Origin of the sequence: Nocardioides speluncae (genome assembly GCF_003121585.1) — a bacterium.
GTDB lineage: Bacteria > Actinomycetota > Actinomycetes > Propionibacteriales > Nocardioidaceae > Nocardioides > Nocardioides speluncae.
In genome coordinates, this window is sequence record NZ_QEOO01000016.1 from 112,754 (window position 1) to 170,424 (window position 57,671).

Consider the following 57,671-nt stretch of genomic DNA (forward strand, 5'->3'; position numbering starts at 1 on the left):
GCGCAGCAGGAGACTCACGCGGGCAAGAGTAGAACCGGCCCGGTAGGGACCGTCACGAGAGCCGGCGACGGGCGAGGTTCTCCTGGGCCATCCGGCGCAGCGCGACCATCACCGGCTCGGTCAGCAGGGTGCCGATCACCGCGAAGGCGGCGGCGCCGTCACGGGTCCGGTCGCCCATGCTGTCGAGGTCGGCCTTCGCGATCGCGGCGGTGGCGTCGACGTACGTGGCGAGCGTCTTGTCGGAGATGGGCTGACCGGCCGCGTCCATCGCATCGAGCGCCGACGCGAGCGCCTCCCCGTGCCGGCCATCCGGGTCCACCCGCCAGCGTGCGCCCGTCACCAGCCGGGCGACCCGGGTCCGGGACACCTCGCTCGGCGGGCTCGCCGGCTCCGGCGACAGCTCGGTGTGCGCCATGCCGATGGCGGCATCGAGAGTCGGCTCCTCGTCCATCGCGGCGAGCACCTGCCGCACCCGCTCCAGGCTCATCCCCGCGATGTGGACCAGTGCCCGGATCAGCCGCAGCCGGCGCACGTGCTCCTCGCCGTACCGCGCCCGGGTGGCGCCCGTCGCCTCGCCGGGCGGGAGCAGGCCCTCGCGCAGATAGAACTTGATCGTGGGTACGGCGACCCCACTGCGCTCGGAGAGCTCGGACATCCACATGGGAATCATGTTGACATTGGATACTGTTCTATCCAACAGTTTGGATAGTCAGATATCTAAAAGTGTTGGAGGGGCGAGCTCATGTCGGATGAGTCACGGATCCTGGCCGGGATCCTGTTGTTGTCACTGGTGACGGTGGAGACCGGCGGGCTCTACCTGCTGAAGGTCGTGCGCGGCAAGGCGGAGGTGACGCCGTTCCAGGAGAAGTTCGCTCGGGCCGGCCACGCGCACGCCGCCGTCCTGCTGCTCCTAGCGCTGATCTGCCAGGTGTACGCCGACGCGACGTCGCAAACCGGCGTACTCGACTGGCTGTCGCGGTCGGGGGTCGCGGTGGCGGCACTGCTGATGCCGGGCGGCTTCTTCTTCTCCTCGATGGGCGCCGGCCGCACCCAGCCGAACAAGCTGATCTGGATGGTCTTCGCCGGCGCCGTGCTGCTCGCGGTCGGCCTGACCAGCCTCGGCATCGGCCTGCTGGTCGCCTGAGGGGCGGCGGCGTCGGTCGCGGGTAACGGTCCGCAAATGTTGCTTCCCACCCCGTGGAAGGGGTGGGAAGCAACATGAGGCAACCGTTACCCGACGCGACCCGGCCGATCAGCTCAGGCGAGCGAGAGGTCCTTCTCGCCGGTCGGGTCGACGTCGCCGTCGCCGTCCGCAGGGCCACCGTGGGCGTCCATGCCCGGCATCGGCTGTGGCCGGAGCAGCGCGCCGCCAATGATCGCCGCGGCTGCCGCGACCACCGCACCGGCGGCGAAGGCGATCTGGAAGCCGCCGTTGATGGCCTCGATCTGCGCGGTGCCGTCGGCGATCAGCGAGTCGGTGCGCCAGGTCGACAGGCTCACGAAGACGGCCAGGCCGAGCGCGCCGCCCATCATGAACGAGGTGTTCACGACGCCGGAGGCGAGGCCGGACTCGTGCGGCTCGACGTCGCCCATCGCGGCCAGCAGCACCGGGTTGAAGGCGATGCCGGCGCCGATGCCGAGCAGGATCATCGAGGGCAGCACGTCGATCCAGTAGTTGCCGTTGACAGGTGCCCGGGCGAACAGCGCCAGGCTGGCCGCCGCGAGCATCAGGCCAGTCGCGAGCGGGGCCCGGATGCCGAACTTCATGACCAGCTTGTCGGACAGCCGCAGCGAGCAGTAAGCCATCACGAGGCTGGTCGGCAGGAACGCCAGCCCGATCTGCAGGGCGTCGTACCGCAGCACCTGCTCGAGGTAGAGCGCCGACAGGAAGAACCAGGCGAACATCGCGCCGGCCCACAGCACGCCCACGACCTGCGACACCGACACGTTGCGGAGCTTGAACAGCCGCAGTGGCATCAGCGGGTCCTTAGCGGTGGCCTCGCGAGCGATGAACGCGGCGAAGAGAACGGCGGCACCGGCCAGCGGGCCGAGGGTGCGGAAGGAGCTCCAGCCGGCCTCGTTGCCGCCGACCACGGCGTACACCGCGATCATCAGGGCGCTGGTCACCAGGATCGCGCCGGGCACGTCGAGGCGCTGACCGGCAGCGGCCTCGCCGTCGGCGGGCAGGATCCGGCGGGCCAGGACCCACACGCCGATCCCGATCGGGACGTTGACCAAGAAGATCCAGTTCCAGGTGAACAGGCCGGTCAGCACGCCGCCGAGCAGTACGCCGACCGCGCCGCCACCGGACATCACGAAGCCGAACACGCCCATCGCCTTGGCCCGCTCACCCGGCTCTTCGAAGAGCCCGATGATCAGGGACAGCGCGACCGCACTCACTGCGGCGCCACCGAGGCCCTGGATCGCGCGGCCGATCACTAGCCACTCAGCGGACGGCGCCAGCCCGCACGCGACACTCGCGACGGTGAAGGAGACCACGCCCCAGAGGAAAACCCGCTTGTTGCCGAGCAGGTCACCGAGCCGGCCCGACAGCAACAGGAAGCCGCCGAAGGTCAGCAGGTACGCGTTCACCACCCAGGCCAGCGCGGACGGCGAGAACCCGAGGTCCTCCTTGATGCTGGGCAGCGCAACGTTGACGATGCTTGAGTCCAGCACGATCATCAGGTCACCGAGGCACAGCACGTACAGCGCCAGCCAGCGGTTCTTGAGGTCAGCCACGGGTCTTCTCCTGGTCGGTCGTCGGGGTGGTCTCTCACCCAGGCGACGAACGGGTGATGCCGAATACGACAGTTCCAGCAGAAGAAACTCATCGGCCCGACCGATCGTGCTGGATGAGCGGCACCATGGCCACCGGTTTTTGACCGTGGCGAGCCCGAGTCGAGTGCCGGGGCGCCGCTGGCGACCCGACGCCCCCGGCACTCGACTGAGATGACTAGCGGGTGAAGCGGAGCGTGACCCACTGGCCGTTGGCGGCGACGTTCATCGAGTCGGTACGCGACTCGAAGCGGAGCCGGAAACGAACGCCGGGCTGGGGGGTGATCTTCAGCCGCCACGCAGCCTGCGAGTGGCTGGTGAGCCTGACGCAGGTCGAGGTTCGGAACGGCTTCCAGATGCCGTCAACGATCGTCTCAACCCGGGCGTAGACGCAGCGGCCTGCCCGGTTGGGGCCGACCGTCGCGCGCAGGACCGGGTCGGTGGTGGTCCGGACCAGGCTGAGCGAGCCCTCCGTGCCGTAGGCACCGGCCAGCGTCGTGGTGAGCTTCGGCTTGACGAGAATCTGCCTGGTGCTCGAGCCGGGACGCCAGTACGCCGTCTCCGACGTGCTCGCGGTGATCGTCGCGTTGCGGACGGCCTTGCGGGTGAAGGTGAACGTCTTGCTGGACGGGTTCGCACCGGCGGTGGAGACCTTCTGAGGCGACGATCCGGCCGCGGTCCACAGCACCCGGAACGAGGCGGCGCTGATGCGCTCCGAGGCCGTCACGGTGACTGCCGAGAGATCGCCGTAGGTGTAGATGCGCTTGTCGGTCGTGATCGGCAGCGGCGGAGTGCCCTTCCAGAGCCGCTCGACCGAGCCGCCGTTGTGCGTGGCGGTGCCGACGTAGGTCAACTGGTAACGGACCGGCCAGCGGCGGCTCTCCGAGTGCTTGAAGGTGTAGCGGCCGGCAGCGTCGGTCGTGGCGCCGGTGAGTCGTTGGACCGCGCCGCCCTGTCCTTGCTGCCGCGAAATCTGGATCTTCGCGCCCGCGACCGGCGCGCCGGCGGCGGTCTTGAGCGTGCCTGTGAACGTGGTCGGTGCCGCGGATGCCGGCAGCCGGTCGGGGCCGGTGAAGGTCAGGTCGACGTCGTACTTGGCCACCTGCACGCGCTGAGTGCCGGAAGCCGGCTTGGTGTCGGCTGCCGTGTACGACACCCGGATGTCGTGCCATCCCGGCGCCGCGTTCGGTACGGCGACAGAGAAGAAGCCGTTGGCGTCGGTGGTGACCTTTCCGAGCGACACGAATACCGGCGCGCGCTCACTACGGTGCTGAGCCGCAAGGTCGGCGTTCGCCAGCGGCGATCCCGAACGCTTCAGGACGCCGGTCACCAACACCGTCCCGCCCGCGGGAACGCCGGCTGCCGGGTCGAACGTCAACGTGCTGTCATACTGGTGCGCTTGAACCCGCTGGGTGGCGCTCACGGGGTCATGGTTGGCGTCGCCGGAGTAGGACACCTTGATGTCGTGCCAGCCGGCGACCGAGTTCGGTGCCGTCACTGAGAAGCGGCCCTCCGAGTCGGTCACCACCTTGCCGATGGCGACGAAGGAGGGGCTGCTCTCACTGCGGTGCTCTGCGGCCAGCTCGGTGCCGGCGAGCGGCGCGCCGTTGCGGGTCAGCAGGCCCGAGACCACGATCGGCTGGCCCGCGACCACGTCGGCCGCCGCGCTCAGCGTCAGCGCGACGACCGCCTTGGTCGACTGGACCCGCTGGGTGCCGGTGAGCGGCCGGTGGCGGTCGTCGCCGGCGTAAGCGAACTGGACGTCGTGCCAGCCGGCGCTCGAGTCGGACACGGTGAGGGTGAAGCGGCCCGCGGCATCGGTCGTCACGTCGCCGAGCGAGACGAAGTCAGGCTTGCTCTCGCTGCGGTGCTGGGCGGCGAGCTTGGCGCCGGAGACCGGTGAGCCGGAGGCGGTGAGGACACCGGAGACAACGATCGGGTCGCCTGCGACTACATCGCCGACCGGGTCGAAGGTCAGCGCCACGGCGTGCTTGGCGCGGCCCCGCAGGGTCGCGCTGCCGGGCTCGGTGACGCGGTCACCGGCGAAGGCCACGCGAACGTCGTGCCAGCCGGCGGTCGCGGCGGGAACGGTGACCTTGAAGGCTCCGCTCGCGTCGGTCGTGACCTCACCGAGGCTGGCATAGTCGGGGTCTGCCTCGCTGCTGTGCGCAGCAGTGAGCTTCGCCCCACCGAGCGGCGCGCCGCCACTCCTTGCCACACCGGACACGACCAGCGGCTCCCCCGCGATCACCTCAGGCGCGGTGTCGAAGGTGACCGCAAAGGCGTTGCCCGTGACGTAGGTGGTCGCGCTGCCCTCGGCCGCGCCGATCTGGTTGTCGCCTGGGTACCTGACGACGTACACGTGGTTGCCCCGCGCGGCGGCGAGGTCGGAGAACGTGAACGTTCCGTCCTGGCCCGTGGTGAGCGAAGCAAGCTCGACCTTGCCGTCCGGGCCGGTCCGGCTGACGTCGAGCTTCTTGCGGGCGAATGGCTGGCCACCGAGGGTGGCCGTGCCGCTGATGGCGGCCGCGGACGAGAGCGTCGGCTGGTTCCCGATCTCGACGGTGATGACCGGCGCCTCGAGCGCAGCCGCCTCCCTTGGATCCGGAGCGGCCATGACCTGGCTTGGTGGGAACAGTGCCGCGAGGACGGCGGCAACGAGTAGGGCACAGGCGCGTTTCAACGAAACCCCCGTTAGTTGTGGTGGACAAGCGATGCACAACCTCTATCAGCCCCCACGGACAGTTCACCGGTCTAGACCGGTGCATGTTCGCCGGGCCGTCCCGATCTGGGGTCGGTGATCTGGGGTCCGCCGCCACCCGGGCAACCACGTTCACGGTCCGGCTGCCCCGCACCTGAATCTCGGCGTACTGTTTCGCCAACAAAATTCAGGGGGTGGTCATGTCGACCGAAGTAGATCGCCATCAGCGGGTTGACGATGCTCGGTCGGCCAGGCGTACACAGCTCGGCATACGACACCGCATCTAGGTGGGCCGCCGCCTCTGGCGAACAAGCAGGGATGCTGAACGCTCCCAGGTAGTGGCCGTCCCGATCGAGCGCCGCGAGATTCTCGAGGACGTCGACATGGCTGACGCCGTGGTACGCGTCGATACCGAAGCCAAGGGCGACAACCAGCCGCTCGGGGACCTCGACGCCCAAAACGGCGCTCAGGCTGCTCATGTCTTCCTCCGGCGTGCCCAGCCCCGCGTCGGCGCGCGCATGAAGATGTCGGTGCCGCCGTCCGCCAGCACGATCGCATCGATGTCCAGCGCAGCGACGAGAGCGGCGTACGCCGCACGCAGCGGCCGCGGACCAACGCGCGCGAGCGCGTAGACCGTCGGGACCAGGTCCCGCGACGTTAGCCAACGGGCGAGGGTCCGCTCGGGAAGTAGGCCGCGGGTCCGGCGGTATCCGGACCGACCACGGCGACATCAGGAGCCAGCCACTCCTCGCAATCGCTCAAGTCGGCGAACGAGAGGTTCGCCAGGTGAACCTCCTTGCCCTCGCTCGCGAGCGCGAAGGCCAGCGGCAGCCCGGCGTACACGTCGGCAGACTAGCCCTGCGGACCGTGCAGGCGTTCGTGTACGGCCCACCACCCGAACCGGCCTAACGACCACGACACGCCGGGTTTGCCGGCGTGTCGTGGTCGTGGTGCCGGTCGGGCGGCACCAACTGTCAGATGTGGCGGCGGGACTGGACGAAGCGGAAGCGGGAGGCGACGTAGGCGCCGTCTGTGTACGACGCGGTGGCGGCGGGGTTGGCGCCGGTGCCGTGGAAGTCGGAGTACGCCGCGGACTGGTTGACGAAGACGCCGCCGAGCAGGTTCTCCGACAGCGCCACGCCGGCGTCGAGCGCGGCGTCCCGCATCTGGTCGATGACCTCCGGCAAGGTGGAGTAGACGGCGGCGGTCATCGCGCCGTGGGCCTGGACCGTCTCCCGGAAGCGGGCGATGGACTCGTCGGTGCCGCCGGTCGAGATCAGGTAGGCGACCGGGCCGAAGCACTCGGCCTCGTAGACCTCGGCGTCGGCCACGCCGAGCCCGATGATCGTGGGCGTGCGGACCGTGGCGTCGGCGTACGCCGGGTGGGTGACGTCGCGGGAGGCCACCAGCACCTCGCCCGAGGACGGCGCCGCCGCGAGCCGCTCGGTCACGCCGGCGTTGACGACCGCGCCGAGAAGCTCGACCGCACGAGCGTCGTCGCCCAGCAACTTCTCGAGCACCGCGCCGATCCCGGCGGCCACCTCGGCCGGCGTCTTGACGCCGTCGTCGGTCTGGATGCCGGCGGCGGGGACGAAGACGTTCTGTGGGGCGGTGCACATCTGGCCGGTGTACAGCGAGAACGAGAAGGCCAGGTTCTGGCAGAGCGCCCGGAAGTTGTCGGTCGAGTCGAGGACGACGGTGTTGACGCCGGCCTTCTCGGTGAACACCACGGCCTGCCGCGCGTTCTCCTCCAGCCAGTCGCCGAACGCGTTGCCGCCGGTGAAGTCGATCAGCTTCACCTCCGGCCGGACCGCGAGCGTCGCCGCGAGCTTGTCGGCCGGGTCCTCGGCAGCGAGTGTGACGAGGTCAGCGGAGAAGCCGGCCTCGGCCAGGACCTCCTGCGCGACCTGGACGGTGATCGCGAGCGGGAGCACGGCGCCCGGGTGCGGCTTGACGACCACGGCGTTGCCGGTGACCAGCGAGGCGAACAGGCCGGGCCAGGAGTTCCAGGTCGGGAACGTGTTGCAGCCGACCACCAGGGCGACACCACGCGGCACGGCCGTGAACGTCTTCTCCATCCGCAGCGGCTCGCCCTTGGCGGGCTTCTCCCAGACCGCCGTCCGCGGCACCCGCGACATCTCGACGTGGGCGTAGGCGATCGCCTCCAGCGCCCGGTCCAGCGCGTGCGCCCCGCCGGCCTGGAAGGCCATCACGAAGGCCTGGCCGCTGGTGTGCTGGACCGCGTTGGCGAGCTCGAAGACCCGCTGGTGCAGCCGCTCCAGGATCTCGATGCAGACCCCGACCCGGGCCTGCGGACCGGCGTCGCGCCAGGCCTTCATGCCGGACCGCGCGGCGGTCAGCAGCGCGTCGACATCGGTGACGCGCGGGTACCTGATACCCAGGTCGAAGCCGAACGGCGACCGCTCGGTCGCGACGGTGCCGTCGGCGCCGGGCGTGGTCAGCGGGAAGTCCTTGCCCTGCCAGGCATCGAAGGCGGCCTTGCCCTCGGCGGCGGCGGACTCGCCGTACACCCGGGGCGAGGGGGACTCGTTGTACGCCGAGTAGAACTCGCGGCTCGCTGCGGCCGCGACCGCGGCCTCCAGGCGTTCGCGGTGCTTGTCGAACAGAACCTCGCCGGCCTCGGTCATCGCAGTCGTCTCCCAATAGGTCAGTGCAGTGTTGTGACAGTGTGCAGCCACTCTTGCACCAGACCTGTCACAAGCCAAACGCCGAATGGGCACCCTTTTGGGAAAGGTGCCCATTCGACGCCGGTACGGCGCAGCGAGGCGCCGACTCGAACTACTTGTTCGGGATGTGGAAGACCTGGCCGGGGAAGATCAGGTCCGGGTTCTCGACGTGGTTGGCGCGCGCGATCTCCATGTAGGGCACGCCGAACTTGGCACCGATTTCGCTGAGGGTGTCGCCGGACTTCACCGTGTAGGTCCGGTGGCCGTCGCCCTTCTTGCGGCCGTTCGCCTTCTTGACCGCGTTGGCCGCGCGCTGCTGGGCCTTCTTGCGAGCCTCGGCCTTCTTCGCCTGCGCCGCCTTGGCCCGGGCCCGAGCCTTCTCCTTGGCGGCCTCGTCAGCGGCCTCTTCCTCTTCCTTGGCAGCGGCCTTCTCCTCGGCGTCCGCCTCGGCCTCTTCGCGCTCGGCCTCGGCCTCGGCGGCCTCGGTCTCCTTCTTGGCCGCCTCTGCTGCCTCTTCGTCGTCGGTGCTGACCTGGTCCTTCAGGTCGTCCCAGAAGCCCATCTTCGATCCTCTCGTCAACAGGGGCGACTCCAACGGGCCCGATGCCACGCCGTACAGCCGCCGAGATCGTAACGAGACAGGCACTGCAAAGGAACGCGCGCCACCCCAGTCCAGGACAGTGGTCCACGGCATCGGCCCGGGCCAGACCTCGAGCGAGCAGGTCGCCGTTACCGTCGAGTAGCCAAGCAGGCGACAACTACGGAGGAACTTGTGTCACGAAGAAGCATGTCCATCGCGGCGGCGCTGATCGCGGCGCTCCTGGCCGCGACGGCGCTGGCCGCGCCCAGCGGCACGGCCGCGGCCGCCGCGCCACCAACCTGCGACCTCACGAGTCCAGCACCTAGCTCGACTGTCAGCGGCATGATCGATCTCGACGCGCTGTTCACCTACGGCGACGACAGCGTCAAGGGGGCGGAGTTCTTCGTCGACGGCAAGTCCGTCGGCTTCGGATTCCTTGCCGGCTGGGCCTGGAAGTACACGCGGCCTGGCACCAAGCCGGTCATCCAGAACCCGCAGCCACCGTTCGGCACGGGGACCAATCTGAACGGCTTCACGTCGCACCACCTGTCCAACGCCAGCCACACCTTCTCCTGCCGCTACTTCGGTCCCAGCGGCGTCGGCGCGATGTCACCGACACGCACGCTGACCGTCAGCAATCCACGCCGCTCCGGCTGGGTCTCGCCGGCCGACGGGACAGTCCTCAACGCCACCGCGTCCGCACCCAGGGTCACGCTGCAGGCGTCGTACAGCGGCTTCGGCACCGCGCGACCGACGGCGACCTTCTACGTCGAGGGCCAGGCGGTCTCGGCAGCGACGACGTGTCAGACGGCGACACGCTGCACGTTCGCCTGGGACCCGCGCGCCTCACAGGCGGAGTATGGCGACGACAAGGCGCAGAGCGGCCTGCGCGTGGTCCGGGCGAAGGTCGTGAACAGCTCCGGCCAGACCACCTGGACCCAGCCGGTCAAGCTCTTCCTCAACCAGTCCGACACCGGCTCCACGCTGCTGCTCAGCAAGCATGAGGCAGCCGGCCTCGGCCGGGTCGTCCGCGACGGCGGCTGGAGCCGGCAGATCCCCGGGACCACACAGTCGTTCTTCATCTTCGGCGACACCGCCGGCGTCGTCACCACCGGCGCTCCGGACGACGACGCCTGGCGACCGCACCTGGGCGACCCGATCACGCGGTTCCACAGCACCTTCGGAACGACGCCAGTCCGCACCGGTGCGCCGGGCCCGATCGAGGAGCTCCCGAACCCCGATGGGCATCCCGCCGCCATGCCAGGGTTCACCGAGATCAAGGTGCCGCAGAGCATGCTGAGCAATCCTGACGGCACCGCGTGCGAGCACCCGGACGGGTCGCCGGCCGGGCTCACCTGGGCGACCGGGGTCATCGGGCATCCGCAACAGTCCGGCACGCTCCTGGTTAGCTACAACGCCCTCTGTCTGGGAGACCCGAACAACTGGCAGCGGCAGGTCGAGGGCATAGCCGAGCTCGATCCCTCGACCGGCGCGGTCCTGGCGATGCACAACCTCTGGACCGCGGCAGCGGGCGCCGAACTTGCCCCCGGGACGAGCCTGTCGTCGCCGGTGGTCAAGGACGGAACGATCTACTTCTACCGGACCGACACCAGCGGGACCTTCGAGGCACACGTGGCCACCGACAGCTGGGCCAACCCGGGCGCCTACGAGTTCAACCCGGTGCCAATCGCCGCGGGGTCATCGGGCCCGCACATCAGTGTCGACCGGTACACCAAGATGCCCGGCTCGCCGTACCTCAAGGTGACCGCTCCGACCTGGAACACACTCACTATCGAGCACTCGTCGACGCCCACAGGTCCGTGGCGTCCGACGAACGTAACCGACCTCAGGATCTGCTCGCACTGCGACAACGGCCTCTTCTACGCGGCCTACGGGCACCCTGAGTTCTCGTCATCGAGTTCCATGCTGCTCACCTACGTCGACTCGTTCGTGGCGACCGGTAGGTATCGCATCCTGTCGAAGATGATGTCGGTCGGCCTTCTGTAGCGAGGCCCCATGGGTGCTCCTTGGCCGACGAAGGGCCCGGCCAGGGAGCACCCGCACCTCGCCTCGCCGCACGCGAGTTCGGGCGTGTGACAGGGTGACGTCATGTCAGCAACACTGCGTCCGATCCGGCCCGCGGACCATCCGTTCGTGCTCGATCTCAACGCCCGCAACGTGGACCTGCTCTCCCCGCTCGACGACGCGAGGCTGACCGCGCTGATCGACTGGGCCGACCGCGCCGACCTGGTCCTCGACGATGGCGAGCCCGCCGGCTTCGTGGTGATGATGGCGCCGGGCACGACGTACGACTCGGTCTGCTACGGCTGGTGGTCGGACCGCTGCGGCGACCAGTTCTACTACCTCGACCGGGTGGTGCTCGACGACCGGTTCCGGCGGCGCGGCCTCGGCGGCTTCGTGTACGACGAGATGGAGCGGGCCGCGGCGCCGTACGGCCGGCTCGCCCTCGAGGTCAACTGCGAACCGCCCAACGAGGCGTCGCTGGCGTTCCACCGCCGCCGCGGCTTCGTCGAGGAGGCCGAGCTCGCGGTGGGCGACAAGAAGGTCGTGATGATGAGCCTGAAGGCCGGAGGCGCGGGCCGATGAAGCGGTGGCTGGCGATCGGTATCCCGGCGGTGCTCGTGATCGCGCTGGCGATCACGATCGCGGTGGTCGGGCTGCGCGGCGACGACGGCGGCGCGCTCGGCGACGCGGCCCGCGATGACGACGACAGTACGGCGAGCAGCGGCCCCGAGCCCACCGAAGACACCAAGGACCCCGACGACCCGGCGTACGACGTGGCGGAGAGCGAGCCGCGCGAGGACAGCCTGTACAGCGAGATGGGCGACCCGGGCGTCGACTCCCTGCACTACGACCTCGACCTGACCTGGGATCCCGAGGACAAGGTGCTCAACGGGATCGCGACGCTGACGTTCCGGGCGGCCGAGGACGCCGAGGAGGTCCAGCTCGACCTGGGTGAGCCGCTGGAGGTGGAGAAGGTCACCCTCGACGGCGAGGAGGTGGACCACGACCACTACGGCAAGGACCTGGTCGTCGACGCCGAGGTCGAGAAGGACGAGCGCTACCGGCTTGAGGTCACCTACTCCGGCACCCCCGAGTCCGTGGAGGCGCCGACCACCCGCGCGGACCTCGAGAACCTCGGCTGGACGATCACCGACGGTGGTGAGGTGTGGACGATGCAGGAGCCGTTCGGCGCGTTCACCTGGTACCCCGTCAACGACCAGCCCGCCGACAAGGCGCTCTACGAGTTCACGATCCGCGCGCCGGAGGGCTGGGTCGGCGTCGCCAACGGTGTCCTCGACTGGCGGCGCGACAACGACGGCCAGACCGTCACCCACTGGAGCCTCGCCGACCCGGCGGCGTCGTACCTCACCACGATCGCGATCGGCGACTTCGAGATGAGCGACAACCGCAGCGAGAGCGGCGTACCCATCTCGTACTGGGTGCCGTCGGACTTCCCCACCGCCGCCGAGAAGCTGTCGTACGCCGCCGAGGCGATGGGCTGGCTGGAGGAGAAGCTCGGGCCGTACCCGTTCGACTCGCTCGGCTTCGTGGTCGTCGACTCGCAGAGCGGCATGGAGACCCAGACCATGATCACGCTCGGCACCACCGACTACACGCTGTCAGAGGCGGTCGTGGTGCACGAGATCACCCATCACTGGTACGGCGACGTGGTGACGCCGACCGACTGGCGCGACATGTGGATGAACGAGGGCATGACGATGTACATCCAGGGCGTCTGGGAGGCCGAGGACACCGGCCGCTCGGTCGACGACGTGATGGACGAGTGGGCGCAGTCCGACCAGTCGATCCGCGACGAGGCCGGGCCGCCGGGCGCCTACGACGAGGACAGGTTCGGCGAGGGCAATGTCTACTACAGCCCGGCGCTGATGTGGCACGAGCTGCGCAAGAAGCTCGGTGACGACGCCTTCTGGGACATGGTCCGCACCTGGCCGACCGTGCACGCCAACGGCAACGCCACCCGCGAGGAGTACCTCGACTGGATCGAGAAGGAGACCGGCGAGGAGCTCACCGAGTTCTTCGACGACTGGCTGCTGGGCGAGAAGACCCCGGATCGCGAGTGACTACTTCGCTGTCAGCGGAACGCCTTGTCCGGGCGGCTCCCTGCCTGTGAGGTGGAGCCATGAAGCTCTTGGTACTCGGTGGCTCTGTCTTTCTCTCCCGCGCGGTGGCCGAGGAGGCGGTACGCCGCGGCCACGACGTCGTCTGCGCCTGCCGCGGCAGCTCCGGCAGCCTGCCGGACGGCACGCGGCACGTCGTACTGGACCGTGACGCCGACGATCCGGCCGCCGTCCTCGATGGTGACTTCGATGCGGTCGTGGACGTCGCCCGGCACCCGAGCCGGGTGCGCAGCGCGGTAGCCGCGCTGCCGGACGCGCACTGGATCTTCGTGTCGACGATCAACGTCTACCCCGACAACACCACTCCCGGTGGCCACCCGGGAAACCTCGCGCTGCTCGACCCGATCGAGACCGACGAGGACCCGGCCACCGGCCCCGACGTGTACGGCGCGATGAAGGTCGCCTGCGAGCAGATCGTGACCGACGGCGCCGCCACCTCGATGGTGATCCGGCCGGGCCTGATCGTCGGACCCGACGACCGCTCCGGCCGCTACACCTACTGGCCGGCCCGGCTCGCCGACAAGGCCGCCGGTCGTGAGGTGCTGGCTCCCGGTGCACCCGAGGACCCGGTACAGATCATCGACGTCCGCGACCTCGCCACCTGGATCGTCGACAGCGCCGAGCAGCGGCGTACCGGCATCTTCGACGGCGTCGGCCCAGCGACCACCCGCGGTGCGCTGCTGGCCGAGACCATCAAGGGACTCGAGGCCGACTTGGACCTCACCTGGGTCCCGCAGGAATTCCTGGTCGAGCAGAAGGTCGAGCCGTGGTCCGGCCCCCGCTCGGTGCCGCTCTGGCTGCCGCTACCGGAGTACGCCGGCATGCTCGCTCACGACGCCGACCTGCCCATCGCCGCCGGCCTCCGCAATCGATCCCTCGCCGAGACCGCCCGCGACACCCTCGCCTGGCTCCGCGCAAACCCGGACGCCGAGGTCACCGGCCTCACCCGTGACGAGGAGGCCGAACTCCTAGCGGCCTGGCGCGAGCGGACCTAGCACTGAGCGGGGGTGCGCGCTTGAGCGCTTCCCCAGATGCCATCGGACTTCAGATAGCGGACAACCCCTACCGCCGAGACACATGAACCTGGCGCTCGAATAGGAAAGGAGAAGAACTGCCGCCTCGGCCGCTTCCCCGTGCGCATCCCCTTCGTCGGTGGACCCGATGCATCCGGCGCGATGATGGCTGCCGTCACCCGGTAGTCCATGTTGGTGTCGACGAGTGACTTCCAGATGTACACGTAGGCCCACTTCTTCGTCGCGCCGTTGCACCGTCCGCGGTAGAGCTTCACGCTCGCGAGCGTCCAGCCGCTGTCCCGCACCTTGACTGTGGGGCCAACCTGGCGAGCATTGGTGCAGCCGGTCGGAACTCCGTCTGCCGCCTGCGCCGGACTGCTCAGCCCGGTTATCGACAGTGCTACCGCAACAAAGATGGCGAGAGCCAGTCGGAACCTCATCGTTGTGCCCCCCGTTTCGATCGCTTCCTTGAGACATGACGCAACCACGGGTGGAGAGCTGGCGCAAGGGACTGCCGGCCCGCCTGTGGATATCGCCAGGCAGGCGTGCCTACTGGGCGGTCGCGCAGGAAAGGAGCGCAGCGGCAAGCGCGAAGTTGACCGTCGCCGACTTGCCGTCGTCCTTCGGGTCGCCGTTCTTGTCGTACTCCAGGTCCTCGTTGAACAGCCCGGCCTCGATCATGTCGTCGACGCCCGGGTCCGGGATCATCTTCTTCGCCGTGCAGTCCGCCTGTGCCTTGGTTAGCGGATTTTCCGGGTCATTCTGGAGGGCCTCGGACATGTTCGCTTTCGCCTGCTCGTCGCGGGACAGCGTGGGGTTGTCAGAGGGGTCGTCACCACCCTCATTGCCTCCGCCACCGTTGCCGCCCTGCAGCAGCGCCCAGATCAGTACGCCTGCGACCACGAGGACCAGCAGGCCGACGACGCCGGCGAGGACCGGGAGCATGCTCCTCTGCCGCGGCTGGGCGGCCGGGGCAGCGGGCGGCGGAGTCTGGAAGTAGGACTGCTGCGAGTGCTGCGGAGTGGAGTACGACGGCGTGGCCGGCCCCGGGTACGAGCGGACGGGATCCGAGGGCGTGGCCGGCGGGCTGACGTAGCGATGGGTCGCCGGCTCGCCCGGGTTGGACGGGACGGACGGGTTGGACGGGTGCGACGGGGTCGGCTGGTTGGACGGGATGGCCGGGTGGTTCGGCAGCTGGGACGGCCGTGGCGAGTTCTGGCCGGGCAGCCGGGTCTGCGGCAGCTCGTGGGACCTGGTGTCCGGCCCCGCGCTCCGCTCCCGTGCCAGCGGGACCGCCTTCAGCAGGTCGGCGCGCAGGTCGCGGGCGTTGCGGTAGCGCCGGTCCGGGTGCTTGGCCAGCGACATGTTGAGCGTGCGGTTGAGCGCCCGCGCCAGCCGGTCGTTGCCCTCGAAGGACGGGATCGGGTCAGCCATGTGCTTGCGGATGATCTCGAACTCGGTGGTGCCCTGGTACGGCGCCTTCCCGCTCAGCGTCGCCCACAGCAGGCAGCCCAGCGCGTAGATGTCGCTGGAGATGGTGGCGGCCCGGCCCTCGTGCAGTTCGGGCGCCATGTACGACGGCGTACCGACCATCAGGCCGGACATCGTGTGCTGGGTCGCCGCACGCGCGAGGCCGAAGTCGGTGACGTAGGCGCGGAGCTCGCTGCCCCGGCGCCGGATCAGCACGTTGGCGGGCTTGATGTCGCGGTGGATCAGGCCGGCGTCGTGGGCGTCGGCGAGCCCCGCCGCGACCTGGGCGACCAGGTCGAGGGCCTGGTCGACCTGCATCGCGCCGTCCCTGGCGAGCAGCTTGTGCAGGTCGCCGTCGGGCACCAGCTGGGTGGCGATGTAGAGCTGCCCGTTCTCCTCGCCGTGCGAGTAGACGTGCACGACGTTGGCGGAGTCCAGGGCGGCCAGCGCCTTGGCCTCCTGCGTGAACCTGCCACGGAAGTCGGGATCGTGCGCGAGGTCGGCATTGAGCACCTTGAGCGCGACCTCGCGGTCGAGGTTCGGCTCTGTTGCCGCGAAGACAACGCCCATGCCGCCGCGCCCGATGCGTCGCACGACGCGGTACGGACCGACTTGATCCCCCGGCTCTGGATATCCCGCCACTCGTCTACCTTCCCCCCAACGGGCATGTTGGCAAACCCCCGACCGACTGTACGACGGCCACCGGCACGCCAGCATGCCCTACGGCGCCCCTGAGAACCAGGGGCGCCGCGGGCAACTCTTGGTGCAGTGCCTGAGGGCCTTAGCCCTTCGCCGGCGGCTCGTCGTCGGGCAGCGCGTCGACGATGAAGCCGGTGGCCGACCCGGACAGCGTCGCCAGCATCTGGCGGACGTTGGCGAGCTGTGCGTTGATGCTGTCGCGGCGCTGGGTCGCGGCCGCGAGCTCGCGCTCGGAGTCGGTGCGGACCCGCTCGGCGGTCGAGCGAGCGTCGCGGACGATCGCGCTCGCCTCCTCCTTGGCGGAGGTGACCATCCGCCGCGACTCGGCCTCGGCCTCGGCCTTCTCGCGGTCGATCCGGGCGCGGTTCTCCTCGACCTGGGTAAGCAGCCCGTCGAGCTGCTGGCGGGCGCTCGCCTCCTGCTCCTTGAACTCGGCGGCGGAACGCTCGCGACGCTCGGCCAGGGCGGTCTCGAAGTCGGTCGCGGCGCGGGCGGCCTTGGTGCGCTGCTGCTCGAACAGCGCCTCGGCCTCCTGCCGGCGAGCGGCGGCGTCGCGGTCGGCGGCGTCGCGCTCCTCGTCGGCGACCTTCTTGGCGTCGGAGATGATCCGGGCGGCCTCGGCGTCGGCGTCGCGGCGACGCTGGTCGGCGTACCCGTCAGCCTTGTCACGGACGCCGATGGCGGCGATCTCGGCGGCCTTGCGGGTCTCCTCGGCGTCGCCGAGGGCGCGGTCCTTGAGAGCGCCCGCCTCCTCCTGCGCGAGGGTCAGGATGGAACCGACACGGTCGCCCAGGTGGGCGAAGGTTGCGGGCTCCGACTTGCCCTTACCGCCGGACGAGGACTCGGCTTTCTTGACCCGAGTGGTGAGCTGCTCGATCGACTGCTGGCTGACCGCAAGCTGCTCACCGAGCTGAGCAAGTGCGCGGTCTACCTGGGCAGGCTCGTAGCCACGGAGAACGACCCGAAACTGAGTGTCGGGGTTGGTCATTGATGATCCTCTTCCTCGAGATTTGAAGGCGGTGTGGCAGCGGGTACAGCCAGGGCTTCGATGACCCCGGACAACTGGGTGAGCTCTCCTGCGATCGCCTCGCGGCGGTTGCGCAAGGCGGACACTTCGCCGCGGGCATCGGCGAGCATAGTGCGCGCCGCGCCGCGGAGCTCATCGGCCTCGGCGCGGGCTTCGGAGAGCAGCTGAGCGATCTGCTCGCGGCTGGTCCGGAGGATCTCGGCGGCTTCGTGCTGGCTCCGCACGACCTCTTCGGCGACCTGCTCCCGGAGGCTCTGCGCGGTGCTCTCTGCTTCGGTACGGCGGCGCTCGGCGCGCTCTTCGATCCGCTTCGCCTGCCATTCGGCCTCTTCACGGATCTTGGTCGCGTCGGCCTCGGCCTGCTCGTTGACGCCGACGGCGGCTGCCTCGGCGGCAGCGACCACAGTGGCGGCCGAGGCGTCGATCTCGGCGGCCTTCTGCTCGATCGCGTCGAGCTCGGAGCGGTTGCGCTCCTTCGCGCGCCGGAAGAGGTCGTCGACCCGGCGCCGGGCAACCGCGATCCGCTGCGACGCGTCCGCGTGGCCGGTACGCCGGATCTGCTGCGCCTCGCTGTCCGCGGCGGCCAGCAGTGACTCGACCGTGGCCTTGGTCCACGTGGTCTGGTCGGCGGCGTTCTTGAGCTCACGCTCGGCCTCGGCGCGGGCCTCCGCGATCAGCTGCTGCGACTCACGGGCCGCCTCGTCGCGGACGTCCTCCGCCTCGGCCATCATCGCGGCGGCCTGCTTCTCGGCGGTCTGCACCTGCTCCGCGGCGGCCAGCTCGGCCGCCTCGCGGATCGACTCGGCCTCGGCCACGGCAGCCTGGTGCTGCGACTCGACATCGGCAGCGACCTGGGCGAGCTGCACCTGGGCCTGCTCGCGGGCCTCGGAGACGGTCTTGTTGGCGGTGGCCCGGGAGGCCGCCACCAGGGACGCAGCCTGCTGCTCGGCGTCGCGGCGTACCCCATCGGCCTCGCCCACGGCCCGCTCGTGGTTCTCCCTGGCGTCGGTGCGCAGCGCCTCGGCCTCGGCCCGGCTCTGCTCGAGCAGCTGGTCGCGCCGCTTCTCGGCCGAGCGCAGCAGCAGCGTGGACTGCTCGCTCGCGTCGGCCACGATCGCCCGTGCCTCGTCGGAGGCCTCGGAGAGCGTCTGACCGGCCTGCTCGCGCATCCGGCGCGCCTCGGCATTGACCCGGCTGGCCTCGTCGTGGAGCCGGCGGGCGTCCGCCTCGAGGTCCTTCACGGCGCCCGTGATCCGGGCAGCTTCCTCCTGCGCGTCCCGTTCGAGCTCGTCGGCGATCAGCTGCGCACGTTGTAGGAGCATGGCAGCAGCAGCGTCTGAGGAACCCGAGTCCTCGGCGCGGAAGCGGGTGGGGGAGTCCGCCTGCATGGCGGGCATCCTCTCAGACTCTCGGCCGGAGGACACCCCCGGTCACCACTACTCGAAACGGACGTGACTCCGGTGGCTGTTGTGGCGCCTCATCTGCGAATACGTGACCGCCGAGTAGCTACGCCGCGCACTCGCCGATGGCCTCGGTGAACGGCTCGGCGCGGTCGTCTTCCATGTCCGGTTCGTCACTCTCGAAGGACAGCTCCACGAAGTCACGGAGCTCGTCATCGGAGAGTTCCTTCTCCATGCACTCGCCCTGCTCCTTCTCCTCGTCGCTCGGGTCATCGCCGCCGGCCATCACGCGCGTCCAGTCCCAGCAAGTCACCGTGGCGTCGACGAAGTCGTCCTTGACCTCTTCCTCGGGCTTGTCGTCCTCGGTGATCTTGCCGGTCGAGGTCATGTCGTCCTCGAGGTAGCCGGTGTCGACCAGCTTGTCGGTGCCCGCGCTGTTCACCAGCTCCTTGGCCAGGCAGTCCGCATCCAGGCCCTCGGTGTCGCTGTCGTCCTTGAGGTCGGCAGCAAGGTTGTCGATCGCCTTCTGCTCGTCAGCGGAGGTGCCGCCGAGGAGGACGAACAGCAGACCGACGACGGCGAGCACCAGTGCGGCGATGCCGACGATCGCGAAGATCAGGCCGCTCTTGTTCTTGCCTCCCGGCTGTGGCGCCGGCCGGTGCTGGCCGGCCGGCGGCGCGAAGCCGCCACCGCTGTGGCCGCCACTGGACTGACCAGGGCCCGCGACGGGCGGGACACCGCCGGCCGCGAACGCGGTCGGCCGGCTGCCGGAGTCGAAGCCGCCGCTCTGCGGGCCCGAGCCGTGCCCGACCGGGACGCCCGGCCGCGGGCCGCTGCTGCCGCTCGGGTGCTGGCCGGGGTGCGAGCCGCCGCTGGGGTGCGAGCCACCGGACGGGCCGCCCGGCCCACCCGCCGCTCCCAGGCCGCCGATGACCGGCCGGCCCGCCGCCAGCGGCGCGATCCGCTGCAGGTCGAGGCGGAGGTCGCGGGCGGTCCGGTAGCGCTGGCTCGGGTCCTTGGCCATCGCGACCGACAGCACCCGGCTGAGCTCGCGCGCGAGCGGGTCGTTGCCGGGCACGCTCGGGATCGGCGCGCTCATGTGCGCGGAGATGATCTGGTACTCGCTGGTGCCGCTGTACGGCGCGTGGCCGGTGAGCGCGGCCCACAGCAGGCAGCCCATCGAGTAGATGTCGCTGGCGACGCTGGCCTGCTGGCCGGTGTGGATCTCCGGCGCCATGTAGGCCGGCGTACCGATCGCACCGCCGGCGCGGGTCAGCTGGGTGTCGTTGGTGCGGACGATGCCGAAGTCCGAGAGGTACGCCGTCGCCTCGCCGCCGCGGTTGCGGATGAGCACGTTGGCGGGCTTGATGTCGCGGTGGATCAGGCCGGCCTCGTGGGCGTGCTGCAGGCCGGTGGCCACCTGGCCGATCAGCTCCAGGGCCTGGGCCGGCGCGGCCGGGCCGTGCTGGTGCAGCATCTTGCCGAAGTCGCCCTCGGGCACGAACTGGGTGGCGATGTAGAGCATGCCGTCCTGCTCGCCGTGGTCGTACACGTGGATGACGTGCGGCGAGTCCAGCCGCGCCAGCGCCGTCGCCTCACGGCTGAACCGCTCGACGAACTCCTGCTCGTCCGCAAGGTCGGTCGCGAGGACCTTGAGCGCGACCTCACGGCCGAGGTTCTCCTGCACCGCGGCGTACACCGCACCCATGCCGCCACGCCCGACCAGCCGCTCGATGCGGTACTTGCCGAACAGTTGACCCTCTTGCGGGTACCCAGCCATCGTGTCTCTCACCTTTCACATGCCCGGACGCTCCGGACGTGCTGTTCTTTCCCCGAATCCGGCCGTTTCTCACATTTCGCTGGCGGTCGGAACGCTAACGCCGCCAAGGCTTCCGTCTCTCCCCGCCGCGCGGCACCCGTCAGGCTACTCAGTTCCCGCGACTACGGCGTCACCGCCCGGGGGTGAGCCGGGGCACTAGGGCCGGCCTCCAGCAGTGGTGACCTGGTCAGCCACCGCTCCCAGCTCCCCGGGCGCGCAACCCTGTCGGGAGTGAGGTCGTCGCGTCCAACCCTTTGGCCAGCGGTGAAACGTTCCGATACCCACGCCGCTCGCTCGTAGCGTCCCGGCCATGGTGACCCGCTTCGCACGGAAGACAGGAATCGTCGCCGCCGCGGTCGTGATCGCGGTGAGCGGCATAGCGCTGGCGTCCGTCTCACGGACTGACGACAGCGAGCCGATCGCCGTTCGCCCGGTGACCGAGGCCGAGAAGGCGCTCCTCTACCGAGCCGAGGAACGGCTCATCTACCGGTGCATGGCCGAGCACGGCTTCGAGTACGACGAGATCCCTCTGGACACCGACGACCCCGATCGCGAGTTTCCGTACGTCATCGACGACGTCGCGTGGGCCAAACGCCACGGGTTCGGCGACGCCACCTCGAAGGAGGCGCCGCCCGAAGCCAGTCCCAACGAGGTCAATCTTGAACGCCTTTCACAAGAGCAGCAGCAGGAGTGGCAAGCGACACTCTTCGGCGACGGGCCGCGTGTCAGCGTCAGGCTCCCCGGCGGAGGGCGACTCTCCACGAATACTGACGGCTGCTTGGCGGAAGCCCGCCGCGCCCTCTATGGCGACCTCGAGCGGTGGTTTCGCGCGCGCCGGCTCATCGACAACCAGTCGGTGTTCGTTCGCCGCGGCGTCCGAGAGGACTCTCGCTACGAGGCCGCCATCGCCGACTGGGCGGGCTGCATGCGCCGGAAGGGATACCAGGTTGCGGATCCGGGACAGCTTCGCGAGCTGGCGTTTCAGCGCTCCCGGAACCTGAAGGCGGCCGCGGCTCGCACTATCGAGGTCCGCGCCGCAGTCACCGAGGCCATGTGCGCGACGTCCACCTCACTCCCCGGGGTCGTCCTGACACTCGAACGCGAGCACGGGCGTGAGGTCGAGACCGCAGTTCGGCGTGAGCACGCCGAGCTCAACACACTCGAGCGCGCCGCGCTCCCGCTGGCCGACAAAGTGCTCGCGAGCCCACATACCTCGTCCGGCCCGTCGCCGGACGAGTCAGCATCACGCTGATCACAGAAGAGGAGATACGAATGCCCAGATCACTCACAAGCCGGCTCGGCATCATCGTCGGCATCGCCCTGGCCTTCACCGCGCTGCTTCCCCTATCCACAGCCAGCGCCGACCGCGGACAGTGTCCACGCGGCTACTTCTGCGCCTGGGAGGACGACAGCTTCAGCGGCTCGATCATGAGGTGGGAGGGCAGCGACGCCAACTGGCACACGGGATCGAGCCACTGGATCGCCGACGACGCCGAGTCGGTCTTTAACAACGGTGTCGCGGTGAGCCCCGACATCGTCCGGCTCTACCTCGACATCAACTACGGCGGGTACGACCTGTGCGTGCGGCGTGGCGACTGGTTCGACGCGTCCATGGATGACAACGACTACTCCTCCCACAAGTGGACCAACGCGTGTTAATGACGGCATGACTCGAGAGTTTCGTTCTCGAACCTGATCGCACCCGATTGTCCCGGCGGTGGGCAGCTCCCGTGGAGCTGCCCACCGCCACTTGTCAGCGGGCGCTCAGGTCCACCCGTGGCTGGGTTGGAGTTGGCCGCGCGGTGCGTGCGTCAGCACGGCATCGAGTTCAGGACCGGCTCGCGTTCCTACCCTCTGGGAACGCAGATCCCGCCCGAGCGCCGTCAGATCGTGCATAACCAGCTTCCCGTGTGGAGTGCTCGCGACCAGGCCGGCGGCGCGGAGCCTGCTCAGCTCCTGGCTCGCAGACGCGAGCGAGATGCCAAGACGCCGTGCTGTCTCCGAGGTGCTCGACCTGCTCTCGGCGAGCAGGTCGAGGACCCGCACGCGCGTGCGTCCCAGCACGGCCTTCAGCGCAACCTCCGCGGAGTCGACGTCCGCGTTGAACCACCCCGGCCGTTGGGCGACCGGGTAGATCAGCACCAGCGGCCCGCTTGGACGCCACCGCACCGACAGCTCGTCGTACAGGAAGAAGGATGGCTGCAGCATCAGTCCGCGGCCATTCGAGTGGAGGTCGTGGTCCACGTCCGTGCGGGTCATCGCCAGCGACATTCCTTCCCATTGAAGCCACGGCGACAGCACTTCGAACAGGCCTCCGACGCCGCCGCTGGCGAGCGTGGCGCGGCGCTGTGACAAGTCCTCGGCGACATGTCCGTGGATAACCGGCCAGTGCGGTGCAACGGCGCGGTCGAAGTAGGTGCGGACCGGCGTTGACGCATAGCCACCAGCGGAGCCGAGCTCGGCTAACCGGTGGAGAGCACCGCCGAACCTACGGCGACATGCGCGCCGCCAGCGGCCGAAGACCGCTTCCCCTGCCGACCCGTTGACGATCCGCAGGCTGTGCCACAGCTCACAGGCCGGGTCTGCCGCAGGCGCGAGTCGTACCCGCGCCAGGTCCTGAACCGTCAGGTGTATCCGCCACATTCGCGCCCCCGTAAATGCGTCCTGGCGCGGACGCTACGGAGGCGGTCTGACAGTCGTCTGACAGAAGCCTGACGGCTCCGGCGGCCCGGAAGAGACAGGCCGCCGGAGCGGGTCAGAACAGCAGGGCGGTTGCGGGGTCCTCGAGCAGCGACGTGACGTCGGAGAGGAAGCGTGAGCCCTTCTCGCCGTCGATGTGCCGGTGGTCGAAGGAGAGCGCCATCGTGGTGATGTGGCGCACCGCGATCTCGTCGGCGCCGTCGGCGCCGGTCACCACCCAGGGCTGCTTGCGGATCGTGCCGAAGCAGAGGATCGCCGACTCGCCCGGGTTGATGATCGGGGTCCCGACGTCCATGCCAAGGACGCCGACGTTGGTGATCGTGAACGTGCCGCCGCTCATGTCGGCCGGCGGGGTCTTGCCCTCGCGCGCGGTCGTGGTGAGGTCACCGAACGCCTGAGCCAGCTCGAGCAGCGACAGGTCCTGGGCGTCCTTGACGTTGGGCACGACCAGGCCGCGCGGCGTCGCCGCGGCGATGCCGAGGTTGACGTAGCGCTTGAACACGATCTCCTGTGCCGCCTCGTCCCAGAACGAGTTGACCTCGGGAGTACGGCGCGCCGCCAGCATCACGGCCCGGGCCACGATCAGCAGCGGCGACACCTTGACGTCGCGGAACTCCTTGCGCTGCTTGAGCCGGTCCACGAACTCGATGGTGCGGGTGGCGTCGAACGTCTTCCAGATCGTGACGTGCGGCGCCGTGAACGCCGAGTCGACCATCGCCTGCGCCATCATCTTGCGGACGCCCTTGATCGGCTCGCGCCACTCGCGCTCCGTCTGTCCCGCCGTACCCGTGGGGGCGTCATACGAAGCGACAGCAGTAGCTGCCGGAGCGTATGACGTTCCACCCGAGGCCGCCGACTCGACGTCGGCGCGGGAGACGGTGCCGTTGGGGCCGGTGGGGGCGATGGTGGCGATGTCGATGCCGAGGTCCTTGGCCAGCTTGCGGACCGGCGGCTTCGCGAGTGCCCGGACGGCGCCGGGGGTGGCCGCGGCAGCGGGCACGAACTCGGGCGCGGCCGGCGTCGCGGCGGCGACCGCGGGCACAGCCGGTTCGTCGGCTTCCACGACCGCCTGCGACTGGGCACCGCCCGGAGCGAACGCGCCCTGGACCTGCATCTGCGTGGCCGCTGCCGACTCAGTGGCCGGCGACGCGGAGCCTCGCCGGGGACGGCGCTGCGGGCCACGCTCAGCCTTCTGCCGGCCGACGAGCGACTCGCCCTCGCCGCCGCCGCTGGCCGCGGGATTGGACAGGTCGATCTCGCCGATGTCCACCTTCGGTGGCGCCTCGGCCGGCTTCTCCGCCGCGTCGCCGATCGCGATGATCGGGGTACCGACAGGGACCGTCTCGCCCTCCGGCACCATCAGCGCCTGGACCGTGCCGGCGAACGGCGACGGCAGCTCGACCAGCGACTTGGCGGTCTCGATCTCGACGATGATGTCGTTGATCGCGACCACGTCGCCGACCTTGACCTTCCAGGCCACGATCTCGGCCTCGGTCAGACCCTCGCCCACATCGGGCAGCAAGAACTCAGCCACGTCAGAACTCCAGAGTGCGGTCGACGGCGTCCAGGACCCGGTCCAGGTCGGGGAGGTACTCCTCCTCGATCCGCGACGCGGGGTACGGCGTGTCGAAGGCGCCGACCCGCAGCACCGGGGCCTCCAGCGAGTAGAAGCACTGCTCGGTGATCCGCGCGGACAGCTCCGCGCCCATGCCGAGGTTGACGTGCGCCTCGTGGGTGACGACCACCCGGCCGGTGCGGCGTACCGACTCGAAGACCGGAGCCATGTCCAGCGGCGACAGCGTGCGCAGGTCGATGACCTCCAGCGACTTGCCCTCGCCGGCAGCGGCCTCGGCGGCCTTGAGAGCGGTCTTCACGGTCGGGCCGTAGGCGAGCACGGTCACGTCGGTGCCGGTACGCACCACCCGCGACTGGAACAGCGGCTCCGGCGTCGCGGACTCGTCGAGCTCGGCCTTGTCGGCGTGGTACTGCCGCTTCGGCTCCAGGAAGATGACCGGGTCGTCGTGGGCGATCGCCTGCTGGATCATCCAGTAGCCGTCGACCGGGTTGGAGCAGGCGACCACCTTGAGGCCGGGAGTGTGCGCGAACTGCGCCTCCGGCGACTCGCTGTGGTGCTCGACCGCGCCGATACCGCCGCCGAACGGGATCCGGATCACCATCGGCATCTTGAGCTTGCCCTGGCTACGGAAGGTCAGCTTGGCGACCTGGCACACGATCTGGTCGTACGCCGGGTAGACGAAGCCGTCGAACTGGATCTCGACGACCGGGCGGTAGCCGCGCAGAGCCATGCCGACCGCCGTACCGACGATGCCGGACTCGGCCAGTGGCGAGTCGATGACCCGGTCCTCGCCGAAGTCCTTCTGCAGGCCGTCGGTGATCCGGAAGACGCCGCCGAGCTTGCCGACGTCCTCGCCCATGACCAGGACCTTCGGGTCGTTCTCCATCGCCTTGCGCAGGCCCATGTTGAGGCCCTTGGCGAGCGTGATCTTGCTGGTAGCCATCAGTGCGCTCCCTCAAAAGAAGCGAGGTACGCCGCGTAGCCGTCGCGCTGCTCCTCGAGCTCGGGCGTGATCTCGGTGAAGACGTGGTCGAAGATGCTGAGCGGCTTCGGGTCCGGCAGCGCCTTGCAGCCCTCGCGGAGGTGGACCCCGAGGTCGTCGGCCTCGGCCTGGACGCTTGCGAAGAAGTCGTCGTCGGCGAGCCCGTTGCGCTTGAGGTAGACCTCGACGCGGGCGATCGGGTCCTTCAGCTTCCAGTTCTCGACGTCGTCGCTGAGCCGGTACCGGGTCGGGTCGTCGGTCGTGGTGTGGGCGCCCATCCGGTAGGTGTACGCCTCCACGAACGTCGGGCCCTGGCCGTCGCGGGCCCGCTGCAGCGCGGCCTTGGTGACGGCGTACGTCGCGAGCACGTCGTTGCCGTCGACCCGCAGGCCGGGGAAGCCGAAGCCGAGCGCGCGCTGGTAGAGCGGGATCCGGGTCTGCCGCTCGATCGGCTCCGAGATCGCCCATTGGTTGTTCTGGCAGAAGAAGACCACCGGCGCGTTGTACGACGCGGCGAAGATGAACGACTCATTGACGTCGCCCTGGCTGCTGGCCCCGTCACCGAAGTGCGCGATCACCGCGGTGTCGCGGTCCGGGTCGCCGGTGCCGACCGCGCCGTCGCGCTGGACGCCCATCGCGTAGCCGGTGGCGTGCAGCGCCTGGGCGCCGATCACGATCGTGTAGAGGCCGAAGTTGTTGTCGGCGGGGTTCCACGAGCCCTGGTCGACCCCGCGGAACAGCCCGAGCAGGCTGAGCGGGTCGACACCGCGGCACCAGGCGACGCCGTGCTCGCGGTAGGTCGGGAAGACGAAGTCTTGGGGGCGGAGGGCCCGGCCGGCGCCGATCTGCGCGGCCTCCTGGCCGAGAAGCTGGGCCCAGATGCCGAGCTCGCCGTGCCGCTGCAGGGCGGTGGCCTCGGTGTCGATGCGACGGGTGAGGGCCATGTCGCGGTAGAAGCCGCGGATGACCTCGGCCTCGTCCTGTCCCTCGCCGGGATCGAACGAGAAGTCCGGGTGCCCGACCCGCTCACCTTCCGGGGTGAGCAGCTGGATCAGCTCCGGTCCCCCGTCTTGCTGGGATGGGCCGAAGACCTCGACGAGGTCCGGCCCGAAGTCTGCCGACTGCGACACAGTTGCGCTCCTTCGACTCGTCCTGCCACCTGCGGGGTTGCCGCGCGGGTCAGGGCTTGGAGGGGACGCCGGCGACAGGTAGATCGCCGCACGGTTCCCTCCCGTGGCGTTGGCTGCGACCGCGGGGCCCAGAGTCATGTGACTGGGGCCACAAGGACGCATGAATAACGTACCTGGCGACGATCCTGTTACACCAATCAAGCCCTGGGGACCTCGGGTGTCAGATGCGTACCGTAACGACCATGACCTACGTCGATCTCCTCGATGGTGCGACCGGGCAGGCATGGGCCGGCAGTCACCAGTTCCGGCTGATGCCCTCCGACCCCGCCTCCGAGTCCGCCGCGACGGCCCGCGTCACGGCGTACGCCGGCGGCAACCTGGCCGCGCTCGACTACACCTGGGCGCACCCGGACGACGGCCCGCAGAGCGGCGTGATCGTGGTCGGCTGCGCGGAGTCCGACGCGGAGGTCGCGGTGCTCTGGACCGACACCTGGCACCAGGAGACCGCCACCGCGTTCACCGGTGAGGTGGCCGGCGCGACGATGCGCTGCGGCTACGTCTACTCAGAGGTCTGGCGCTGGGAGATCGAGCTGACCGTCGCGTCCGACGCGCTCACGCTGGTGATGCACAACGTGGTCCCCGAGGGAATCGAAGGCGCGGCACCCGGGCCGTACGACGCGATGCTGATGCGGCTCGCTCGCTCCTAGCGACCGGCAAGCCGCGCGGCTGCCTCACCGACCGGAGTCGTGCCCGAGGTGAGCTCGACGATGACCCGGCTGAGGGCCGGCTCGTGCAGGACGGCGTCGATGAACGCCGCGACGTCCTCGCGCGGCACGGACCCGTAGCCGATCGCCAGGTCCGCGCTCACCAGGCCGGTGCCCGGCTCGTCGAGCAGCGTGCCCGGCCGGACGATGACCCAGTCGAGGTCGGTGCGGACCAGGTGCGCGTCCGCGTCCTTCTTGACCCGCATGTAGTGCTCGAAGCCCTCGCTGGTCTCCCGGTCCCGCCCGGCGTCCGGGAACACCGAGACCAGCACGAACCGCCGTACGCCGGCCTCGGCCGCCGCCGCGGCCGCCTTGACCAGGCCATCGCCGTCGATCGCCGTCGTGAGCTCCATGCCGGTCCCGTGTGCACCGGCCGTGAAGACCACCGCGTCGTACCCGGCGAGCTTGGCGGCCAGCTCCGCGACCGAGTCGTGGATCAGGTCGCCGGTGACCGGCGTCGCGCCGGACTCCCGGATCACTTCCGCCTGGGCAGGTGCCCGGTGCATCCCGGTCGCCTCGTCGCCTCGCGCTGTGAGCAGCCGAGCGAGCGGGCGCCCGACGCCTCCTGCCGCCCCGATCTGGAAGACCTTCATGATCGCCAGGCTAACCAGCAGGATTCAGCCGGTCCGGCCCACGAAGACATCCCAGGCCGTATTGGTGTCTCCGGGAACCAGGTTGGTGGCCAGGCTGCCGAAGGCGACGTGCCGGCCGTCCGAGGAGAGGCAGTGGGTGCCCGAGGCGCCGTTGCCCTGCGCGCCCTTGTCCCCGACCGAGACCCGGATTGTGGTGCCACGGCGCAGGTCGCGGACGAAGATGTCGGAGCGGCCATTGGTGTCGCCGGGGACCAGATTGCCGGCCGTGCTGCTGAAGGCGACGTACCGGGCGTCGGCGCTGAGGGTGCCGACGATCGAGGTCAGCGATGCCGCCTCGGACTCGGCCTCGTCATCGGCGACCGAGGCCCGGGTCGTGGTCGCGGCGACCCGGTCGTACACGAACACGTCGCCGAGACCGTTGTGATCGCCCGCCACCAGGTTGGTGGCGCGGCTGCTGAAGGCGACGTACCGGCCGCTGACGCTGATCGACGGTCGCTCCGACAGGGCGTCGGCGTCGGTGCCGTCGCGGGCGACCGAGAGCCGGGTCAGGCTGCCGGCGGCGCGGTCCAGAAGAAACACGTTGCGGGTGCCGTTGCCGATGCCCGGTGTCAGGTTGCTCGCCAGGCTGGTGAACGCGACGTACTGACCGCCCCGGCTGACCACCGGCGTGAACGAGTGGCCGTCGGCCTCGGCGCCCTTGTAGCTGAGCGAGACCCGCACGGTGCGGCCGGTCCGCCGGTTGTGCAGGAAGGCGTCCTCGAGGCCGTTGCCATCGTCGGCGACCAGGTTCCTGGCATCGCTGGTGAAGGCGACGTACCGGCCGTCCGGGCTGATCGAGGGCCGGCCGGCGGAGTGGCCGTCGCCCTCGCGGCCATCGCTGTCGACCGAGACTCGCTGGGTGCGGCCGCTGCGGCGGTCGTGAACATAGCTCTCCCAGCACGGTCCGTGGCAGCGGTCGGTGTATCCCTTGACCAGGTTGCCGGCCAGGCTGCGGAAGGCGACGTACCGGCCGTCGGCGCTGATCGACGGCTGCAGCGAGTCGCGGTTCCCCTCGCTGCCGTCGCTGGCCACGGAGACGCGGGTGGTGCTGCCGGTGCGCCGGTCGCGGACGAAGACGTCGTACGCCGCGTTGGTGTCGCCGGCGACCAGGGACTTCGCCTGGCTGTGGAACGCGACGTACCGGCCGGTGCGGCTGATCGCCGGCTCAGAGGTAATGCCGTTGTTCGCCTGAGCACCGCTGGTCGCGACCGAGACCCTCTCGGTGAACGGCGGCTTGACCGACAGTGCGCCGACAGGGCCGACGGCCGTGAGGACGGCGCCGGCCAGCGTCGCGATTATCCCGATTTGTCGGATCATGCAGCCATCCTGCACTGCTCGCGCCGAAAGTGGACCGACCATGATGGGTGTCGTGAGCGAGGGACGACCGATTGTGGACCTGACCGACGACGAGGCCCGGCGGGCGCTGGTGCTGAAGTGGGGCACGGTCGACCCGGACGTGCTGCCGGCCTGGGTGGCCGAGATGGACTACGCGCTCGACCCCGTGGTCGCGGCCGCGGTGACCGACCTGGTCACCGCGGGCGGGGCGGGCTATCCGACCGACGACGGCAGCGTCGGGGCCGCGTACACCGGGTTCGCCGCTCGCCACCTCGGCTGGCAGCTGCCCGCGGACTCCAGCGTGGTCGTCGGCGACGTGATCGGCGGCATCAGGCTGGCCCTGGACGTGTGGGCGGAGCCGGGCCCGGTGGTCGTGCACGCGCCGGCGTACCCGCCGTTCTTTGACGTCATCCCCCTCACCGGCCGCGAGCGGGTCGACCTGCCGCTGGACCCGGACGCGGACGCCGCGGCGATGGACCTCGACGAGCTGGACCAGGCGTTCGCGGCCGGCGCCCGGGTGCTGCTGCTCTGCAACCCGCACAACCCGTGGGGGCGGGTGTTCACCCGGGCCGAGCTGGAGGGCGTGCGCGACGTGGTGACCGCCCACGGCGGGCAGGTGATCGCGGACGAGATCCACGGGCCACTGACGCTGCCGGGCGCGACGTTCACGGCGTACCAGTCGCTGGCCGGTACGGCGGAGCACGCGGTCACCGTCACCTCGCCGTCGAAGGCGTTCAATGTCGCCGGCCTGCACTGCGCGCACCTGGTGTCCACGTCCGAGAGGACCCTGGCGCGGCTGCGCGAGGTGCCGCTGGTCCGCAACCACGCCTACTCACCGCTGGGCATCGCCGCCGCGGTGACGGCGTACACCCACGGCGACCCGTGGCTCGCCTCGCTCGTCGAGCGCCTCGACCAGCAGCGCAGCCTGCTCAGGGAGCTGCTGGACGAGCGGCTGCCGAAGGCGCGGATGCGGCCCCTGGAGGCGACCTTCCTGGCCTGGGTGGACCTGCGCGGCTACGGGTACGACGACCCGGCGGCGGTCGCGCTGGAGCGGGGCCGGGTGATGCTCGGCAGCGGCCACGACTACCACCCCGGCCTGGCCGGCCACGCCCGGATCAACATCGCCACCTCACCCGACCGGCTCATCGCGATCGTCACCCGGCTCGCTGCCGCGCTCACCGGGCGCTGACCGGCTCAGTCGCAGCCGGTCTCGCCGAGGTCCTCGTGGGCGCGGTGGGTGGCCGGCTCGACCTGGAAGGTGGTGTGCCGGACCGCGAAGTGGTCGGCGACGCAGGCTTCGAGCTCGTCGATGACCGCGCCGACGCCGCGCTCGGCCAGCGCCTCGTCCGTGACAGTGACGTGGGCCGAGAGGCTGGGCATGCCGGAGGTGATGGTCCAGGCGTGCAGGTCATGGACCTCGGTGACACCGGCGACGCCGACCAGGTGGGTGCGGACGTCGTCCAGGTCCAGGCCCTCCGGCGTCGCCTCGAGCAGCACCCGTACCGAGTCGCGCAGCAGAACCAGCGCCCGCGGCACGATCAGCGCGGCGATCAGCAGCGAGGCGATGGCGTCGGCGCGATGGAAATCCCAGGCCAGGATCACCAGGCCGGCCGCGATCGCCAGCGCCGAGCCGAACAGGTCGCCGAGCACCTCTAGCATCGCCCCGCGCATGTTCAGCGACTTGCCGTCGCCGCGGGACAGGATCACCGCCGAGACCGCGTTGGCGGCCAGACCGACGACGGCGAACGCGATCATCGGGCCGGCGTCGACGTGGGTCGGGTCGCCGAGGCGCTGCAGGCCGGCGTACGCGAGGTAGGCGCAGACCCCGAGCAGCACCATCGCGTTGAGCAGTGCGGCCAGGATCTCGGCGCGGTGGAAGCCGAACGTCGAGCGCGGGCCGGGCTTGAGGGTCGCGACGTACGACGCGGCGAGGGCGAGCACCACGCCACCGGCGTCGGTCGCCATGTGGCCGGCATCGGCGAGCAGCGCCAGCGACCCAGTCAGCCAGGCGCCGATCAGCTCCAGCACCATCACCGACGCGGTGACGACCAGAACCAGCTTCAGCCGGGTCCGGTCGGCCGCGCGCCCGGAGGCATGGTCGTGACCGTGCCCGTGACTGTGCCCAGCGCCCATAAGGGCACCCTAACTAATCCGACGCCGAGGTAATTGCAAACATCTCTTTGCAAAGAAGTCTTTGCGGTCTAGCCTGGCGGGTATGGAACTGACCTCGATCACCCCGGAACCGGAAGCTCTGCGCGCCCTCGCCCACCCGGTCCGGCTGCGGATACTCGGCATCCTGCGCCACGAAGGGCCGGCGACCGCCTCGGGCCTGGCCACCCGGCTCGGCCTCAACAGTGGCGCCACCAGCTACCACCTGCGCCAGCTCGCGCAGCACGGCTTCATCGTGGACGACGCCGAGCGCGGGACCGGGCGGGACCGCTGGTGGCAGGCCGCGCACCAGGCGACCGTCACCGACCCGGCCGACCTCGACATGCCGGAGGACCGAGATTCGTTCGACGCGTTCATGCAGGCGGTGGCGGTAGTCAACACCGAGCGGCTGCAGCGGGCTGTCGAGGAGCGGGCACTGCTCCCGCGGGCATGGCAGGACGCCAGCACCCTCAGCGACCTCAGCCTGCACCTGACTCCCGCCCGCGCCCGCGCCCTCGTCGATGCCGTCATCGACCTCATCCGCGAGTGGGACGAGGAGCCCGAGGACGGGGACGACGTCGCCGACTTCGTGATCACGCTGCAGGCGTACGTCCGGCCCGGGACGCTGGCCATCGCTCCGGACGAGGGCACGCCGTGACCCGCCGTACTCCCCTGTTCGGCTGGCTGGTCGCCGACGTCGCGTCCCTCACCGGCACCCGGGTGTCGATGATCGCTATCCCGTGGTTCGTGCTGACCACGACCGGCAGCGCCACCCAGACCGGCCTGGTCGCGGCCGCGGAGATGGCACCGCTGGTGCTGATGAAGGCGCTGGGCGGACCGATCATCGACCGGCTCGGCGCCCGCCGGGTGACGCTGACCTGTGACGCGCTGAGCACGATCGTGGTCGGCCTGATCCCGCTGCTGCACCTGGCCGGCCTGCTCGGCTTCCCGGTGCTGCTCATGCTGGTCGCGCTGGCCGGGGCGCTGCGCGGGCCTGGGGACGCCAGCAAGTATGCGCTGGTCCCGCAGATCGCCGAGATGGCCGGCGTACCGCTGGAGCGGGTGACCGGGCTGCAGGGCGCGATCGAGCGCACCGCCGCGTTCGCGGGCGCCGCGTTCGCCGGCGTCCTGGTGGCGCTGGTCGGCCCGGCGAACGCGCTGCTGGTCGATGCCGCGTCCTTCGCGGTCTCAGGGGTCGCGCTGGCGGCGACGACCCGTGGTCTGGGTCGTCCCGAGCGGACTGTGCAGAGCGACTCCTCCTACGTCACCGACCTGCGCGAGGGCTGGCGGTTCCTGCGCAGCGACCCGGTGCTGGTCGGCATCTGCCTGATGGTCTCCGTCACCAACCTGCTCGACCAGGCGTACACCGTCGTGCTGGTACCGGTCTGGGCACACGACTCCGGCCGCGGCGCCGCCGCGGTCGGCGTGCTCTTCGCGGTCTTCAGCGCGGCGTCGATCGGCGGCAGCGTGCTGGCGGCGGCGTTCGCCGAACGGCTGCCGCGCTTCCGGGTCTACGTGGTCGCGTTCCTGCTGTGTGGCGCTCCCCGGTTCGTGGCGCTCGCGCTCGACTCGCCGATGTGGCTGATCCTCGGTACGGCGGTCGTCGGCGGCTTCGCGTCCGGCTTCCTCAACCCGGTGCTGGGCGCGGTCATCTACGAGCGGATCACGCCGCACCTGACCGGCCGGGTCACCTCTCTCAACACCGCGCTGTGCTGGTCACTGATGCCCCTCGGCGGGCTGCTGGGCGGCGCGCTGATCGCCGGAGTCGGCCTCAGCCCGGCCCTGCTCCTCGTCGGCGCCGCCTACTTCGTGGCCACCATGGCGCCGACCGCCGGCCCCCGCTTCCGCGCCATGGACCGCCCACCCCCGACCCGGCCCGTGTTGACGCCTGAGCACGCTGACCCGGCCCTTGTTGACGCGTGAGGACGCCGACCCGGCCCTTGTTGACACGCACGGTGTGAAGACGAGCCGGGTCAGCGTCGCCTGACGTCAATACGGGCCGGGTCAGCGGCGTCTGACGTGAAGACGGGCCGGGTCAGCGCGGGAAGGCCCGAGCAACCTCGACCAGCCGGTCGTTGGCCTCGGTCTCGCCGATGGAGGCCCGGACGCCGTCGCCGGCGAACGGGCGGACCACGATCCCGGCCTCGTCGCAGGCGGCGGCGAACTCCAGCGCGCGGTCGCCGAGCGGGAACCAGACGAAGTTGCCCTGGGCCTCGGGGATGTCCCAGCCGGCCTCGCGGAGGCCGGCCACCACCCGGGCCCGCTCGGCCACCAGCGCCTCGACCCGCTTCAGCAGGTCCGGCTCGGCGTCCAGCGAGGCGACCGCGGCCGCCTGCGCGACCGACGAGACGCCGAACGGCAGCGTGATCGCCCGCAGGGCAGCCGCGACAGGCTCGTGCGCGACGGCGTACCCGACCCGGAACCCGGCCAGCCCGTAGGCCTTGGAGAACGTGCGGGTGAGAACGACGTTGGGGTGGGCGCGGTACGTCGCGAGCCCGTCGATCGCGTCATCCATTCGCACGAACTCGAGGTACGCCTCGTCGACCACGACCAGCACCCGCGACGGCACCTTGGCCAGGAAGGCGTTCAGCTCGGCCTGGGTGACCGCCGGCCCGGTCGGGTTGTTGGGGGTGCAGACGATGACGACCTTGGTGCGGTCGGTGATCGCAGCGGCCATCGCGTCCAGGTCGTGCCGGGCGCCGGCGGCCAGCGGCACCTGCACCGACGTCGCACCCGACGCGGTGATCGCGATCGGGTAGGCCTCGAAGGACCGCCAGGCGTAGACGACCTCGTCGCCCGGGTCGCAGAACGCGGCGACCAGCTGGTAGATCAGCGCGACCGAGCCGGTTGCGGCCGCTAGGTGCTCGGTGGGTACGCCGAGACGGCGGCCGAGGGCGGCGTACAGCGCGGTGCCGCCCATGTCGGGGTAGCGGTTCATCTGCGCCACTGCCGCCCGCGCCGCCTCCACCACGCCCGGCAGCGGCGGGTACGGGTTCTCGTTGGACGACAGCTTGTACGTCGTCAGGTCGGGGCGCGCGGCGGGCGGCTTGCCGGGCACGTAGGCCGGGATCGCCAGCACATTCGGGCGCGGTTGCGGGGCGGCAGCTTCGGTCATGCCGCCAATGTAGTGCCGCGGTTTCCGACTGCGATTACGGCAGCCTTTTGAGCCTTCGCCGATCGCGACACCCTGCGCCTAATAGCCTGAACGAATCATTCACGGCACTTCTGGCATATCGGACACGACGGCCGGTTTGCGTTGATGGTCCAGACGCGTCGTCGCCAGGAGGCCACGATCACACGCTGATCGTCTGGGTGACGACCTAAGGGGCGAGACCCGCCGTGCCCTGACGCCCCTACCTGGGCACGGCGGGTCTCGTTCGAGCGCAGCTCGAAGCGGAGCCGACCCGGCCCTTGTTGACGTGAGCGATGCGAGGCACGAGCAACCGAGTTGTCGACAAGGGCCGGGTCGGCGACCCCGTCCACGCACGCTGGCGCAGAGCAGGGGCGCAACCACAGAGGGTTGCTTGCAGCTCAGGGCAGGACGACCTCGCCGGCGGGTACGGCGGGGAGGTCGCGGCCGACGGTGACGTCGACCGGGTTGGTGAGGCAGCGGATGGAGCCGCCGCCGAGGTGGAACTCGCCGATGTCGACGAGCACGATCTCGAAGCCCCAGGCCTCGAGCTGCTCACGGACCCGCGGCGGGCAGGCGGGCATCACCACGGTGCGGCCGACGACCACGGAGTTCGCGCAGAAGGTCAGCGCCTCCTCCTCGGTCAGCACCAGCGGCTCGGGAACCATCGCCAGCAGCGCGGCCGCCGATTCGTCGTCCAGCGCACTCGGGCAGACCAGGGCGCGGCGCTCGTCGAGTGGGCAGAAGGCCAGGTCCAGGTGGTACATCCCCGGGTGGGTGATCCGCAGGCCGCGGACCCGGATGCCGAGGTCGGTGGCCAGGTGCTTGAGCGCCAGCTCCTCGGTGCGCGGGCCGTAGCCGACCACCAGCGCGTCACCGAACGCGAATGCGTCGCCGGCCTCGAAGTGGGCGCCGACGCCGTCGCGGCCGACGTACGACGTGGCGAGGCCCTGCTCGCGGAACCACGGCTCGGCGGTCGCGGTCTCCATCCGGCGCTCGGCGTACCGCATGTGGCTCATCACGACCTGCGGGCCGCGGGCGCCGACCACGCCAAGGCCGAGGTTCATCGCGTAGACCATGTCGGGTGCGTCGGCACGCTGACCGAGCACGTCGACCCGGGCGCCGAGGCCCCGCAGCGTCTCCACCAGGTGCTCCCACTGGGCCATCGCGCGCTCGGGGTTCGGCTGCACGGCGGTGTCCATGTAGGGGTTGATGACGTAGTCGACCCGGAAGTGGTCCGGCCGGACCATCACATAGTGCTTGCCCCACTCGAGCTCGCGGCTCTCCGTGGTCTGCTCGGTCGTCGGCTCCGTCATTTCGCCTCCTTGGATCGTTGGACTCTCTGATTGCCGGATTGTCCGACAATCCGACAGCGCAAGTGTGACGCGCGGGCGACCACGAGGCAAGACGAGAGCCAAGGCCTGCGGAAGAATGCGCGGCATGACCGACCCGTTCGGCTCCCTCAGCCTCGAGCTCGCCTCCACCGTGGACCGGGTGGCCGACGAGCTGCGGCGGGCGGTGTTCGACGGCGAGCTGGAGAGCGGCACCCCGCTGCGCGAGGTGGCGCTCGCCGAGTCCCTCGGCGTCTCGCGCTCGACGCTGCGTGAGGCCCTCGGCGTCCTGGTCGCCGAAGGGATCGCGGTCCGCGAGCCCAACCGCGGCGTCTCGGTCGCCTCCCCCGACCCGGAATCGATCCGCGACGTGTGCCGCGCCCGGGCGGTGCTCGAGCTCGCCGGCGTACGCCGCTGGGCCGAGGCCGACGAGAGCCTGCGCGACGAGCTCCGCGATGCACTGGTGGCGTACACGACCGCGGTTCGCGAGGGCGCGTCGTACCACACTCTCAACGAGCGCCACCTGGCCTTTCACCTCGGCTTCGTACAGCTGCTCGACTCGCCGCGGCTGGTGGCGATGGCCGAGACGCTGTACGCCGAGCTCCGGCTCGCGCTGGCCCAGATCGACCGGATCCGGCGCAACGCACACGACCAGGCCGGCTCGCACACCCGGCTGGTGATGATGCTGGAGCGTGGCGACGTCGACGGCGCGGCCACCGACCTGGGGGCCCACCTGGCCGGCGCCGAGCGGGACATTCTGGAGGCGCTCGCGCTCCCCTGACCCCGGCGGGAGCGGCGTCATGGGCGCCCCGCCTGGCCGTCCCAGAAGCAAATAGCGGGTCTCGAGAAACTATCGGCGGGGGTGACTATTAAGCGCGCGTCCCTTTTGGGATAGTTCTATGGAACGCTCCAACGCGGGGCCAAGGCGTGGGACCACGAATTGGCAGCCGCGACTAAGGCACGCAGAATAGCGCTGTCAAGAGTTGATCTTGTCGTTGCAATGCATGAACGCTCAAGACGACATAACTCTCACGTAAGGACACACGATGATGAGCCTGGACATCTTGCACACGGTGGTGCTGGCTCTACCACCGGAGGACGGCGACGGTGGCGGCGTCCTCAACCTCGACGGTCTCACCAAGTTCCTCATCGGCATCGGGGGACTGCTCCTGACCCTGGTGGGGCTCTGGATCATCGGTCGCTCCAAGAAGGCAGACACCGCCGAGGTCGCCAACATCTCGCTCAACGCGGCGATCGGGATCCTCTTCCTCGGCCTGGGCGCCGGCACCTTCAGCCTGGTCGCCTTCGGCGAGAAGATCGGCAACCTGCTGTTCGGCTCGGGCAGCTGACAGGTCACTGACACCATGCCGCCGATCCGCACCGACGACGCGCCACGTCGCCTCCGGGCGATGTGGCTGGGTCCGCGTGGGGCTCGGTGGCCGGTCGACTGGACCTACCCGCAATGGGGCGTCTTCGTGATCCTGATGCTCACGGTCCCGCCCCTCATCTTCTTTCTCGTGGCCTGGTGGGACGTCGCCTTCGCGGCCGCGTTCGCATTCGGCGGCCCGGTCATCGCCTACCGGGTTACGACCTCGATGCCGAAGTGGGTCAACTACGACCGACCGCTGCGCTGGTGGTTCGGCGTACTCCGCGCGGAGTTCTCGCACAGCACCCGGCTCTCAAAGCTGGAGGAGCGGCGCCACCGGGTCAGCGGGCTGGAGCCGGTTGAGCTGACCAAGGGCGCGCAGCGCGCGCTGTACCCAGCGACCCGCTGGGTCAGATAGCCGGCGACTTCTCGGTACAAACAGGCGAAACGCGGAGGGAAAAGCACTCGTGGACAAGACCATCAAGGTGCGGCGCAAGGGCGGCGTCTCGAAGGACCTGCTGGCCAAGGAGGCCAAGCTCGACTTCGGTGACGAGGGCAAGGCCCCCCGGCAGCCCCTGGTCAACCGGCTGACCGGCAAGCTCGCCGGCCCGCGGGTCGCCCACATGAACCTCGCCACGACCGCCATCGTCGGCCACCTCGAGGTCGCCGGCAGCAGCCTGTGGGCCTGGTACGAGCTCACCCCGCTGCAGTGGTCGTTCCGCACCGCCGACAAGCGCGCGCAGGTGTGGGACAACGTCCGCCAGGGCCTCGCCCAGCTCTCGGGACACGCAATCAAGTGGCGGGTCAGCTCCAAGCCCTTTCCGACCTACGAGTTCGCCCGCAAGCTCGCGCACGCCACACCCAACCCGCTGCCGGCCAACGAGGCCGGCGACTTCGACCTGTTCCTCGAGCGGCAGCAGCAGCGGCTCAACACCGCGCCCGTCGACGAGAACGTCACGATGATCGGCGTCCGGGTCGGCCCGGCGCCCGCCCAGCGCACGCTGCGCCGCCTGTACGCCGCCGAGACCAGCAGCGAGCCGATCAGTGACGACGTGGTCAAGCTGCTCGAGCAGGTCAAGAAGGTCAACGAGCTGGTCGCCGCCACCGACCTCGGCGGCCGCCCGCTGACGCCCGAGCAGATGGCCTGGCTCCGGCACCGCTCGATCGCGATGGGCATGCCCGTCCAGCTCCCGGTCTCGCCGGTGCAGCCGATCTGGGAGACCGACGACCTCTATGCGTTCTCGGACCCGGTCGACTGGGTCTACAAGCCGATGGGCTCCACGGTGAAGATCCAGGCGAAGATCGCGGGCCGGGAGGTCACCCGGTACGTCGCGGTGGTCTCGGTCGGCCGGATGCCGGACCGGATGTTCCCGGAAGACGGCCGCGCGCCGTGGATGCTGGCGACCTCGCGGCTCGCCTACCCGGTGGAGTGGTCGGTGACCGGCGTACTCCTCGGCGCGGACACGCTGACCTCGGTCGCCGACTACGAGCGGCGCCGCGCCCAGGGCATCAAGAAGCACTACGAGGACCACGACGAGATGCCGCCGCCGGCCGTCGACCGGGCCATCTCCCAGGCCGTGCTGTCGTACGACGAGATCACCGAGGGCGACTCCCGCACGGCCGTCCGCTTCCAGGGCCCGATCCGGGCCGCGGTCTTCGCCGACACCGAGGAGCGCTGCCTGGAGCGGGTCCGCGACCTGATCGCGGTCTACGGCCGCGACCACCACATCGAGCTGGTCCACGGGTCCGGTCAGGCGCAGCTGCTGCGCGAGTTCATCCCGGGTGAGCCGTGGTCCACCACCGGCTTCCAGCGCCGGATGTCGGTCGGCTACCTCGCCGCGGCGATGCCACACGTCTCGTCCACCCTCGGTACGCCGACCGGCCCGTACACCGGGTACACCGTCGGCACCGCGCGGCGGGCGGTGCTCTTCGACGGGCACTTCTCGATGGAGGTGTTGAACGCACCCGGCGTGTTCCCGCTGGTGTCCGACCCGGGCGGCGGCAAGAGCCACGCGGTCGGCTCGATGGCCGCGACCGACGTCGAGCTCGGCGACTACGTGATCGTGCTCGACCCGTCCGGGCCCCTCGCCCGGCTCACCGAGCTGCCGCGGTTCAAGCCGCACTCGCGGCTGCTCAACCTCACCGAGTCGCACCCCGGCACGCTCGCGCCCTGGCAGCTGGTCCCCGAGCCGCGCCGCGACAAGGCCGACAACGACCGCGAGTACGACCAGATGGTCCGGCGCGCCTCGCAGGAGCGCAAGCAGCTGGCCTATGACTCGTTCCGGATGATGATGCCGGAGGCGATGCTCCGCGACCGGGCCGTGGACGACGTACTCCACAAGGCGATCCGGCACCTCGGCGGCGACGTCACCGTCAACGCCAGCGACATCTTCGACGTACTCCACGGCCTCGGCGAGGACGGCAAGCGGGTCGCCGAGCGGCTGCACGACGCGCGCCAGTTCCCGCTCGGCGAGCTGCTGTTCCCCGAGGACGGCCAGCTCGATCTCGGCATCCAGGCGCAGGACAAGCGGCTCGTGGTGATCACCATGCCCGGCATGGTCGTCCCCGACCCCGACCTCGGCCGCGAGCAGTGGTCGGTGGAGGAGCTCTACGCCCAGCCGCTGCTGCACCTCGCGGCGTTCTACACCTCCCGGTTCATCTACTCGCGGCCGGTCAACGACCGGGTCGACGCCTACTTCGACGAGAACCACTTCATGGGCCGCTGGGGCTCCGGCCGCGCGCTCGGCGTCCGGCTCGGCCGCGACAGCCGGAAGTTCAACGCCAAGGTCGTGCCAGCCTCCCAGAACCCCGACGACATCCTCGCCGTCGGCCCGATCGCGTCGCTGATCGGCGGCGCGTTCGTCGGCCGGATCGAGGACCTGCAGACGGCACAGAACGCGATGCGACTGGTCCGCGCGCCGGAGGAGTACGCGCCCGTCGTCCAGGGCCTCTCGCCGAAGCCGGCGCCCGGCGACCCGGTCGACATCGCCCGGACCGGTGAGTTCCTCTTCCTCGACCCGTACGGCCGGATCGACAAGATGCGCTTCGACGCCAGCTGGTACCCCGAACTGGAGGCCGCGCTCAACACCACGCCCGGGCACCGCCGGATCAAGGCCGGCAACGAGATGCCGTCGCCGTTCATCGACGAGGCCCGGGACCTGTTCCGGCTCGATGAGGGGTTAGCGGCATGAATACGACGCTCCGGCGGCTTCTCGGCGTACTGATGTTCGCCGGGTTGCTGCTGGTGCTTCCTGGCGCGGCGCCGGCCGGGGCCGCCTGCGAGGGCGACATCACGCCGGTCTCGCCCAACAGCGGCCCGCTCGGTCTGAGCACCTCACCGCCGAAGAACCCGCCGAAGGGCGACCCGCTCAAGGACAAGGACGTCTCCTGGCTGGACACCTACGGGCCCAGCACCAAGTGGAACACCTACGACCTCGGCTGCGGCCCGGACCTGCTCAACAACCCGACGTCCAAGCCGCTGACCGCGCAGGCCAACTACTTCACCGACTGGGCGCTGCTGCCGGTCATCGTGGGCGACGCGATGGAGGACTGGGTCTCCGACGACCCGTTCGACTTCCTGGACAGCACCGTCGCCGAGATCCAGGAGAAGATGCGGTTCCAGGTCGTCGGCCTGCTGCTGCCGCTCTCGATCGCCGGCCTCGGCATCTGGCTGATCTACCGCGCGCGGAAGGCGGAGTTCCACGAGACCGCGGACGCGGCCGTCGGTGCGCTGCTGATCGTCGGCGTCGCGATGTTCCTCCTGCAGTACCCGCAGCGCGCCAATGACACCTTCCAGGAGGTCGTCGACGGCGGCGTACAGATCGCGCAGGCGCCGTTCGGCGCCGAGACCGACTTCTCCGACGTGATGTTCCGCGAGGTCGTCTACACCCACTGGCTCGCCGGCGAGCTGGGCGACGCGGACAGCACGGTAGCCAAGAAGTACGGGCCCGATTTGTACCGGGCGCAGCACCTCACGTACGCCGAGGTCGCTGAGGCCGAGGCCAAGGAGAAAGCCAGGCTTGAGGCACTTGAGGACGACGAATGCGTCGGCTTCGAGTGCCAGGACCCAGGGGTTGAGGACGGTGCGCCCGACGAACAGACCTGCGCGTTTGGTGCCTGCCATACGGCCATGGATGACCTGGTCAAAGCTCATCAGAAGGACTTCAAGGACGTAGCCGGGAAGGTCGAGGACGAGGACGAGAGCGCGTACGCCGTCCTCACTGGCAAGGACGGCGCCGACTCGCGGCCGGGGGTCGCGAGCCTGATGGGCGTCTACCTCTGGGTGACCAGCTTCTTCTACATCCTGGCCCAGTTCATGCTCGGGCTCAGCCTGCTGCTGATCCGGGTCTTCATCATCTGCTTCCCGATCGTGGCGCTGCTGGCGGTGTTCCCGCAGTACCGCGAGAAGGCCCGGTCACTGATCGACCTGCTGGCCGCCGCGTTCATGGGGGGGCTCAAGTTCATCCTCGCGTCCGGCATCTACTCCACCGTCGCGACCGGCATCCTCGGCGCGCCCACCTCGCTGATGGTCAAGCTGATCCTGCTGCTGATCACCGGCGTCGCGGCGATCATGATCGTCAAGCCGGTCCGCACCCTGAAGACGATGGTGCCGGGCGCCGACCCGTACCACTCGTACGGCGCCCGCATGCTCAAGGGTGCGGTCGACTTCGCGTTCACCAAGCAGGCCGTCGAGCAGGGTACGGCGGCCGGCCAGCTGGCGGCGCCGGCCCCGTCGGCGAAGCACCGCGGCACCAGCTACCGCGCCGAGCAGGAGACTCTGCCACCGCTGCCCCCGGCGTACGCGCCGAGCGCTCCGCAGCGACCACCGACCCGGATCTTCGCCGAGCAGATCCATCCGGAGCAGCCACCGGTCCGCGAGATCGAGACCATGGCCGTCGCGGTGGGCGCACGTCGGCAGCCGGCCGCGCTCGCCGCGGGCGGCAGCAGCAACACGATCCTGGTCGAGGACCAGGTGGTGTCCCGGCCGCACACCACTATCGCCGTTCCGCGCTCGCTCGCCGACCACCAGATCTTCCGGACCAGCGGCGCATGGGACGAGAACCGAATCCCCGAGCCCGTGCCGGCCGCACCGATCGTCGACGATCGCGGCAACGAGTTCTATCCCATCTACCGGACCCGTGACGATCGCTCTCGGGTGGGCGTGTGAGGGGACGCCCAGACGCCCTCAGCGACGGCGGCCGCACCCGCACCCCGGGTGGCTCCCGGCGTACTCGGGTCCTGACCGCGGCCGTGGTCGGCCTGGCCCTGGTCGCGCTGGTCGTCTGGTACGCCGCGCGGGACCGGCCAGAGCACAACGAACAGGCACAGCCGCCCTCGTCGAGCGCGCCCAACAGCAGCGGCGAGCCGAGCCCGGGGCCTACGGACCCCTCGACCTCAGCCCATCCCACGACTCCCCCGGCGACCAAGACCCAGCAGATCGTGACCGGGTTCGTTCGCGGCTGGCTGCTCCGCGGCAGCGCCAGCGACCGCGCCGAGGCACTCCGTCCGTACGCCGTCACCGAGCTGGTCAGCGGCCTCGCGCGCACCGACGTACGCAACCTTCCGGAGGAGGGCACCAAGGCGGTCGGCGACCCCGAGCTCGAGCTCGGCGCGACCGCGGTCCGCGGCGACTACGTGGTCAAGCTCAGCAACGGCGAGTCGCTGCTGGTCACCGTCGCCCTGGTCGGCGATGACCGCTGGCGCGTGGTCAAGGTCGCCCCCGGCGACGACGAGCCATCGAGCATCGACGGGTAGAGGACGAGAGCCGTGGATCCCGCCTCCGCCCGGGTAGTCGCCGAGCTCGCCCGCTCGCAGCGACTCCGCCGCATCGCCTTCCTGGTGATCGGTGGCACGCTCGCCGCGCTGGCACTGCTCGTCCTGGCGCTGGTGATGATGATCAACTCGATCATCGGCTCCATGTCCGGGACCGGCGACGGCGGCGCCGCGTCCCTGTCCAGCGGCTGTACGTCGACCGGCGGCGCGGTCGAGGCGGCGACCGGCGACAACGTCTTCGAGGGAATGCTCAACACCTCCACGGTGGCCTCGCTGACCGACGAGCAGGAGCGCAACGCCGCGGCGATCGTCGGCGTCGGGCAGGACCTCGGCGTATCCGGACGTGGGCTGGTGATTGCACTGGCGACCGCGCTCCAGGAGTCGACCCTGCGCAACCTCGACTACGGCGACCGGGACTCGCTGGGCCTCTTCCAGCAGCGGCCGTCCACCGGTTGGGGCACGCCCGAGCAGGTGACGGACCCGATCCTCTCCGCGCAGGCGTTCTTCGGCCGCGCCAAGCACACCAACAACACCGGCCTGCTCGACATCGACGGCTGGCAGACGATGCCGATCACAGTCGCGGCGCAGGCGGTACAGCGCTCCGCGTTCCCGGACGCCTACGCCGACGACGAACCGCTCGCGCGCCGGATCGTGACCAGCCTCGGCGTGGTCGACATCGACGTCACCAGCTCCGAGGAGTGCCTGCAGCTGGCCGGCGACGCGGTTGTCTACCCGCTGCCGGCGAGCTCCGGCTACTACGACCAGACCAACTTCGGCGACTCCGGCGGTGCCTGGTCCCGGATGCACACCGGCACCGACCTCTCGGTCGGCTGCGGTACGCCGGTGCTCGCGGCGACCGGAGGCCGAGTGGTCCGCGACCCGAGCCACGCGAGCTGGGCCGGGCCGTACTACGTGCGGATCGAGACGGGCGGACCCGGCTCGCTGTCCACCTGGTACGCCCACATGCAGTCGGCGAGCGTCGAGGACGGCGACATCGTGCAGGCCGGCGAGCAGATCGGCGAGGTCGGCAACCTCGGCAACTCCTTCGGCTGCCACCTGCACTTCGAGGTGCACCCGACGGGCGGCACCATCTACGAGGACCCGTCCGACCCCACGCCCTGGCTGGCCACCCACGTCGGCGAGCCGCTGCCCGGGGTGTTCCCGGTCGACGACTCCGCCGGCGCCCCGGGCGGCAGGGACCTGGTGGCCGCGACGTTCAACGTGCTCGGCTACCACCACACCGAGAAGGGCGGCTTCCGGGCGTCGTACGCGTCGGGCGTCACCCGGATGAAGTGGGCGCTGAACCTGCTCGAGGCGCGCGGGATCACCGTCGTCGCGCTGCAGGAGTACGAAAAGCCACAGCACCGCACGCTGCTGGCCGACGGCGACTGGGAGGTGCACCGCGGCTCGCCGTACAACCACTTCAGCGGCGGCCAGAACACCGCCAGCGCGATCGCGGTCCGCTCCGACGTCTGGTCGATCACCAGCACCCACCAGGTGGCGGTGCCGTGGCCGAAGCGAACTTTGCACCTGCCAATAGCGGTCATCGAGCACCGTGAGACCGGCGCGGAGTACATCGTGGTCAGCGCGCACAACCCACTCGAGGACGCCGGCGCCAGGCTCGCGCTCAAGCACGAGCGGCAGCTGGTACGGCGGCTCAGCGCGAACACCGGCGTGCCCGTGATCTTCATGGGCGACTTCAATGACCGCCAGCGGGCGTTCTGCGCGATGACCTCGGGCGGTCAGCTGCATGCGGCCGTCGGCGGCAGCAACGACGGTACCGGCTGCCGCTACCCCAGCCCTTACGGCCAGGTCGACTGGATCTTCGGAAGTCCCGGTATCCAGTTCTCGGGTCACGAGGTCGACAAGAGCCCGAATGGACGGATCAGCGACCACCCGTTGATCTATACGCGGTTCTCATCGGGAGGGACCACATGACCGATCACGATTCTGACGACATACTGGGCTCTGTACCCTTTGACCGACCCTCGGACGCACACTCGGAGCAGAGGCATATGGAACTTCCCCCCGTCATCGCGGTGACCGTGACCGGCGATGTCGCGTTCCTCGACACGGAGCTACTGCATTTCCCGCTCGGCACCGAGCCGGACAAGGCGGCGCTGGACGAGGTCACCAAGCGATACGCCGCGCCCTCGGGCAAGCCGGTCCGGGTGGTGGCCGTCGACGACAACGCCACCGTCACACTGCTGGTGCACCCCGACGGGCACACCAGCGACGTCCGTCCGCTGCGGATGGACGACCCCCTGATCGACGCGTACGCCGACCGCGCCGGCGGCCTCCGCCTCCCCGAGGAGCCGGACGAGTCCGCGCTGGCCAAGCTCGGCGACCTCGGCGCGCGGATGACCGATCCGGCGAAGTCCGCGGCCGCCGGCATCGCCGCCAGCACCGCCCGGCTGCGCGAGCGGTCCCGCGCCCGCGCCGACGTCCGCGCCACCAACCGGGCCAACCGGGCCGCCGAGAAGGCAGCCAAGGTCCGGCAGCGGGCCGAGGAGAAGGAGGCGGCCAAGGCCGCGCTCGCTCGGACCAGCATCGCCGACGAGGTCGTCGTACCGAAGAAGGCGCCGAAGAAGGCGGCGGCACCGAAGCCCGACCTCCGCAAGACTGCTCCTCCTGCTGCGCCCGCAGCGACTGCCGCAGCGACTGCGTCTCCGGCAGCGTCTCCGGCCACCGAGCCGGGAGCGCGCGCCGCCGAGCGTCCGGCCCGGGCCAAGCAGGAGCGCACGCCCCGGTCCGAGCGGCCCGCCCCCACACGCGCCCACGCCAAGCCGACGCCCGGCCTCGCCCAGCGCGCCAGCTCGGTCAGCAAGGCCGCGGCCGCCGGGATCGGCGCCACGGCCGCGGCTGCCGGCGCTTCGACCAAGGCCGCCTCCGCCGGGATCGGCGCGAAGGCGGGCGCCGTCGGCGGCCGCACCAAGCTCGCCGCGGCCGACGTGGTCTCCAAGGCATCCACGGCCAGTGACAAGACCCGCGTCGCCGCGGCCGGCCTCGGCAGTGTCGCCGCCGAGATGGGCGGCAAGTCGAAGGTCGCCGCGGCCTCCCTCACCGGTAAGGCCTCGCAGGCGATCGGCAGCCCACAGGCCCGGACGGCGGCGGTGGCGATCATCGCCACCGCGGCGCTGGTGGTCTTCGCCGCGTTCGGGATCACGCTGTTCAACAGCAACGGCGGCCAGACCGGCAGCACCGCCGGCGACAGCGTGTCGACCGCGATCGTGCCGGAGACGCCCGGCTCCGCGAGGCAGTCCACGGCCGGTGCCGCCGCGCAGCCGACCGTGCCCGCGCCCACGTTCGCGCAGGCCGACCTCGTGACCGTCGGCGCCTTCGCGTACCCGCGTGAGGCGGCCGTGGTGGCGTTCACGTTCAAGGCGCCCGAGACGGTGCACGCCAAGCTCACTCTCGACCCGCAGGACGAGGGCAAGCCCTCGATCAGCCAGAGCGTCGAGCTGAAGAACGGCGAGACCAAGTACCTGATCCGCGACGTACCGTCCGGCACGGTTCGCTGGGAACTGGAGGCCTCCAACGTGCTGCCGATGAGCGGCGTGGTCGAGGTGGAGGCGCTACCGCTGCCGCCGACCGACACCGAGACCGACCCGACGGACCCGACCGACCCCACCGACCCTGACCCCGAGCCGGAGCCCGACCCGACGCCCCCGGCCAGCACCCCGCCGCCGGGCGGACCGGTCGACCCGGACGACCCGAGCGGCTCGCCCGGAGGCCCGGTCGACCCGGACATGCCCGCCTAGTCTCGTGGGCCCGCCGCGGCCCAGAATCGAAGGAAGAGGTCCCGCCCCCATGAAACCTCGCACGCTGATCGCCCTCTCGGTGACCGGTGCGGTGGCGCTTGCCGGTGTCGCAGTGGCCCCCGCCCCGGCCGCGACCGCCGACCGCTCCCACTACGGTTTCCGCATCGCCAGCACCGGCCAAGCCGCCGGCGGCTGGATCGGCTCCCGGTCCGCCGCCAAGCGCGTGGTCTACCGGATCGACGCCGGCGCGCGAACCGGATCGCCGTCCTACGGACCGGTCTTCCTCGCCCAGCGGATCAACGGCGCCGGACCCAAGACGGTCACCCGCCGCGACACCGCCCGCGCGGCGTACATCCTGTCCAAGTACGGCCGCCGGGCCGGCGACGGCGGCAACCTCCAGGCCGCCGCGGTCGACATCTCGCTCTACCACCTCCTGTACGGCGGCGCCTACGGCCTCAACGGCAGCAAGACCAGGGCCCGGCTCAGCCAGTCCGGTCAGGGCAGCACCATCCGTGAGTGGGCGGTGTTCATGCTCAAGCGGTCCGCCAAGTACGCCGGCCCCTACAGGATCCGCGTCGCATCGCCTGGGACCGTTGTCGGCGGCACCGTGCCGGTCACGATCAGGGTGACCACTCATAGCGGTGCGCCCATGGAGAAGCTGCCGGTCGCGGTGACCTTCCCGGGCAGCTCGCGGGTCTCGCTGCAGACCGACTCCACCGGCAAGGCCAAGACCACCTTCCGCGCACCAGAGGGCGGCTACCAGCGGCTCCGGGTCACGGTCGGCCAACTGCCCGAGCACCGGCTGCTGGTCCGCAAGCCGACCCGTCGTGGCGCCTCCCGGCTGGTCGTAGCCGACGTCAAGCGTTCGCGCCCGGTGGCCAAGAACGTCGCGATCCAGGCCCGTCCGAAGGTGACCCTGCACGCCCGGACGGGCAACATGCGGACCGGCCAGTCGGCGACCGGCGTCTTCAAGCTCGTCGACGGCGCCGATGACGTCGCGCGTAACGCCACTGTCCGCCTCTTCGGACCGTTCCGGACCCAGACCGCCGCCACCTGCGGGAACGGCTCCGGCAGCCCGGTCAAGACCGAGTCGGTCCGGGTGCGCGCCAACGGCAACTACGACCTCCCGGGCTACCGGGTGTCGAAGCCGGGCTACTACATCTGGCACGTCGACGTGCCCGAGAACGCGGTCAACCTCCGCACCTCGTCGTGTGGCGCGACCACGCTGGCCAAGGTCCGGCCGAGCTTCACCGTGACCAAGCCCAACTCGCCGGTCAGCGTCGGTGCTCGGGTGCGGGCGCTGCTGCGGGTCAGCAAACTGCCGTCGGGATACCGCAAAAGCGTGCCGGTCCGGCTGTTCGGGCCGTTCAAGTCGACCTCGGCGATCCGGTGCAGCACCAGCCTCCCGCACAAGCTCGTGTGGGTGCCGGTCGACAAGGACGGCACGTACTGGTCCAACCGGGTCAAGCTCACCAAGGCCGGCTACTACGGATGGCAGGGCCGGCTCCCGGCGAGCCCGCTCAGCACCGCCGTGACCACCAAGTGCCGCGGCATCGGCACCATGCTCAGAGCCAAGTAGTCCCTCCTGTCTGACGGGAGGGCGGCGTGGTGCGGGTTCCAGGCGAGGGCATCCCGGACGACGACGAGCTACGAACCCTGCTGGGTGAGGAGATAGCGGCGTCGTTCGAGGACCTCGCCCTGGACGGGCACGGCGAGCTGCGCGACATCACCAACTGGCGCGTCAAACGCGCGGACCCGCCGCCGGACATCCGTCTGGTGCGGGTGGAGGACGTCGGGCAGGTGATGGGCCGTCGGCTGATTTACGTCGATCCCGACGAGGGCCCGGTGTACAACCACCGGGCCGCCAGCGAGGTCTTCACCGATTCGGAGGGTCAGTGGGTCAAGATCGTGGAGGAGTGGCGCTATTTCGCGTGGCTGGCGCTTCCTGAGGGCAAGCGTCCGCCGGTCTGTCCCCGTTCGAAGGTCTACTCCCTCATCAATCTCTGGGTAGACCCGACTTCATGAAAGCGGTGCTAGAACGCCTAGGTTGCTTCCTTGGTGAAGTCGATGACCGCCGAGAACAGGTCACCAGTCAGGCCGGCGCCACCGGAGGCGCCATCCTTGGTGAGCTGAGCCAGGCCGGCCGGGTCGGTGAAAATCCAGTAACCGATGAAGAGCACACCAGCACCGATGCCGAGGTTTTTCTTGTTGACCGCCATTGGATCCCTCCCGGGGCCCGAGACCAGTAGTTAGCAGCGATTGTCCCTGGGTGCGAATGCTCACGCAATAGCGACCAAAGGAACAAAAGCCATAAACAGGCTATACCCGGCGTTGCCCGCATTGCCACCCACCCCAACAAGTGTCTCGCCGCAGGTCAGCCGCTGGAAACGGTGCTCCAGTGGTAACGCCCGGGAGTTCTTCGAGGGTCTGAGTGGTCAGGGTGCGTGCAGCGCAAGGCGTCGGAGGGAGGCGGGCCGGTGGCCCGTCGACCGACGACAACGCAGCGATGTGCGTGCCATGGCCGCTCAGGCCCCGATGAACTTCCGGGCGTTACCACTAGGCTCGGGGCTGTGAGGTTCGTGACCTGGCTCCTGACCAACGCTGCCGGGATTGCCGTGGCCGCGTGGCTCCTCGGTGGCATCTCCTTCGACGGTGACCGCTGGCAGGACAAGATCATCCCACTCCTGTTGGTGGCCCTGATCTTCGGGTTGGTCACCGTCTTCGTCGAGCCGGTCGTGAAAGTACTCTCGCTCCCGTTCATCATCGTGACCATCGGCCTGTTCCTGTTCGTGATCAACGCACTGATGTTCCTGCTCACCGGCTGGATCGCCGACCAGGCCGACATCGGGTTCGCCGTGGACGGCTTCTGGATCGCACTGCTCGGCTCGGTCATCGTCACCATCGTGACCGGCTTCATCGACGTCGCGGTCCTCGAGGACGACTAGTGACCGCCAACGTGCCAGCCGTGCCAGCCGTGCCGCCGCAGCGCCCCGCTGACGGGTCGGACCCGCGCCCGTACCGGATCGCGATGGTCTGCCTCGGCAACATCTGCCGCTCCCCGATGGCGCAGGTAGTGGTGGAGTCTCGCCTCGCAGAGGCGGGCCTGGCGGAGCTGGTCAGCGTGGACAGCAGCGGGACCGGCGGCTGGCACGTCGGCGACCCGATGGACCACCGTGCTGCCGCCACCCTCAGCAGCTACGGGTACGACGGCACCCGGCACCGCGCGCGCCAGTTCACGCGCGGCTGGGACGCGTCGTACGACCTGGTGCTGGCGATGGACGAGGGCAACCTGGCCGACCTCCGAGCGCTCACCGGCGGCGCCGGCGAAGCCGGCCGCCTGCGGTTGTTCCGCGACTTCGACCCGGACGACCCGGGCGCGGCGGTTCCGGACCCCTACTACGGTGGTGGCGACGGCTTCGAGGAGGTGCTGCGGATGGTCGACCGATCGGCCGACACCTTGGTGGCCGCGCTGACTCGGGAGCTGCTCCCAGCAGGGCGGGCCGACCGATGACCCGGCAGCCGCTGATCGCGCGCCGCGCCGAGGAGCTGCTCGGGGCGTCGGTGTCGGCCACCGCTCCGGTCGCCGGCGGCGACATCTGCACCGCCACCCGGCTCCGGCTCAGCGACGGCCGGATGGTGCTGATGAAGACCCACCCGCACGCGCCCAAGGGCTTCTTCGAGGCCGAGGCGCGCGGGCTGGCCTGGCTCGCGGAGGCCGCCGCCAAGGGCGGTGTCGTGGTCCCCGAGGTCTTAGCCGCCAACCACGAGTGCCTGATCCTGCGCTGGGTCGAGCCCGGCAAGCCGTCGGTGGATGCTGCCGAGGAGTTCGGGCGGCGCCTGGCGGCCACCCATGCGGTCGGCGCCGACAGCTTCGGGCTGGACCAGGACGGCTTCATCGGCCGGCTGCCGATGCTCAACCGGCCCCGCAAGTCCAACGCGGCGAGCTGGGCGGAGTTCTACGCCACCCGGCGGGTTCTGCCGTACCTCAAGCTGGCCCGGGACCGGGCCGCGATCACCGCCGACCAGGCAGCGGTCATCGAGGGCGTGGTGGGCAGGCTGCCCGATCTGGTGCCCGACGAGCCGCCCGCCCGGCTGCACGGCGACCTGTGGACCGGCAACGTCATCTGGGCCCACGACGGCACCGTCGCGGTCGTCGACCCCGCGGCGCACGCCGGCCACCGGGAGACCGACCTGGCGATGATGTCGCTGTTCGGGCTGGCGCACCTACCACGCGTACTGACGGCGTACGCCGATACCGCGCCGCTGGTCGACGGCTGGCAGGACCGGGTCGGACTGCACCAGCTGTTCCCGCTGCTGGTGCACGCCTGCATGTTCAAGAGTGGGTACGGCGCCCGCGCCGCCGAGGCCGTGGCTGGTTTCTAGCGGGGTCGGGTGGGGTGGACCGGTTGGTGCCTGGGCGGTCCAACATCGACCGTCGCCGAACCGCCCAAGCATCGACGTGCGGTTGCTAGCGGCCTGGGTGTCGTCCTGCTTCGGCGGGCTCCCATGGGCCGACGCTGGGGCCGGGGAGGGTCGGCTCGTTGCGCGGCGTCGGGAGTGCCCGGCGACCGCCACCGCTGCCGACCGTGGCGCCGGTCAGCGCGCGCACCAGAGCCGTGCCGATCTCACTGACGGCCACCCCGCCCTCGACGATCTCCACCCAGCCGAGCCGGGTCAGGTAGCTGGAGTAGGACTCGAGCATGATCCGCTCGGCGGTGTCGTCGACCACGGTCTGCCGGCGGTCCGGCTCGTCGGCGAAGGCATCCACGAAGCGGGCCTGTGGCCGCACGCCCTGCGCATTGAGGGTCTCGACGTACATCAGCACGCGTTGCGCCTGCTCGCTGACGACGTCCACGGCACCTGAGCCTAGCGAAGCCGTCGCGGCATCTTGCGCGGGCTCTCCGGGCAAATGGCGAGTCGTTGTTGCCAACCGGACTACCACAGGTGTAGTGCGCGGCCGAGCGGCTCGGCCAGCTCGGAGGCGTAGGTCGTGGTCAGGTGGCCAGGGTCGCGGTAGGGCAAGGTCGAGCCGATCACCATCGGGCAGTACTCGCGGTGGCACAGCCAGGGCTTCGGGTCGACGTACCGCAGCCCGGCCGCGACAGCGGTCTCCCGGGAGATCTCGGTCATCAGCGCGGCCCGCTCGTCTGGTTGAGACATGCACTCGCCGAGGTGGGCCGGCCGCGAGCTCAGGCAGGTGGCGGGGTCCTCGGGCAGCTTGGGTACGTCGCCGACAACTACCACCTCGTCGGCGAGCGGCTCGAGAGCGTCGTACAGGTCGGTGAACCCGGCCCGCATCACCTCCGGCTCGTCCTCGTAGTCGACCCGCTCGCCGGCGGCGTAGATGCCGTCCGTCGGCGACGCCGTGGAGACGACGACCAACTCCGGGTCGAGGTCGTCGACCTGCTCCAGCATCCACTCGTGGAACTCGGGGCAGTCCGGCCACTCCTCGTTGGTGCCGACCCGGGCCGGCTCGACCAGCGCGGCGGTGCACTGCGGCTTGACCAGGTAGTACACCGCGTAGCCCGTCTGCTCCGCGATCTCGTCGAACGCCGGGATCCAATGCCGGCCGTGCGAGTCGCCGACCACGACCATGGTCCGGTCGGCGTCCTCGTCGCCGCGGAGGCACAGGTCGCGCACGTCCTCGTAGGAGTAGTCGCAGTCGCCGACGTCGGCGACGTCGTCGCGCAGGTCCAGCAGGTCAGGGGTGAGGTCGCTGGGCACCTTCACATGATTGCGCGCGGCCAGCACCGATGCCGCCACCAGCGCCTTGGTGTCGTCCTCCGGGAGCGCAGCCTTCGTCTCGGACGTGCCGAAGTTCGCGGTCGTGATCGCCGGCTCGTCGCCGTGCTCGCCGCCGATCCGCTCGGTCCACGCCCAGCCGGCGCCGCAGGTGGCCAGCACCAGCGTCGCCGAGGCGGGGTAGATCAGCAGCGCGCGGCCGCCCTTCATCCAGCGCAGGCCGGCGAACCGGCCCGGCTCCCGGAACGGCGTCTCCACCCAGCGGTACGACGCACCTGCCAGTACGAAGGCCGCCGCGACGGCGAGCGCGGTCTCCCAGGGCGTGAGGTCGCGGGCCAGGTACAGCGCCGGCACCACCAGCAGCGGCCAGTGCCACAGGTAGAGCGAGTAGGACCAGTCGCCGATCACCCGCATCGGCCGCACCGACAGCAGCAGCGCGGTGAACGTCGGCGTCTTCCCCGGGTTCTGTCCGGCCAGGAGCAGCAGGCCGGTCGCCAGCACCGGCAGCAGCGCCGCTGCACCCGGGAAGGCCGTGGTCTCGTCGTACACCACACAGCTGATCGCGATCCCGACGACCCCGATCCCGGCCCCCAGCTCCCGCGCACGCTGGGTCCAGTCGCGGACGATGCTCGCGCCGGCGATCGCGCAGAACGCGCCGATCCCCAGCTCCCATGCCCGGGTCAGCGTCGAGAAGTACGCCGAGCCCGGCTCGACGCCGGTCTGGTACGCCGACCATGCCAGGCTCGCCGTACAGATGACCGCCAGCACCACCAGCAAGGGCTCCCGGTAGGCCGGCGGGTGAGAACCAGCCACAACATCGTCCGAACCACGCCGTCGCGCCACCATGGCCAGCACGGCCATGATCACCAGCGGCCAGACCAGGTAGAACTGCTCCTCGACCGCGAGCGACCAGTAGTGCTGCAGCGGCGAGGCGGTCTCGTCCTGGGCGAAGTAGTCGACGCCCTCCAGGCCGAACCGGATGTTGGCGGCGAACAGCGCAGCCCAGACGCCGTCGTACACCACGTCGACGGCGTCGATCAGGCTCGCCCAGATCACGGTGGCGGCGACGGTCACCACGATCACCACGGTTGCGGCGGGGATGATCCGGCGGGCGCGGCGGGCGTAGAAGCTGCCCAGCGAGATGGCGCCGGCGCGACCGGCCTCGGCCACCAGCAGCCCGGTGATCAGGTAGCCCGAGATCACGAAGAAGACGTCGACGCCGACGTAGCCACCGGGCAGGAACGGTACCCCGGCGTGGCTGAGGAGAACAGTGAGGACGGCAATTGCCCTTAGCCCCTGGATATCGGTGCGCAGCCCGTTCCCAGTCCCCTCCCGCACCGCGCGAGCATAGCCGCCAAACACTCTCAGGCGTGACTCAGGGGCAAATGACACACTCGGCGGCGTGACCACTTCCACTGAGCGACCGCGCGTGCTGGTCGTCGACGACGACCGCGCCGTGCGCGAGTCGCTGCGTCGCTCCCTGGAGTTCAACGGGTACGCCGTGAGCATGGCCGCCGACGGCGCCGAGGCGCTGGCCGGCATCGGCAGCATCGGCCCCGACGTCGTGGTGATGGACGTGATGATGCCGCGACTGGACGGCATCGAGGCGACCAAGGCGCTGCGCAAGGCTGGCAACGACGTACCCATCCTGGTGCTGACCGCGCGCGACGCCGTCGGCGACCGGGTCGAGGGCCTGGACGCCGGCGCCGACGACTACCTCACCAAGCCGTTCGCGCTGCAGGAGCTGCTGGCCCGACTGCGGGCGCTGCTGCGCCGGGTGACACCCCACGACGACGATGCCGACGAGACCCTGGCCTTCGCCGACCTGACCATGGACGTGGCCACCCGCGAGGTACGCCGCGGCGAGCGCGGGATCGAGCTGACCCGGACCGAGTTCACGCTGCTGGAGATGTTCCTGCGGCGGCCGCGGCGGGTGCTGGAGCGGTCGTTCATCCTGGAGGAGGTCTGGGGCTACGACTTCCCGACCACCGCCAACTCGCTGGAGGTGTACGTCGGGTACCTCCGGCGCAAGACCGAGGCAGAGGGCGAGACCCGGCTGCTGCACACCGTGCGCGGCGTGGGCTACGTGCTGAAGGAGTCATGAGCACGAGCAGTCAGGGCGATGGCTGGCACTACCGCCGGTCGCTGGCCAGTCGGGTCACGCTGCTGACCACGATGGCGGTCGGGCTGTCGGTGGCGTTCGTCGCACTCGGCGCCTACGTCACCGCCCGGATGCAGATGCAGTCCGCGCTCGACGCTTCGCTGGCCGCGCGCACCCAGGCGGCCGCGGAGACCGGCACTGTGGCCGCCGCCCGCGGTGAGCAGGTCAAGATCCCGCCGTTCATCCTCGGGGCGGCCGACGTCCGCCTGTTCGTGGTCCTTGCCGATGGCGAGACTCACGTCGTCGGCGACGGCAACGCACTGCGGTTCGGACCACCCGAAATCGCGGTTGCGAACGGCAAGGCCGACCACTCGATCCGGACGATCAGCGAGGACGGCGACCGCTACCGGGTGGCGGCCTGGCCGACCGGTGAGGGCGACGCCGCGCTGGTGCTCGCCCAGTCCCTGGAGCCACAGGACAACGTGCTGGCCAAGCTCGGCCTGGTGATGCTGCTGTTCGGCGGGGCGGGCGTGATCACGGCGGGCCTGGCGGGCTGGGGCGTGGCCCGCAACGGGCTGCGGCCGGTACGCCGGCTCACCGACGAGGCCGAGCGGATCGCGCGCACCGAGGACCTCACCCCGCTCACCGTCGAGGGCGACGACGAGATCGCGCGGCTCGCGACCGCCTTCAACAGCATGCTGTCCGCGCTCGCGGCGTCCCGGACCCGGCAGCGGCAGCTGGTCGCCGACGCCGGCCACGAGCTACGCACGCCGCTGACCAGCCTGCGCACCAACCTCGATCTGCTGCTCCAGGCCGACACCCATGGTGTCGGCCTGCCGCCCGAGGCGCGGTCCGAGCTGCTCGACGACGTTCGCGCCCAGATCCAGGAGCTGACCACGCTGATCGGCGACCTGGTCGAGCTGGCCCGCGACGAGCCGCTCCAGCACCTGGTCGAGCCGGTCGACCTCTCCGAGGTCGCGGACCGCGCCGTGGCGCGGGTACGCCGCCGCGCGCCGGGCGTGACGTTCGCCGTGGACGCCGAGCCGTGGTGGCTGATCGGCGAGTCGTCCGCCCTCGAGCGGGCGGTCACCAACCTGCTCGACAACGCCGCCAAGTGGAGCCCGGTCGGTGGCGTCGTCTCGCTGTCGGTGCACAACGGCGTACTCACCGTGGACGACCAGGGCCCGGGCATCGCCGAGGACGATCTGCCGCAGGTGTTCGACCGGTTCTACCGGTCCCCGGAGTCGCGGGGGATGTCCGGCTCCGGCCTCGGCCTGTCGATCGTCCGGCAGGTCGCGCACCGGCATGGCGGCGCGGTGTCGGCCGGCGCCGCACCGGGTGGTGGAGCTCGGCTGATGATGATGCTGCCTGGTCAGTCCAGCGAACCGAGCACACAACCTGCACCCCCCGCGGTTGACAGGGCAACGGAGGGGGAAAGACTTCGCCCATGAGCGAGCCCAACCCTCCCTTCGACCACACTCGGATGCGCCCGTCGGACCAGCCGGAGCCCCCGCGCCCCTCAGGCACACTGCCGCGCGGCTCCGCTGCCAGCCAGCCTCCCGCTCAGCCGCCCGCCCAGCCGCCTGCTCAGCCCCCAGCCCAGCAGGACCCGCACTCCACGACACAGCCGCTGCCGCAGGTCCGGGCCGTTCAGCCGGTCCAGCCCGTCCAGCCGCGCACGCAGCGGCTGGAGACCCAGCAGTTCCCGGCCGTCGAGCCGCAAGCGCCGGCACCGGGTGCGCCGTACGGTCCGCCGCCGGTACCTGCTGGCCGTGGTGGCGGTGGTCGGGGACGCGGGCTCGCGGCCGGCGTACTCGTGGGGGCGCTGGTGATCGGCGGTGCGGCAGGCCTCGGCGGCGCGGCGGCGTACGACCAGGTCGCTGGCGACGACACGGGCGAGGTCGACGCCGGTGAGATCGACACCTCCGGGCTGGATCCGCTGGACCTGGTGTCGGTCAACAGCGTGGCCAAGCAGGTGCTGCCGGTCGTCGTGAAGATCGACGCGATCAGCTCCGACGAGAGCACCGGCGGCAGCGGCTCGGGCATCGTGCTCAGCGAGGACGGCGAGATCCTCACCAACAACCACGTGGTCGAGCCGGCAGGCGAGGACGGCTCGCTGACTGTCTACTTCGACGACGGGTCGACTGCCGAGGCCGAGCTGATCGGCACCGACCCGCTCACCGACACCGCGCTGATCAAGGCCGAGGACGTCAGCGACCTGAAGACCGCCAAGGTCGGCTCGTCGGACAAGACCGAGGTCGGCCAGGCCGTGGTGGCCGTCGGCTCGCCGTACGGCCTGCAGGCCACGGTCACCGCCGGCATCGTGAGCGCCCTGCACCGCCCGATCGTGATGCCGCTGGCCACCGACTCGAGCCAGAACTCGGTGTACGACGCGATCCAGACCGACGCCGCGATCAACCCCGGCAACTCCGGTGGCGCGCTGGTCAACATGGCCGGCGAGGTGGTCGGCATCAACTCCTCGATCGAGCTGGCACGCGGCAACGACGGTGGTGGCGGCGACCTCGGCTCGATCGGCATCGGCTACGCGATCCCGATCGACAACGCGATGCCGATCATCGACCAGATCCGCAACGGCGAAGACGTGACCCACGCCCGCCTCGGCGTCTACCCGCGCACCGACTACGACGTCGGCGACGTCGTCCACGGCGCCGAGGTCGAGGACGTCGAGGAGGACAGCGCCGCCGAGGAGGCCGGCATCGAGGACGGCGACATCATCACCTCGATCGGCGGCATCCACGTCGGCAGCCCCAACGCCCTCCTCGCCGCCGTCTACGCCTTCCGCCCCGACGAAGAGACCGACGTCCAGCTGATCCGCGACGGCGAGACCGAGACCGTCCAGGTGAAGT

Annotated in this window: 52 protein-coding genes (2 of these 52 running past the window's edge); 27 read left to right on the forward strand and 25 right to left on the reverse strand. The window is 70.3% G+C overall.

The window, feature by feature from the left end:
• On the reverse strand, positions 1–18 hold the start of the coding sequence (locus DDV73_RS07975; RefSeq protein ID WP_109506716.1) for an amidohydrolase. 1,473 nt of this gene lie to the left of the window's left edge; only the first 18 of its 1,491 coding nucleotides appear in the window; the start codon lies at positions 16–18; the stop codon falls past the left edge of the window.
• A 34-nt stretch (positions 19–52) separates the two neighbouring features.
• The gene (locus DDV73_RS07980; RefSeq protein ID WP_109506717.1) at positions 53–670 is read right to left on the reverse strand and encodes a MerR family transcriptional regulator; all 618 of its coding nucleotides are present in this window, start codon (positions 668–670) and stop codon (positions 53–55) included.
• A 72-nt stretch (positions 671–742) separates the two neighbouring features.
• On the opposite strand from DDV73_RS07980, the gene DDV73_RS07985 reads away from it, so the two are divergent.
• Positions 743–1,144 (forward strand): hypothetical protein, encoded by a 402-nt coding sequence (locus DDV73_RS07985; RefSeq protein ID WP_109506718.1) that lies wholly within the window; start codon positions 743–745, stop codon positions 1,142–1,144.
• Positions 1,145–1,257: 113 nt separating this feature from the next.
• Here the strand turns inward: DDV73_RS07985 and DDV73_RS07990 are convergent, their stop codons facing one another.
• The 6 genes from DDV73_RS07990 to DDV73_RS28650 all read right to left on the reverse strand — a co-directional run bounded on the left by DDV73_RS07990 (position 1,258) and on the right by DDV73_RS28650 (position 8,725).
• On the reverse strand, positions 1,258–2,739 hold the full coding sequence (locus DDV73_RS07990) for a DHA2 family efflux MFS transporter permease subunit (protein ID WP_109506719.1): 1,482 nt from the start codon (positions 2,737–2,739) through the stop codon (positions 1,258–1,260).
• 214 nt (positions 2,740–2,953) lie between these two features.
• Entirely contained in the window at positions 2,954–5,392 is a 2,439-nt protein-coding gene (locus DDV73_RS07995; RefSeq protein WP_109506720.1) for a hypothetical protein, read from the reverse strand.
• A 137-nt stretch (positions 5,393–5,529) separates the two neighbouring features.
• Positions 5,530–5,955 carry a hypothetical protein gene (locus tag DDV73_RS27835; RefSeq protein WP_154402662.1) on the reverse strand — a complete coding sequence of 142 codons (426 nt, stop codon included), beginning with the start codon at positions 5,953–5,955 and terminating at the stop codon, positions 5,530–5,532.
• A gap of 178 nt (positions 5,956–6,133) precedes the next feature.
• Positions 6,134–6,319 carry a hypothetical protein gene (locus DDV73_RS08005; protein WP_109506722.1) on the reverse strand — a complete coding sequence of 62 codons (186 nt, stop codon included), beginning with the start codon at positions 6,317–6,319 and terminating at the stop codon, positions 6,134–6,136.
• 131 nt (positions 6,320–6,450) lie between these two features.
• Positions 6,451–8,124, reverse strand: a complete 1,674-nt coding sequence (gene paaN, locus DDV73_RS08010) for a phenylacetic acid degradation protein PaaN (protein ID WP_109506723.1) — start codon at positions 8,122–8,124, stop codon at positions 6,451–6,453.
• Between the two features lie 151 nt (positions 8,125–8,275).
• A complete protein-coding gene (locus DDV73_RS28650) occupies positions 8,276–8,725 on the reverse strand; it encodes a LysM peptidoglycan-binding domain-containing protein (RefSeq protein ID WP_206050770.1) in 450 nt (149 codons plus the stop codon).
• Positions 8,726–8,950: 225 nt separating this feature from the next.
• Here DDV73_RS28650 and DDV73_RS08020 point away from each other — a divergent pair, with 225 nt between their 5' ends.
• From DDV73_RS08020 to DDV73_RS08035, 4 genes are all read left to right on the forward strand, one after another.
• Positions 8,951–10,750 carry an Ig-like domain-containing protein gene (locus tag DDV73_RS08020; protein WP_109506724.1) on the forward strand — a complete coding sequence of 600 codons (1,800 nt, stop codon included), beginning with the start codon at positions 8,951–8,953 and terminating at the stop codon, positions 10,748–10,750.
• 102 nt (positions 10,751–10,852) lie between these two features.
• A complete protein-coding gene (locus tag DDV73_RS08025; RefSeq protein WP_109506725.1) occupies positions 10,853–11,350 on the forward strand; it encodes a GNAT family N-acetyltransferase in 498 nt (165 codons plus the stop codon).
• Entirely contained in the window at positions 11,347–12,849 is a 1,503-nt protein-coding gene (locus tag DDV73_RS08030) for a M1 family metallopeptidase (protein ID WP_109506726.1), read from the forward strand. The genes DDV73_RS08025 and DDV73_RS08030 overlap by 4 nt, the downstream gene beginning before the upstream one ends.
• 59 nt (positions 12,850–12,908) lie before the next feature.
• On the forward strand, positions 12,909–13,901 hold the full coding sequence (locus tag DDV73_RS08035) for a Rossmann-fold NAD(P)-binding domain-containing protein (protein ID WP_109506727.1): 993 nt from the start codon (positions 12,909–12,911) through the stop codon (positions 13,899–13,901).
• Here the strand turns inward: DDV73_RS08035 and DDV73_RS27840 are convergent.
• The 5 genes from DDV73_RS27840 to DDV73_RS08055 all read right to left on the reverse strand — a co-directional run bounded on the left by DDV73_RS27840 (position 13,898) and on the right by DDV73_RS08055 (position 20,295).
• A complete protein-coding gene (locus DDV73_RS27840) occupies positions 13,898–14,359 on the reverse strand; it encodes a hypothetical protein (RefSeq protein WP_154402663.1) in 462 nt (153 codons plus the stop codon). The genes DDV73_RS08035 and DDV73_RS27840 overlap by 4 nt on opposite strands.
• 109 nt (positions 14,360–14,468) lie before the next feature.
• Complete coding sequence (locus DDV73_RS08040) at positions 14,469–15,983, reverse strand: serine/threonine-protein kinase (RefSeq protein WP_161962320.1); 1,515 nt, start codon at positions 15,981–15,983, stop codon at positions 14,469–14,471.
• 187 nt (positions 15,984–16,170) lie between these two features.
• On the reverse strand, positions 16,171–17,076 hold the full coding sequence (locus tag DDV73_RS08045) for a DivIVA domain-containing protein (RefSeq protein ID WP_109506729.1): 906 nt from the start codon (positions 17,074–17,076) through the stop codon (positions 16,171–16,173).
• Complete coding sequence (locus tag DDV73_RS08050; protein ID WP_154402664.1) at positions 17,073–18,503, reverse strand: coiled-coil domain-containing protein; 1,431 nt, start codon at positions 18,501–18,503, stop codon at positions 17,073–17,075. The genes DDV73_RS08045 and DDV73_RS08050 overlap by 4 nt, the downstream gene beginning before the upstream one ends.
• A gap of 118 nt (positions 18,504–18,621) precedes the next feature.
• The gene (locus tag DDV73_RS08055; protein WP_109506731.1) at positions 18,622–20,295 is read right to left on the reverse strand and encodes a serine/threonine protein kinase; all 1,674 of its coding nucleotides are present in this window, start codon (positions 20,293–20,295) and stop codon (positions 18,622–18,624) included.
• A 349-nt stretch (positions 20,296–20,644) separates the two neighbouring features.
• Between DDV73_RS08055 and DDV73_RS08060 the strand changes: the two genes are divergently transcribed.
• Entirely contained in the window at positions 20,645–21,586 is a 942-nt protein-coding gene (locus DDV73_RS08060; RefSeq protein ID WP_109506732.1) for a hypothetical protein, read from the forward strand.
• A gap of 20 nt (positions 21,587–21,606) precedes the next feature.
• Positions 21,607–21,993: a peptidase inhibitor family I36 protein gene (locus tag DDV73_RS08065; protein ID WP_109506733.1), complete on the forward strand. Its 387-nt coding sequence runs from the start codon at positions 21,607–21,609 to the stop codon at positions 21,991–21,993.
• 105 nt (positions 21,994–22,098) lie between these two features.
• Here the strand turns inward: DDV73_RS08065 and DDV73_RS08070 are convergent, their stop codons facing one another.
• From DDV73_RS08070 to pdhA, 4 genes are all read right to left on the reverse strand, one after another.
• Entirely contained in the window at positions 22,099–22,977 is an 879-nt protein-coding gene (locus DDV73_RS08070; protein WP_109506734.1) for a winged helix-turn-helix domain-containing protein, read from the reverse strand.
• A gap of 112 nt (positions 22,978–23,089) precedes the next feature.
• Positions 23,090–24,568: a dihydrolipoamide acetyltransferase family protein gene (locus tag DDV73_RS08075; protein WP_109506735.1), complete on the reverse strand. Its 1,479-nt coding sequence runs from the start codon at positions 24,566–24,568 to the stop codon at positions 23,090–23,092.
• 1 nt (position 24,569) lies between these two features.
• Complete coding sequence (locus tag DDV73_RS08080) at positions 24,570–25,553, reverse strand: alpha-ketoacid dehydrogenase subunit beta (RefSeq protein WP_109506736.1); 984 nt, start codon at positions 25,551–25,553, stop codon at positions 24,570–24,572.
• Entirely contained in the window at positions 25,553–26,722 is a 1,170-nt protein-coding gene (gene pdhA / locus DDV73_RS08085; RefSeq protein WP_109506737.1) for a pyruvate dehydrogenase (acetyl-transferring) E1 component subunit alpha, read from the reverse strand. Before pdhA ends, DDV73_RS08080 begins: the two co-directional genes overlap by 1 nt.
• 242 nt (positions 26,723–26,964) lie before the next feature.
• Here pdhA and DDV73_RS08090 point away from each other — a divergent pair, with 242 nt between their 5' ends.
• Entirely contained in the window at positions 26,965–27,429 is a 465-nt protein-coding gene (locus DDV73_RS08090) for a hypothetical protein (RefSeq protein ID WP_109506738.1), read from the forward strand.
• Here DDV73_RS08090 and DDV73_RS08095 read toward each other — a convergent pair.
• Together DDV73_RS08095 and DDV73_RS08100 are read right to left on the reverse strand one after the other, a co-directional pair.
• Positions 27,426–28,079 (reverse strand): NAD(P)H-binding protein, encoded by a 654-nt coding sequence (locus DDV73_RS08095; RefSeq protein ID WP_109506739.1) that lies wholly within the window; start codon positions 28,077–28,079, stop codon positions 27,426–27,428. The genes DDV73_RS08090 and DDV73_RS08095 overlap by 4 nt on opposite strands.
• A 24-nt stretch (positions 28,080–28,103) precedes the next feature.
• The gene (locus tag DDV73_RS08100; RefSeq protein WP_161962321.1) at positions 28,104–29,435 is read right to left on the reverse strand and encodes a TolB family protein; all 1,332 of its coding nucleotides are present in this window, start codon (positions 29,433–29,435) and stop codon (positions 28,104–28,106) included.
• A gap of 52 nt (positions 29,436–29,487) precedes the next feature.
• Here DDV73_RS08100 and DDV73_RS08105 point away from each other — a divergent pair, with 52 nt between their 5' ends.
• Complete coding sequence (locus DDV73_RS08105) at positions 29,488–30,642, forward strand: MalY/PatB family protein (protein WP_154402665.1); 1,155 nt, start codon at positions 29,488–29,490, stop codon at positions 30,640–30,642.
• Positions 30,643–30,647: 5 nt separating this feature from the next.
• Here the strand turns inward: DDV73_RS08105 and DDV73_RS08110 are convergent, their stop codons facing one another.
• The gene (locus DDV73_RS08110) at positions 30,648–31,586 is read right to left on the reverse strand and encodes a cation diffusion facilitator family transporter (protein WP_109506742.1); all 939 of its coding nucleotides are present in this window, start codon (positions 31,584–31,586) and stop codon (positions 30,648–30,650) included.
• A gap of 82 nt (positions 31,587–31,668) precedes the next feature.
• Between DDV73_RS08110 and DDV73_RS08115 the strand changes: the two genes are divergently transcribed.
• Positions 31,669–32,259 carry an ArsR/SmtB family transcription factor gene (locus DDV73_RS08115; protein ID WP_109506743.1) on the forward strand — a complete coding sequence of 197 codons (591 nt, stop codon included), beginning with the start codon at positions 31,669–31,671 and terminating at the stop codon, positions 32,257–32,259.
• A complete protein-coding gene (locus tag DDV73_RS08120) occupies positions 32,256–33,524 on the forward strand; it encodes an MFS transporter (protein WP_109506744.1) in 1,269 nt (422 codons plus the stop codon). The genes DDV73_RS08115 and DDV73_RS08120 overlap by 4 nt, the downstream gene beginning before the upstream one ends.
• Before the next feature lie 112 nt (positions 33,525–33,636).
• Here the strand turns inward: DDV73_RS08120 and hisC are convergent, their stop codons facing one another.
• Together hisC and DDV73_RS08130 are read right to left on the reverse strand one after the other, a co-directional pair.
• A complete protein-coding gene (hisC, locus tag DDV73_RS08125) occupies positions 33,637–34,716 on the reverse strand; it encodes a histidinol-phosphate transaminase (protein ID WP_109506745.1) in 1,080 nt (359 codons plus the stop codon).
• Positions 34,717–35,132: 416 nt separating this feature from the next.
• Positions 35,133–36,047, reverse strand: coding sequence for a dimethylarginine dimethylaminohydrolase family protein (locus tag DDV73_RS08130; protein ID WP_109506746.1), 915 nt, complete (start codon positions 36,045–36,047; stop codon positions 35,133–35,135).
• A gap of 124 nt (positions 36,048–36,171) precedes the next feature.
• On the opposite strand from DDV73_RS08130, the gene DDV73_RS08135 reads away from it, so the two are divergent.
• From DDV73_RS08135 to DDV73_RS08180, 10 genes are all read left to right on the forward strand, one after another.
• Positions 36,172–36,843, forward strand: a complete 672-nt coding sequence (locus DDV73_RS08135; RefSeq protein WP_109507148.1) for a GntR family transcriptional regulator — start codon at positions 36,172–36,174, stop codon at positions 36,841–36,843.
• Positions 36,844–37,108: 265 nt separating this feature from the next.
• Positions 37,109–37,411 (forward strand): hypothetical protein, encoded by a 303-nt coding sequence (locus DDV73_RS08140; RefSeq protein ID WP_109506747.1) that lies wholly within the window; start codon positions 37,109–37,111, stop codon positions 37,409–37,411.
• 15 nt (positions 37,412–37,426) lie between these two features.
• On the forward strand, positions 37,427–37,846 hold the full coding sequence (locus tag DDV73_RS08145) for a hypothetical protein (protein WP_109506748.1): 420 nt from the start codon (positions 37,427–37,429) through the stop codon (positions 37,844–37,846).
• 49 nt (positions 37,847–37,895) lie between these two features.
• On the forward strand, positions 37,896–40,619 hold the full coding sequence (locus DDV73_RS08150) for an ATP-binding protein (protein WP_109506749.1): 2,724 nt from the start codon (positions 37,896–37,898) through the stop codon (positions 40,617–40,619).
• Complete coding sequence (locus DDV73_RS08155) at positions 40,616–42,595, forward strand: hypothetical protein (protein WP_109506750.1); 1,980 nt, start codon at positions 40,616–40,618, stop codon at positions 42,593–42,595. Before DDV73_RS08150 ends, DDV73_RS08155 begins: the two co-directional genes overlap by 4 nt.
• Complete coding sequence (locus DDV73_RS08160) at positions 42,592–43,182, forward strand: hypothetical protein (RefSeq protein ID WP_154402666.1); 591 nt, start codon at positions 42,592–42,594, stop codon at positions 43,180–43,182. Before DDV73_RS08155 ends, DDV73_RS08160 begins: the two co-directional genes overlap by 4 nt.
• A 12-nt stretch (positions 43,183–43,194) precedes the next feature.
• Positions 43,195–45,138, forward strand: a complete 1,944-nt coding sequence (locus tag DDV73_RS08165) for a peptidoglycan DD-metalloendopeptidase family protein (protein ID WP_109506752.1) — start codon at positions 43,195–43,197, stop codon at positions 45,136–45,138.
• Between the two features lie 77 nt (positions 45,139–45,215).
• Complete coding sequence (locus DDV73_RS08170) at positions 45,216–46,961, forward strand: hypothetical protein (RefSeq protein ID WP_109506753.1); 1,746 nt, start codon at positions 45,216–45,218, stop codon at positions 46,959–46,961.
• A gap of 49 nt (positions 46,962–47,010) precedes the next feature.
• Positions 47,011–48,540, forward strand: a complete 1,530-nt coding sequence (locus tag DDV73_RS08175) for a hypothetical protein (protein ID WP_109506754.1) — start codon at positions 47,011–47,013, stop codon at positions 48,538–48,540.
• Positions 48,541–48,566: 26 nt separating this feature from the next.
• Positions 48,567–48,986 carry a hypothetical protein gene (locus tag DDV73_RS08180; protein ID WP_109506755.1) on the forward strand — a complete coding sequence of 140 codons (420 nt, stop codon included), beginning with the start codon at positions 48,567–48,569 and terminating at the stop codon, positions 48,984–48,986.
• Positions 48,987–49,003: 17 nt separating this feature from the next.
• Here the strand turns inward: DDV73_RS08180 and DDV73_RS27845 are convergent, their stop codons facing one another.
• Complete coding sequence (locus DDV73_RS27845) at positions 49,004–49,180, reverse strand: hypothetical protein (protein ID WP_154402667.1); 177 nt, start codon at positions 49,178–49,180, stop codon at positions 49,004–49,006.
• A 351-nt stretch (positions 49,181–49,531) separates the two neighbouring features.
• On the opposite strand from DDV73_RS27845, the gene DDV73_RS08185 reads away from it, so the two are divergent.
• The 3 genes from DDV73_RS08185 to DDV73_RS08195 are packed head-to-tail and all read left to right on the forward strand — an operon-like array spanning position 49,532 to position 51,344.
• Entirely contained in the window at positions 49,532–49,906 is a 375-nt protein-coding gene (locus tag DDV73_RS08185) for a phage holin family protein (protein ID WP_109506756.1), read from the forward strand.
• Between the two features lie 20 nt (positions 49,907–49,926).
• Entirely contained in the window at positions 49,927–50,472 is a 546-nt protein-coding gene (locus DDV73_RS08190) for a low molecular weight protein-tyrosine-phosphatase (protein ID WP_240617180.1), read from the forward strand.
• On the forward strand, positions 50,469–51,344 hold the full coding sequence (locus DDV73_RS08195) for a fructosamine kinase family protein (protein WP_109506757.1): 876 nt from the start codon (positions 50,469–50,471) through the stop codon (positions 51,342–51,344). Before DDV73_RS08190 ends, DDV73_RS08195 begins: the two co-directional genes overlap by 4 nt.
• An 85-nt stretch (positions 51,345–51,429) precedes the next feature.
• On the opposite strand, the gene DDV73_RS08200 is transcribed toward DDV73_RS08195, so the two are convergent.
• Together DDV73_RS08200 and DDV73_RS08205 are read right to left on the reverse strand one after the other, a co-directional pair.
• On the reverse strand, positions 51,430–51,816 hold the full coding sequence (locus tag DDV73_RS08200) for a hypothetical protein (RefSeq protein WP_109506758.1): 387 nt from the start codon (positions 51,814–51,816) through the stop codon (positions 51,430–51,432).
• Positions 51,817–51,896: 80 nt separating this feature from the next.
• A complete protein-coding gene (locus DDV73_RS08205; RefSeq protein ID WP_161962322.1) occupies positions 51,897–54,041 on the reverse strand; it encodes an acyltransferase family protein in 2,145 nt (714 codons plus the stop codon).
• A gap of 64 nt (positions 54,042–54,105) precedes the next feature.
• On the opposite strand from DDV73_RS08205, the gene DDV73_RS08210 reads away from it, so the two are divergent.
• The 3 genes in view from DDV73_RS08210 to DDV73_RS08220 are tightly spaced (each overlapping or abutting the next) and all read left to right on the forward strand, a layout consistent with a single transcriptional unit that may run on beyond the window.
• The gene (locus DDV73_RS08210) at positions 54,106–54,807 is read left to right on the forward strand and encodes a response regulator transcription factor (RefSeq protein ID WP_109506760.1); all 702 of its coding nucleotides are present in this window, start codon (positions 54,106–54,108) and stop codon (positions 54,805–54,807) included.
• On the forward strand, positions 54,804–56,255 hold the full coding sequence (locus tag DDV73_RS08215; protein ID WP_109506761.1) for a sensor histidine kinase: 1,452 nt from the start codon (positions 54,804–54,806) through the stop codon (positions 56,253–56,255). Before DDV73_RS08210 ends, DDV73_RS08215 begins: the two co-directional genes overlap by 4 nt.
• Positions 56,252–57,671 carry the 5' portion of a S1C family serine protease gene (locus tag DDV73_RS08220; protein WP_240617181.1) on the forward strand. 20 nt of this gene lie beyond the right edge of the window, so only the first 1,420 of its 1,440 coding nucleotides appear in the window; it begins with the start codon at positions 56,252–56,254; its stop codon lies beyond the right edge, outside the window. Before DDV73_RS08215 ends, DDV73_RS08220 begins: the two co-directional genes overlap by 4 nt.

Coding starts and splice junctions, on each gene's coding strand:
- paaN (WP_109506723.1), bottom strand. CDS start 8,124: ATGACCGAGGCCGGCGAGGTTCTGTTCGACAAGCACCGCGAACGCCTG.
- DDV73_RS07995 (WP_109506720.1), bottom strand. CDS start 5,392: ATGGCCGCTCCGGATCCAAGGGAGGCGGCTGCGCTCGAGGCGCCGGTC.
- DDV73_RS27845 (WP_154402667.1), bottom strand. CDS start 49,180: ATGGCGGTCAACAAGAAAAACCTCGGCATCGGTGCTGGTGTGCTCTTC.
- DDV73_RS08070 (WP_109506734.1), bottom strand. CDS start 22,977: ATGTGGCGGATACACCTGACGGTTCAGGACCTGGCGCGGGTACGACTC.
- DDV73_RS27840 (WP_154402663.1), bottom strand. CDS start 14,359: ATGAGGTTCCGACTGGCTCTCGCCATCTTTGTTGCGGTAGCACTGTCG.
- DDV73_RS08045 (WP_109506729.1), bottom strand. CDS start 17,076: ATGACCAACCCCGACACTCAGTTTCGGGTCGTTCTCCGTGGCTACGAG.
- DDV73_RS08155 (WP_109506750.1), top strand. CDS start 40,616: ATGAATACGACGCTCCGGCGGCTTCTCGGCGTACTGATGTTCGCCGGG.
- DDV73_RS08060 (WP_109506732.1), top strand. CDS start 20,645: ATGGTGACCCGCTTCGCACGGAAGACAGGAATCGTCGCCGCCGCGGTC.
- DDV73_RS08030 (WP_109506726.1), top strand. CDS start 11,347: ATGAAGCGGTGGCTGGCGATCGGTATCCCGGCGGTGCTCGTGATCGCG.
- DDV73_RS08080 (WP_109506736.1), bottom strand. CDS start 25,553: ATGGCTACCAGCAAGATCACGCTCGCCAAGGGCCTCAACATGGGCCTG.
- DDV73_RS08055 (WP_109506731.1), bottom strand. CDS start 20,295: ATGGCTGGGTACCCGCAAGAGGGTCAACTGTTCGGCAAGTACCGCATC.
- DDV73_RS08095 (WP_109506739.1), bottom strand. CDS start 28,079: ATGAAGGTCTTCCAGATCGGGGCGGCAGGAGGCGTCGGGCGCCCGCTC.
- DDV73_RS08140 (WP_109506747.1), top strand. CDS start 37,109: ATGATGAGCCTGGACATCTTGCACACGGTGGTGCTGGCTCTACCACCG.
- DDV73_RS27835 (WP_154402662.1), bottom strand. CDS start 5,955: ATGAGCAGCCTGAGCGCCGTTTTGGGCGTCGAGGTCCCCGAGCGGCTG.
- DDV73_RS08065 (WP_109506733.1), top strand. CDS start 21,607: ATGCCCAGATCACTCACAAGCCGGCTCGGCATCATCGTCGGCATCGCC.
- DDV73_RS08135 (WP_109507148.1), top strand. CDS start 36,172: ATGACCGACCCGTTCGGCTCCCTCAGCCTCGAGCTCGCCTCCACCGTG.
- DDV73_RS08175 (WP_109506754.1), top strand. CDS start 47,011: ATGAAACCTCGCACGCTGATCGCCCTCTCGGTGACCGGTGCGGTGGCG.
- DDV73_RS07985 (WP_109506718.1), top strand. CDS start 743: ATGTCGGATGAGTCACGGATCCTGGCCGGGATCCTGTTGTTGTCACTG.
- DDV73_RS07980 (WP_109506717.1), bottom strand. CDS start 670: ATGATTCCCATGTGGATGTCCGAGCTCTCCGAGCGCAGTGGGGTCGCC.
- DDV73_RS08025 (WP_109506725.1), top strand. CDS start 10,853: ATGTCAGCAACACTGCGTCCGATCCGGCCCGCGGACCATCCGTTCGTG.
- DDV73_RS08050 (WP_154402664.1), bottom strand. CDS start 18,503: ATGCAGGCGGACTCCCCCACCCGCTTCCGCGCCGAGGACTCGGGTTCC.
- DDV73_RS08020 (WP_109506724.1), top strand. CDS start 8,951: ATGTCCATCGCGGCGGCGCTGATCGCGGCGCTCCTGGCCGCGACGGCG.
- DDV73_RS28650 (WP_206050770.1), bottom strand. CDS start 8,725: ATGGGCTTCTGGGACGACCTGAAGGACCAGGTCAGCACCGACGACGAA.
- DDV73_RS08115 (WP_109506743.1), top strand. CDS start 31,669: ATGGAACTGACCTCGATCACCCCGGAACCGGAAGCTCTGCGCGCCCTC.
- DDV73_RS08130 (WP_109506746.1), bottom strand. CDS start 36,047: ATGACGGAGCCGACGACCGAGCAGACCACGGAGAGCCGCGAGCTCGAG.
- DDV73_RS08170 (WP_109506753.1), top strand. CDS start 45,216: ATGGAACTTCCCCCCGTCATCGCGGTGACCGTGACCGGCGATGTCGCG.
- DDV73_RS08035 (WP_109506727.1), top strand. CDS start 12,909: ATGAAGCTCTTGGTACTCGGTGGCTCTGTCTTTCTCTCCCGCGCGGTG.
- DDV73_RS08110 (WP_109506742.1), bottom strand. CDS start 31,586: ATGGGCGCTGGGCACAGTCACGGGCACGGTCACGACCATGCCTCCGGG.
- DDV73_RS08145 (WP_109506748.1), top strand. CDS start 37,427: ATGCCGCCGATCCGCACCGACGACGCGCCACGTCGCCTCCGGGCGATG.
- DDV73_RS08090 (WP_109506738.1), top strand. CDS start 26,965: ATGACCTACGTCGATCTCCTCGATGGTGCGACCGGGCAGGCATGGGCC.
- DDV73_RS08215 (WP_109506761.1), top strand. CDS start 54,804: ATGAGCACGAGCAGTCAGGGCGATGGCTGGCACTACCGCCGGTCGCTG.
- hisC (WP_109506745.1), bottom strand. CDS start 34,716: ATGACCGAAGCTGCCGCCCCGCAACCGCGCCCGAATGTGCTGGCGATC.
- DDV73_RS08195 (WP_109506757.1), top strand. CDS start 50,469: ATGACCCGGCAGCCGCTGATCGCGCGCCGCGCCGAGGAGCTGCTCGGG.
- DDV73_RS08100 (WP_161962321.1), bottom strand. CDS start 29,435: ATGATCCGACAAATCGGGATAATCGCGACGCTGGCCGGCGCCGTCCTC.